The organism is Desulfosalsimonas sp. (genome assembly GCF_055149105.1).
Genome location: NZ_JBSRLA010000004.1, coordinates 1 through 57,671 on the forward strand (window position 1 = coordinate 1; position 57,671 = coordinate 57,671).

The window sequence follows — 57,671 nt, forward strand, 5'->3', positions numbered from 1 at the left end:
ATTACCTGGTCACTCTCATGAATCTTTCACTGCAGCTGATCATGGTCTCCGGGGTGGCCCCGGCGGATTCCTGGAATGTGCTAAAGCCCCTTGTGACCGGCACTTTGGGCAACATTGAAAAAAACGGCATTCCCAGGGCACTGACCGGCCCCATTGCCCGGGGCGATGTGGAAACCGTGGAAGGGCATCTGGCCGCGATCGGACAAAAAGCGCCTACACGGCTGGAGCTTTACCGGGTGCTGGGCCGGCACACCATTGAAATCGCCCTTGCCGGCGGGGGGTTGTCAGAACAAGCCGCAGAACATTTAAAAGAAATACTTGCTCCCGCCGGCAGTACGGACTGAACCGCTTCCTGTGTTGTCCTTTGAGTGGGGCCGCTATATCCGGTAAGGGATAAGGCCCCGGTCCCCCAGCTGCCGGTTTGCCTCCTCGATGAGATCCTGGCTGGAAATCACTGCCACTGCAGCATCAGCCCCGGAGGTGCTGAAATACTTGTCTGCGGCATTTCTGACCTGCTCCAGGTCCACCTCGAGCACCCCCTGCTTGAAATTTCTGCGCAGCTCGTCTGACAGGCCGATGAGCCTTCGGTAAAAAGCCTTGAATGCTGCCGGACCCGGGGGGTCGGGCCGGTCCAGATCGGCACAGACCTGCAGCACAGCCTCCTCGATGTTTTCCCTGTCATAATCGCCTGAAGTGATAAAGTCCGCGGCTGCGTCATAGACCTGCAGGGTCCGGACAATGTGCGGATCCCGGTAGGAGCCGAAGTAAAACTGCCCGTTTTCCATCTGGTAAAGGCTAAAGCCGCCGTAGGCCCCGCCTTTTTCACGAATCTCCCGGTGCAGGAACATGGACTTGAGCAGTTTGCTGATCACCGCCAGCACCGGCGCGTCCGGGTGATCCATGGGCCGGGTTTCAATCACCTTGGCCACAAAGGACACGGCCGTGGCCGTGGCCCAGCCCTCCCTGGGGATTTCCGGATCTGCGGTAAAATCCGGGGGCTCAAATCCGCATCCGGCTGCCGGGGGCATTTTTTGGCAGATGTCTTTTGCCATTGGAAGTGCGGTTTCAAGGTCTGCGGGCTCACCGATTAAGGCCGTGCGCACGTTGTTTTCATGAAAAACCGTTCTGGCAATCCGCTCCAGGTTGGCGGCCAGGGTCTTTAACTTTTCCGTGTCCAGATCGGCTGTGAGGTTTTTGATGGTTCTGATCTGATGGATCCCGTGCCAGGTTTCATTTAAGGCGCTGGCTGTGGAATAATTTCTTGCGGCAAGGGACATGGCCAGCCGGTGGCCGTTATGCACCACGCTGGACTCCATTTCCGCGCGAACTTCCAGAAGCAGGTCCCGGAGCCGGTCTGTGTCAGAAAAAGCATATCGGCTCACCATGTCGCCGATCAGGTCAAACATACTGGAAATGTTTCTTGACAGGCACTTGGCCGAAAAATTGAGCACAGGCAGGCAGGCCGCACTGCTTTGGGAAAACATGCGCGAAGCGCTCACGGAAAAACCTATCCCGCCGGTGTATTGGTCAATTCTGCGTGCCAGTTCCACATAGTCGTAGTCCGCCGTGCCGGTCTGGGTCATGGCGTGGCAGAAAAGCGGCAGCAGGTCAATCAAATCCGGATCCAGATTCTGGATGCCGAATACGGATTTGCAGTACAGTATCCCGGAACTGGGCTGCTCATAGAGCTCCACCGGGGGTTTTTCAACCACCCCGGAGGGATGCACGACCCGGATATCCGGGGCAATATCGGTTTTGGAAAGCCTGGGCAGACATGACAGATCCTCCTGGCTTTCCTGGAGCTGTGCCAGTTTTTGCGCATCCTGTTGGATCTTTTCGCGGTCGTCTTCTGTGAGGTCTTTTTCAATGGCAGCCAGGTGTTGTTCTTCCCGGGCCCGCCTTTTTTCATAAAGCTCCGGGTCCGGTTCCAGGGTCATGCGTACCCGGTGGGGATTGTTGATGAAATATTTCCGGATCCGGTTTTCCAGAAGATCTGTGGTCTCCAGTTCCTGGAAAAACCGTCTGACCAGGCTGTCAAACTGGAGCGCCACATCCGGTTGTCCCTGGTGGAGCCAGTCGCCGCAGAAGCGCAAAAGCAGTTTGAGCCCGTAGGGAAACGGGGTATTGGTGACCTCTTTTCGGTGAAATTCGATCTGATGAATGGCCGATTCCACAAGGCGCCGCTCGATTCCGTTTTCAGCCAGATCAGAGAGTACCTCAAAGATGATTGTTTCGATTTTTTCCGCATCTTCGGCATTGACGTCCTTGAGTCCGCAGGCAAACAGGGTGTCCTTGTTGTCGGCATCCAGGCCGCTGCCGTCGCTTAATGTCGATCCCAGCTGGGAATCCATGAGCGCCTTTCGAAGGGGCGCGCCCGGATTACCAAGCAGCACCTGTTCGAGCACCGAAAGCACCAGCACCTCGTAAGCCTCCCGGATGTCTGCGGTCAGCCAGGCCACACATGCCTGGGCCTTTTTGTCCGTGGTTTCCTCCGGGTCCATTGGGTAGTAATACACGGCGGTTTTGGGCTCGCTCCACCGGGGCTGGGACGGCACCGCTGTTGCCGGGTCAATGGGGGAGAACTGACAAAGCACGGTGTCTTCGATAAATTCCAGGTGCCGGGCCAGGGGCAGATTGCCGTAGGTGTAAAAATAGGCGTTGCTCGGATGATAATGCCGGGCGTGAAACGCCTTTAACTGCTCATGGGTGAGCAGGGGGATCTGTTCCGGATCACCGCCGGAATTGTTGCTGTAAGTGGTATCCGGGTACAGGGCGTTTAAAAGGGACCGGCCCATTACCTGGTCGGGAGAGGACATGGCCCCTTTCATCTCGTTGAAAACCACACCCTTGTAAACCAGGTGCTGCCCGCCGTCTGCCGGATCGGTTTCAAATTCAAGCCGGTGGCCTTCCTGCTTGAAGCTCAGTTCGTCAATGCGCGGAAAAAAGGCGGCATCCAGGTAGACGGACATGAGATTGTAGAAGTCTTTTTCATTCTGGGTGGCAAAGGGGTACATGGTCCAGTCCGAAGCGGTCAGCGCGTTCATGAAGGTGCTTAAGCTTCGTTTCATCATGGAGAAAAACGGATCGCGCACCGGATAATTGCGTGAGCCGCACAGCACCGTGTGCTCCAGGATGTGGGCCACGCCCGTGGAATCGGCGGGCACGGTTTTAAACACCACGGAAAAGGCGTTTTCAGGGTCATCCCGGCTGATATGGATGTGGGCCGCCCCCGTGGGCAGGTGCTTGAGTTCGTAGTAAAATCCGTTTATCTCGGGCAGTTCCATCATCTTTTCAATGCGAAAGCCGCCCTTTTGATCTCCGGGCTTCAGGCCCGGGTTGCGGGGATCTTCTGTATCTTCCATGGATATATTTCTCCGGTTGATTTTATTTACCTCTTAATCACTTCAAACTTGGCACTGCCTTTAAAAAAGACTTTTACGGCGCCATCTGAAGTCAGACTTTTTACGGTGCCATCAACTGTTCAGGCACGAAAAAACCGATAGCATATCTGCGGCGCCGGCGTAAAGATACTCTGTGCAGATATTCTATCGGTTAAGGGGATGCCGGGAGGAAACTGACCGGATCCGGGCAGGCAGACGGTTATGAGGCCACATAAATCCCGCGGCGCTTGCGCTTGATTTTGCCCTGCTTGCCCAGCCGGTAAATGATGTTTCGGAGTTTTTTTTCGTCAAAACCCGTTCTGGACTTGATATCGGCCAGACGGGCGCCGTCGGGCATATCGCTGATGACATTGAGCACCTGGTCGGATGCGGTCTTGCCGCTGCTGCGCCGGGTCTTGGGGCTTTGGGGGCCGGCGAGTTTGCGAACAGTTTTTTCGAGTTCCTCGATTTTTGCGGTCAGCCGGTTGATCTCGGTTTTTGTGGCGATGTTGTATTGCCTGAGAAAGAATTTGATCATGGCATCAAAACTGGGATTGCGTTTTTTTTGTGTCATTGATCGCTCCTTGTTTTTCTTCAATTGCGATTTGTTTGAAATAATTTTGATTGTTTGACTTTCTTCTGCATAGACAATTCAGTTATATAAGTCAAGTGTTTAAACAGGTTACCGGCAAATGACTTGTCTTTTCCCCAGATTCCTGAAAAACGTTGCCTGCCGGGTCAGTATTTGCGGATCACCGCATAAGTGGCCATGGCCCTGGCCACAAGGTTTTCTTCCCCATCGGTGACTGTCACCTCGCCCAGGGCGGTGTTGCGCCCGTTATGGAGAATCACGGCTTCAGCATAAATGCATCCCGAGGAAAAAGGCCTGATGTAATTGATTTTCATTTCAATGGTGCTGATGGATGCATCTTTGCGGGCAATGCCGGTAAGGGCGGTTCCCACAGCGGCATCGGCAAGGGAAAAAATCGCACCCCCATGGGCGATGCCGCCTGCATTGCCCAGTTTTTCGGAAAACGGCAGCCTGAGCCGGGCCCATCCTTTTTTCATGTCTGTCAGTTCCATCCCCAGCAGATTCCAGAATGGCACCTGTTTTTGAAGCCGTTCAAACACGGCTTGCCGAAATTCCGGATCCAGTTCTTCAAACCGGGCCATGGACGGCTTTCCTTTTCTTTTGGTTAAAAAACAAGGCATGTCAGATGCCGAAGATGATTGCGCCACTTGAAATTTACTGATATATTCAAGAAAAACCTTATGTTTTTTATTGTCAGGGCAGGCGCTTCAGGTCAACGTTTTTTATCAGAAAATGATTTCAGGGAACTTTACACTTTTCGGATTTTCGGGGAAATCAGTATGCAGGGCTTTTTTAATTCTTTGAGGCTGCCGTGCCCGGTGTGTACCCACTCCACGCTGCGGTTGACCGGTACCTGAGATCAGATTTTTTTCCGCTGCAGGGGCTGCGGCGTCAAGATTGCCCTACAGGACATTGTTGAATCCATTGACGAGGAGGTTGAGCGGATTCTGGCCAATATGCCCTGCGACCGGTTTTAGCCGGGTTGCAGGATAAAGCGGGGAGAGTTTTGTGGCAAGGGGGTATTTCCGGATACTGGTGTTTGCCTGCACGCTTATGGTGGGGGTGCAGTTTCCGGCGGTGATGGATCAGTACCGGAAACGGGTGGATGCCCATTTCCGCGAAATCAGCATAAACCTCAGCGGGTTTCAGCAGACAGCAGACCAGTATTTTGACGGCAGTCTCGAAGCGTTGATCTCCCATTACAAAAAAAGCTCGGATCCGGTTTTTGCCCGGGATGCCCAAAGCGTGGAACAGCTCCACCGGCGCTGGCAAATGCTTTCCGCCCAGCAGACGGCCATGTCCGGGCCGTGGTACCGCGCGGGTATTCACCTGCTGTTTTTTCACAATGATGAGATTTTGGCCGAAACATTTGACCAGTATTCCTACACCGTCCCGTTGAGTCCGCGTGCCATTGCATGGGGACTGGGCGCGGCATTTTTTGTTTCCCTGCTGCTGGAACTCATTGTGATCGGGATTTTCAAAGGGTTTTGCCTTGCGGTAAAACCAAGGCGGTCCGGAGCGATCTGCATTTGAATGTTTCCGGTGGATTGACCGGTCATTGTTCATCAAAGGGAATTTTTGTGCGCAGCTGCTTTTTGCGGCCTTGGTGTTTTTTGTTCTCCAGGCGGCGTTTTTTTGCGCGTCGCGGAATTCGGGTTTTTTTGCGCTCCGGCGCTTCTTCCAGGGCCTCGGCGATAAGCTGTGCAAAGCGTTCAATGGTCTGTTCCCGGTTGGCTGTCTGGCTGCGGTGACGCTGGGCCGAGATGTGGAGCAGGCCGTTTTTATTGATGCGCGTGGGCAAGCGCTGTTGGATGCGTTCTTTTTGTTCCGGATCCAGGCTGGGGGAACCGGCCACATCAAACCACAGGGTGATTCTGGAGCTTGTTTTGTTGACATGCTGCCCCCCGGGCCCGCCGCTTCCGGAGGCGGTAAACCAGAGTTCATTTTCCGGGATCGCAAGTTCTTCTGTGACGGTGATCATTCGGCTCTGCCTGTTTATCTGTGTTCGGGTTTTGAATAGTGGCGGAAAAACGTATCATTATCCTTTAAAAATACCATACAGTCTGTTTATTTCAAGGTGGAACAGCGGCATAAATTCGAACGGATTTGCTCTTTGGCTTCCGGTATTTTGTGTTATGCCCGGCCTTGGACCTGATAATAATATCTTTTTTAAGAGGGAGCGCAGTTATGATAACTCTGCTGGCAAAGCTGCTGAAAGTCTTAAATGCCGAGGCCGACCCCGGCCAGATCAGTGCGGCTTTGTGTCTGGCCATGTTTTTTGCCTTCATGCCCTTGATGACCCTGCAGCATCTGGTTTTGGTTTTTTTGGTGCTGGTTTTGCGGGTCAATATCACCGGGTTTATTCTGGGGTGGATGGTTTTTTCAGCAGTGGCTTTTATCATTGATCCCCTGCTGCATGGTGTCGGCATGGCGGTTTTGTCAGCCGGGGCCCTGGAGGGTTTCTGGAGCACGCTTTATGATTCGGGTTTCTGGCGCTTGACCGGGTTTAACAATACCATTGTCATGGGCGGGTTTGTGACCGCCCTGGTGCTGGCCGTTCCCCTGTATTTCCTGTTTAACTTTCTGATCCGCCGCTACAGGCAGCATTTTCTGGCCTGGATTCAAAAGACCCGCCTGGCCCAAATGGTCAAGGGATCGCGGATCTATGCAGCCTATCAAACCGTTTCCGGATGGAGGAGTTCCGTATGAGTCGTTTTATCCGATGGCCCGGACTGGCCGCATTTTTTGTTATTGTGGCGCTGGGGGCTGCTGTCTGGCTGGTTATGGTGGACTTTGCGGTCCGGCACATGATCGAGAAAACAGGGACCAAAGCCGTGGGTGCCCGGGTTGAGGTGGCGGATGCCGATTTGAGCCTTTTTCCCCTGGGCCTGGAAATTTCCGGCCTGCAGGTGACCAATCCGAATTCGCCCATGCGCAATGCTGTTGTGGCCGAAAAGATCCGTATGAACTTTCATACCGGCGAGATCATCAAGGGCAACAAGGTGGTGGAGGATTTGTCCGCCACGGGCGTGGGTTTTGACAAGCCCAGAAAAACTTCCGGCGCCATTGCCAAAAAGGAGAAACCTTCCGAAGAACCAGAAACTTCAGTGGCGGAAAAGATGCGCGAAAAGCTCGGTCGCCTGCCTTCTGCCACTGCAGACAGTGCCAGACAGATCATTGAAAACGAGCAGCTCGAAACGCTGAAACAGGCCGAAACCCTGCAGCAGGAAATTGCCGATGCCAGGGACCGTTTTTCCCAAAGGCTGGAAAACCTGCCGGACAAGGAGACTTTTGCCGACTACAAAAAACGCATCAATGATCTCAAGGGCGGCTCCGGTGAGTCCGGTGGTCTGCTCGGGACCCTGGGCCGGGCAGGGGAGGCCGGCGAGATAAGAAAAGACATTCAGGCCGATCTCCGGGCCCTGCGCGAAACCCGGCAGGATCTGGCCGCCACCCGGGAGAAGCTGCAAACCGGACTTGCGGATTTGCGGGCCGCTCCTGGCCGGGATGCCGCCCGGCTTACGGATAAATACGCCCTTTCCCCAAAGGGCATTGGCAACATGTCAGCCCTGATCTTTGGCCCCAAATATGCCGGGTGGGTGGAAAACGGCCTGAGCTGGTATCTGCGGCTTTCACCGCATGTGTCGGCCATGATGGAAAAATCCCGGGAAACCGAAAAGCGCCAGAGGGGAGTAGGCATTGATGTCAGATTTGCTTCCAGCCGGCCGGTGCCCGAGTACTGGATCAAAACCGCCCGGGTATCTGCGGATATGGGCGGCATGGATGTTTCCGGACAGATCCGCGATATTGCCTCAGATCCCCGGGTGCTGGGCCGTCCCCTGGTGTTTGATTTTGCCGGTGCCGGGGCTGATAATGCAGGCAGTGTAAAAATCAACGGCCGCCTGGACCGCACCGATCCGGAAAATCCCGCAGACAGGGCGGATTTCCAAATCCGCGAGCATGCACTCAGCAGGCTGCAGTTGCTGGATCAGGACAGTATGTCGGTGGTTTTGAGCAAAGCCCGGCTCGATGCTGTTGACGGCAGCATCCGGATTGCCGGTGCAGAACTGGATGCAGAGATTGCCGCTGATGTCAGTGACGCCAGCTTTGATGTAGACCCCGGGGAAAAAGAGCATTTCCTGGTCCGGGCCCTGGCATCCGCGCTTGGCGATATCCGGTCATTTGATGCATCCGCAACTCTTGGCGGAACCCTGACACAGCCGGAGATCAGCATTGATTCAGGCCTTGGCGATGTTTTAAAAGCCTCCCTGGCCCGGGATCTTGAAAAACACCGGACGCAGATGCAGCAGAAATTAAAGCAGGCCATTTCAGAAAAGACAGGAGGCGCCATTGATGAAACCGAATCGGGTTTTTCCGCACTGGATGCCATTGAGCAGGAACTCAAGAATCGCCTGAACCTGGGAACTTCCATACTGTAAAAACAAGCAGACACTTACAGGGGAGATGATCCGATGCAGTGGTTATGCCCTGGCGCCAGACTTGCTGCGGCTGCTGTCCTGGCGGCGGTCCTGATCTGCGGATGCGCTGCCGGCCGGTGGGGGCGGCTGGAGACCGATACCGGTGTCACGCAGATGTTTGAGAACAATCGCGTTCCAAAGGATTTCCGCTATTATGTCTGCGGCCGGCCCAACATGCCCTATGCCATTGTGGGCCTTGATCCGGCCTACACATTTGACCTGCATCTCTGGCAGGAAGTGATTCCCAACAACAGGGATTTTGCCCACAGGGTGGATTTTATCTGGGAGCCCAGGGTCTGGGACCGGTTTAATTCCGGCCGCGGCGCCCGGATCCTGGATCCAGAGGGAAATCCCATCGGGATCTGGTACTCCATGTATCCAAACGCCGCCATCCGGATAGATGCACAAAAACAGCAGGTGATCGTTTACTGCCCGCACCGTGCAAGCGAAGACAATTTTTAAATCCGATCCCTGAAATTCTAAATCCGGCCGGTTTTCTTTACAACTGCACGGCCACGCCCTGCTTTTGCAGCCAGGTTTTTAACTCCGTGATGTCAATGATGCCGAAATGAAACACCGATGCGGCCAGCAATACGGTTGCTCCGGCTTTGACGGCCTCATGGAAATGCCGCATTTCTCCGGCCCCGCCCGAGGCCACGATTTTTGCTGAAACGGCCTGCTTCATGGCCCGGATCACCGGCAGGTCATACCCGGTACGGGCCCCGTCACCGGCCTTGCTGGTGGGCAGGATCACGGGCACACCGTATCCCTCCACTCGCCTGGCCCATTCAATGGCGTCTGTTCCAGTGGCCGTGCGGCCGCCATCCACATAGACTTCATATCCCGATGCCATGGCCGGGTTTTGATCCACGTCAATGGCCACGGTGACCTTGTCCGCGCCGAAAGTCCGGACCATTTCCGGGATCAATTCGGGTTTGCGAAACGCCGCACTGCTGGTGGAAACCTTGTCTGCCCCGGCATTGAGGATCTGTTCCGCGGATTTTACATCAGAGACCCCGCCGCCCACTGTAAAAGGAACTGTGGTGACTTCGGCAACCCCGCGGACCACGTCGAGCATGGTGGCCCGGCCCTCCACTGTGGCGGTGATATCGAGCAGGGCCAATTCATCTGCCCCGGCCCGGCAGTAGGCACGGGCACACTCCACCGGATCGCCGGCGTCCCGGATATCCACGAAATGAACCCCCTTGACGACCCGCCCGTTTTGCATGTCCAGGCAAGGCATGATGGAAATGGTTTCATCCATTTGTATTTCTCCGTATGTATTGGGTGAGCAAATCAATGTGTTTTCAATTGTCCGGCAAACAGCGGCTGTTTATAGCATAGCCCAATCCCCGGCCGCAAAACAAATCCCAAAGTCTTTATTTCAAAAGCGCCCGGTACTGCTCATGCCCTGAAATGCCAGGATCGAGCTCCTTTAGCAGACCGTCTTCAATGCCGTAGATCAGGCCGCAGACGGCAAGTTCCCGGCCGGATTTCCAGGCGTTTTGCACAATGGTGGTTTCACAGACATTGATGACCTGGGCCCGGACATTGAATTCGCAGAGCCGGTTGACTTTTGCCTTTGGATCGGAAATCGCGTCAATTTCGGCTTTGTGTGTGCGGTACACGTCCCGGATGTGGCCCAGCCAGTTGTCAACCAATCCGTGGTCTTTGTTTTCCAGAGCAGCCTGAACGCCTCCGCATCCATAATGACCGCAAACAATGATATGCCGGATTTCCAGCGCCTCCACAGCGTACTGGATTACTGAAAGGCAGCTGAGGTCCGAATGCACCACCAGGTTGGCAATGTTTCGGTGAACAAAAATTTCTCCGGGCATCATGTCCGTTATACGGCTGGCCGGAACCCGGCTGTCTGAACATCCGATCCACAAGTACCGGGGTTTTTGCTGCCGGCTGAGACGCGTGAAAAAATCCGGGTCCCGGGCGGTGATTGTTTCAGCCCATTTCCGGTTGTTTTCAAACAGGGTGTCAAAAATTTTCATAGGCCGGGCCCTTTATGCGTGAAAATTGGTTATTTGGCAAATTTTTATAACACGTCGGGCACCAAAAGAAAAGAGTGCCGGGCCGGCGCCGCCTTTAACAGAAAAACAGGCCTGCCGGCACCATAAGTCAAAGGCGACAATTGACCCGGCCGGCAATTGTGTTATATTTGAAACTGCCGCCTTTTACCCATACCTGCCGTGTTCTGTTATGACCGGCAGATTGCAATTGATTCAGACAGAGAAAATCCATGACCGGACCGCATCGTTTATTGGCCGCCAGCGGGCTTTTGCCCAAAAAACACATGGGCCAGAATTTTCTGGCGGATCCGTCCACTGCCGAGATGATCGTGCGCCGGGCCCGGCTTGACAACGCGGTTGTGGTGGAAATCGGAGCCGGAGTAGGGGCGCTGACCCTGTTTGCCGCCCGGGCGGCCAGAAGTGTTTATGCCGTGGAAAAGGACCGGGAACTCATTGACATTCTGCGGTCGGTCACGGATCAGGCCGGGGTCGGAAATGTGGATGTCCGCCATGACAATATTTTTGACGTGGACCTGGATGCCATCTTCCGAACAGAGCAGGAACCGCTGGTGGTGATCGGCAATCTGCCCTACAATATTTCCTCTCAGGTGATCATTTCCCTGATATTTCAGCGCAGCATTGTTTCCCGGGCGGTTTTGATGCTCCAGGCGGAAATGGCACAACGTCTGTATGCGGTGCCGGGTACCCGGGAATACGGGCGGCTGTCGGTCATGACCCAGTATTGCGCTGATGTCACCCGCGTGGCCCGGGTCAGGGCCAACCAGTTTTATCCCCGGCCGCGTGTGGATTCCGAGGTGGTTGAGATTGTCTTTCACTCCCCGCGGTTTCCGGCAGAAAACGAGGCCGGGCTGTCTGCGGTGGTAAAGGCGGCTTTCGGCCAGCGGCGCAAAACCCTGAAAAACGCTTTAAGCGGTGGTGGACTCGGGATATCCGGCCCGGGGCTTTTGGCGATTTTGGAGGCCGCAGGCATTGACGGGGCAAGGCGGGCGGAGACGTTGTCCGTGGAGGAATTTGTAGCGCTGTCCAATGCCGTGGGGGCCAATTTATAAAATCGATTTGACCGTTTTTTTCCAGTTTTTTCTTTACACCCCTGGCAATTTGGGCTAATTTTTATTATTTTGAGACGAACTTCGAACTATTTTAAAGGATCGTTGCTGTTTTTGCAGGTTTTCAGCAACGGTTTGAACCAGCCTTTCAATTTATTCAACTTATCCAAGGAGCAAGTAAATCATGGCGAAAATGCAAACCATCGACGGAAACACGGCCGCCGTGCATGTGGCCTATGCCTTAAGCGAGGTGGCGGCGATCTATCCGATCACGCCCTCGACATCAATGGGGGAAACCGCTGATGAATGGGCGGCTGCAGGCAGGAAAAATATTTTCGGCCAGCGCCTGCACGTCCGTGAAATGCAGTCTGAAGCCGGTGCGGCCGGTGCGGTCCACGGTGCCCTGGCAGCCGGATCGCTGACCACGACGTTTACCGCATCCCAGGGGCTGCTTTTGATGATCCCCAATATGTACAAGATTTCCGGGGAACTGCTGCCGGGCGTGTTTCATGTTACAGCCCGGGCTGTGGCCGGCCATGCCCTGTCGATCTTTGGCGATCACAGCGACGTGATGGCCGTGCGTCAGGCCGGGTTTGCCATGCTGGCTTCCGGATCTGTTCAGGAAGTCATGGACATGGCTTTGATATCTCATCTGGCCGCCATTGAGGCCAGCGTACCGGTTCTGCATTTTTTTGACGGGTTCCGCACTTCCAGCGAGATCCAGAAAATCGAGGTCATGGATTACGAGGAAATGGCGGATCTGGTCAACTACGAGGCCATACGCGAATTCCGCGCCCGCTCCATGAACCCGGAACACCCCCACATCCGGGGAACCGCCCAGAATCCGGACATTTTCTTCCAGAACCGGGAGGCCTGCAATCCCTATTACCTGGCCATTCCCACCATTGTCATGGACACCATGGAAAAGGTCAGCCAGGCAACCGGCCGGAGTTATCACCTGTTTGACTATGTGGGCCATCCCGAGGCTGAACGGATTGTGGTGGCCATGGGATCGGGCACCGAGACCCTGGAGGAGGTCACCAATCATTTAAACAATCAGGGAGAACGGGTCGGGCTGCTCAAAGTGCGCCTGTACCGCCCCTTTTCCATCGAGCATTTTCTGGCCGCGCTTCCCGGGTCCGTGGAGCAGATCACGGTGCTCGACCGCACCAAGGAGCCCGGCGCCATCGGCGATCCCCTTTATCTGGACGTGTGCACGGCATTTATGGAATACGGTGAATCCCCGGAAATTCATGCCGGCAGATACGGGCTCGGCTCCAAGGAGTTTACTCCGGGCATGGCCAAGGCGGTGTTTGACAACATGAAGGCCCTGGCGCCCAAGCATCATTTCACCGTGGGCATCAAAGACGATGTGACCTACAGCTCTCTTGCGGTGGAGGAACAGTTTGACACCGCACCCGAGGGCACAATCCAGTGCAAGTTCTGGGGGTTTGGCTCAGACGGCACTGTGGGTGCAAACAAGAGCGCCATCAAGATTATCGGCGATCACACCGACAAGTTTGCCCAGGGCTATTTTGCCTATGACGCCAAGAAATCCGGCGGTGTGACAGTATCCCATCTGCGGTTTGCGCCTCAGCCCATCCAGTCCACCTACCAGGTGCATTCCGCAGATTTTGTGGCCTGTCACAAAGCCAACTACGTGCAGATCTACGACGTGCTCGAAGGCATCAAGCCCGGCGGAACCTTTCTGCTCAACTCCCCCTGGTCAAAGGAGGAAATGGAAGAGCAGCTGCCGGCTTCAATGAAGCGCACCATTGCCGAAAAGAAGCTGAAGTTCTACAACATTGACGCCATTGGCATTGCCGAAAAAGTCGGACTCGGCGGCCGGATCAACATGATTATGCAGACGGCCTTTTTCAAGGTGTCCAGTGTATTGCCTTTTGAGGAGGCCGTGGATTTTCTCAAAAAAGACATCCACAAGACCTACGGCAAAAAGGGCGAAAAGGTCGTGCAGATGAACATTGATGCTGTTGACCAGTCCGTGGCCAATCTGGAGCAGATCGATTATCCCGATTCCTGGAAGGATGCCGGACTGCCTTCGGTTGAGGCCAGCAATGAGCCGGATTTTATCAGAAATGTCATGCGCCCCATGACCATTCAGCAGGGCGACAAACTGCCGGTTTCAGTATTTGAACCCGACGGAATCTTTCCGGTGGGCACAACCAAATACGAAAAACGCGGCGTTGCCATCAATGTGCCGGAATGGATTGCCGAAAACTGCATCCAGTGCAACCAGTGTGCCTTTGTCTGTCCCCATGCCGCCATTCGTCCCGGACTTTTCACCGACGAGGAACTCAAGGACGCCCCTGAGGGATTTGAGACCATTGACGCGGTGGGCAAGGAGGTCAAGGGCTACAAGTTCCGGATCCAGGTTTATCCCCTGGATTGTCAGGGCTGCGGCAACTGCGCCGATATCTGCCCGGCCAAGACCAAGGCTCTCGTCATGAAGCCGATTCACACCCAGAGCACCAAGCAGGTGCCCCTTGAGCAGTATTTTGAGACGCTTCCCGTCCGCGATGATCTCACCAAGCGCAACACCGTCAAGGGCAGCCAGTTCAGCCAGCCCCTGCTGGAGTTCTCGGGCGCATGCGCCGGCTGCGGGGAAACCCCGTATGTGAAGGTGCTGACCCAGATGTTTGGCGAGCGCATGATCATTGCCAATGCCACAGGCTGCAGTTCCATCTGGGGGGCATCGGCTCCTTCGGTGCCTTACTGCACCAACAAGGATGGGTTTGGTCCCACCTGGGGCAACTCCCTGTTTGAGGATGCAGCGGAATTCGGTTATGGCATGGGCCTGGCCGTCAACCAGCGGCGCAAATGGCTGGGCGACATGATCAGCGATGCCCTTGAAGCCGGCATTTCCGAGGAACTCAAGGAAGCCATGCGCGGCTGGCTGGAAAACATGAACAGCGCGGAAGGCTCCCGCAAGTACGGCGATCAAATGAAACAATTGCTTGCCGGCATGGACAGAAGCCCCATGCTGCAATCCATTTATGACTTTGCCGACGTGTTTACCAAAAAATCCATCTGGGCCTTTGGCGGCGACGGCTGGGCCTATGATATCGGCTATGGCGGTCTGGATCATGTGATGGCTTCAGGCGAGAATATCAATATCCTGGTCATGGACACAGAGGTTTATTCCAACACCGGGGGCCAGTCCTCCAAGGGCACGCCCACGGGTGCGGTGGCCAAGTTTGCCGCATCCGGCAAGAAGCTGAGCAAAAAGGACCTGGGCCGCATGGCCATGACCTATGGCTATGTTTATGTTGCTTCGGTGGCCATGGGCGCCAATAAGCAGCAGCTGATGCGTGCCTTTAGGGAAGCCGACGAGTACGACGGTCCTTCGGTGATCATCTGTTATGCACCCTGTATTAACCAGGGCATCCGCGTGGGAATGGGCAAGAGCCAGGAGGAAATGAAGCGGGCTGTGGAAAGCGGTTACTGGCCCTTGTACCGCTTTAATCCGGAGCTGGAAAAAGAGGGCAAAAATCCCTTTGTTCTTGAATCCAAGGCCCCGGATGGCACGCTGCAGGAATTTCTTGGCGGTGAGACCCGGTTTGCTTCCCTGGAAAAAACTTTTCCGGAGGAATCCAAGAAGCTTCGCCAGCAGATTGAACAAGAGGCCAACCGCAAATATGAAATGCTCAGGCTGATTGCGGATCCAAAATCCATCTGTGATGATGCCGAAGGCAGCAAAGAACAAAAGGACGAAGGCAAAAACCAATAAGGCCCTGTATCCTTTAAACATTTCCTAGGAGCACGAAGCATTGCACCGTTTTTTGCAAGACGGTGTAATCTTCGTGCTCTTTGTGCTTTTTTCATCCCGTTTTAAGGCAAAATTTGAATAGGCTATGAATACTTCGCAAACCCAATGCATGCGCTGCGGTACCTGCTGTGAAAAGGGCGGGCCCGCACTTCATGGAGCAGATCTGGAACTGGTGCTGCAAAAGCAGATTGCCCCGGAAAACCTGTTTACCCTCCGCCGGGGGGAATTGGTGCATGACAATATAAACGGCGGCCTGATGGTAACTGACCAGGAAATCATTAAGGTTAAGTCCGTAAACAGGTCGGCGGTGTGCATCTATTATGATCCCGAACAAAAGGCCTGCACCATCTACGATTTTCGCCCCCTGGAATGCCGGGCAATGAACTGCCGGGACACCCAGGCCGCAGAGGCGGTTTATGACGTGGACAGAATCGACCGTACCGCTGTTTTTGGACAGGTTGACTGGATTATGGAGTTAATCCAGTCCCACGAGGAAAAATGCGGGTATGCATACCTGGATGAACTTTGCCGCAGGCGCCAAACCGGCGACAGCAAAAGGGCAGGGCAGGCGATTTTGGAAGCCGTGCGCTACGATGTTGAAATGCGAAACGTGGTTGAAGAAAAAACAGCAATGAGTGCTCAGATGATGGACCTGATTTTCGGCCGCTGCCTGGAGACCACCATTCCTGCCCAGTTCGGCATCAAGCTTCGGTGATCCGGACTTATTCCGTGCTTCCGGCGCTCTGTTTTTCCTGATAAATTTCCGGGCGGCGGTTGGGCAGAAAGTATTTCATGGGATGGTCGCGCACGGCCCGCAGTTGTTGCGCAGACAGGTCGGCCATCAGCATGTATTCATTCGCATCCGCATATGACTTTAGAACTTTTCCCTCCGGCCCGATAAGAACGCACACGGGCGGAAAACTGAGCCCGAATCCGTTGTCTCCGGCTGCATTGACAGCCGCCACATAGACCCCGTTGTCAAAAGCCCGTGCCGGCAGATGGCGCATCCAGGAAGCCAGTTTTTCCCCGGAAGACTTGCCGGGGGAGGCATGGGCGATGATCAGCAGATCTGCGCCGTTGAGCGCCATGTGCGTGGAAAGTTCCGGAAAATGGGCATCATAGCAAAGCTGAACCCCAATGCGCAGGCCGCAGGCTTTAAACAATGGCGGGATTTTGGATGCCGGGGAAAAAAATTCTTTTTCCGGCGGCCCCAGGTGAAGTTTGCGATAAACGCGGCAGCATCCTGAATCCGGCTGTGCCAGCAGGTGTGCGGCATATATCCGGTTGCCGGATCTTTCGGCCATGCCCGCAAGAATCGAAATATTGTGTCTTTCCGCCAGATTTGCCAGGCGGGCTGAACAGGGGCCGTCTATGGATTCGGCCACCGTGTCAATGGGCGGTCGCACATGGTAGCCGGTGATGCTCAGCTCCGGAAAACATACCAGGTGGGCTCCCTGGTTTCCCGCGGCACGAATCCATTGTTCCATACGGCAGAGATTTCCGGCTGTATCGCCGATTACTGACCTGCAGGAGACAAGGGCTATTCGGACATCACGGTCCATGGCATCTTGAAATTACTTGATGTTGAAATGGGCGCGGATTTTATACACCCGGGTGGCCGGCAGGTTAAGGATTTCGGTAATGCCGGTTTTTTCAGAAATTTCCGCAAGATTTTCTTCAATATCTTCCCGCGAAGGCGCGATAAAGGTAAACCAGACATTAAATGCATTATCGCGCAGATAGTTGTGGGTGACCCCGGGGTAACTGTTGACAATGGACGTGAAGTGATCCAGATCCTTTTCCGGCACCCGACATGCGCACAAGGTGCTGACATATCCGAGCTTTTCCGGGGAAAAATTGCCGCCGATACGCCGGATTACATCATTTTGCCGAAGCCGCTGAACCCGGTTGAGGACTTGCTCTTCGCTGAGGCCGAGTTCTTCGGCAATCCGGGCAAAGGGGCGGGCATCAATGGGAAAATCCGATTGAATACGGTTTAGCAGGGTCTTGTCAACAGAGTCCAATGAGGTGTCCATGGCTTAATGAGAATCAGCTGAATGAAAACAAAAGCCCTGCACCGTACGGAGCAGGGCTTTTGAGAAAAAAATGTACCACAAAACATGGAAATGCGTTGTCTTGTGCAGTCCGGGTACGTCTGCGCTTATACGCAACCGGTGGGTTTCGGCAGGCCTGCCATCTTACATGCGCCCTTGCCCGGGCCGGACGGAAACAGCTCGTAGATATGCTTGAGCTTGAAACCGGTCAGCTTGGACAGCACGCGCACCATGGGGGCGATACCGTTTTTCTTGTAATAGTCCTGCAGCACGTTGATGACCTTCCAGTGCTCCTCGTTTAACTCGTCAATGCCTTCCTGCTGCTTGACGTATTTGACCCAAGTCTCGTTCCAGCTTTCGAAGCTGTCAATGAACCCGTCTTCATCTACGTTAAAGCTGTGACCTTCAAATTCAACTGTCGGCATGTAATATCCCTCCTTTAATTGTTTGTATTCTAAAGATTTCTAGCCGGTTCTTCTCTTCATAATATTAGAAAATCAAAAATATATGCGATATTGATCAGGTTGTCAATATGAAAATATAAACACGCTTTTGCCGGGCTCAGGCCGGATTAATATTCCTTGGGCGTCTGGTTTAACTGCCGCAGGGTAAATACCGGGCCGTCCTTGCATACAAACTCCTTGCCGATGTTGCAGCGCCCGCACATGCCAATACCGCATTTCATTCGGTTTTCAAGAGACATGATGATCCGGTCGTCTGTATATCCCAGTTTGTCGAGAACCGGCTGGGTGAATTTGATCATTACAGGCGGCCCGCAGACTATGGCATAGGTATCCTCGGTTCCCGCAGGGGCCTCCTGTTCGGTGATTGTGGGCACAAACCCCGTGTGGTGCTTCCATTCCGGGTCATCTGTGCCGTCTACGGTAATGTGCATGTTCAGGTCATCCCTGGCGGCCCATTGCTCGAGTTCTTCCTTGTAAAGCAGCATTCCAGGGGAGCGGGCGCCGTAAATCACATGGATGTCCTTGAATTTTTTTCGGTTTTCCGGATCCAGCATGTAAATGATGGATGAGCGAAGGGTGGTAAAGGCAAATCCTCCGCCGATGATCACCACGTTTTTGCCCTCCAGCAGGTCCCAGGGATACCAGTTGCCCAGCGGCCCGCGGATGCCCATGATATCGCCTTCCTTCATGGAATGGAGGTGGGATGTGACCTTGCCGGTTTTAAAAACCGTGAATTTCACAAATCCTTTTTCAACCGGAGAGGAGGCAATGCCGATGGGAATTTCGCCAAGGCCGGGAATGCTGAGCTCGGCAAACTGGCCGGCCCGGTAGGCGAATTTTTCCTCGTCCTCGGGATTGAGAAAGACGAACTTAAAGGTTTTTAAACTTTTATCCTCGGTTTCGGTCTTGATTTCATCAATGCGAACCGGGTATGGAATATATGGATTGACCACTTCTACCCCCCTTTGCTAAGACGCCGTTACTTCGCAGGTGCAGGATTCGGGATCATAGCTGTTTAACATGTTGCAGATCCTGCGGATATCGATATTGACCGGGCACAGCTGAACACAGCGGCCGCAGCCGGTGCACTGGATCCCGTTTTCGTATTTGTCCACATAATATTTCAGCTTGTGCATAAATCGCTGGCGAAGCCGGTCCACCTTGGTGCCCCGCGGATTGTGACCGGATGCGTGCATAGTAAAAAGCGGATACATGCACGAGTCCCAGTTACGGATGCGATAGCCCTTTTTTCCGGAAACCTCGTCCTGGACATCAAAGCACCAGCAGGTGGGACAGACAAAGGTGCAGGTGCCGCAGTTGATGCAGGAAAAGGCCTCTTTTTCCCAGATGGCATCTGCGGCCTCGTAGAGATCCAGCAGGGACTGAGAAGCCAGTTTGTCGGTATTCACGCTTGACTGGATGGCTGATTCAGCTTCCTGTTTCTTTTGATCAATCTGCTGATCCGCCTCTTCGCCGGTCTCCTGGCTCCATCCGGCAGCTTCAGCCAGTTTTTCGCCCTTGTCCGTCAGTAGCCGGGCCAGGTAGTGGTCTCCGTTGTCCGCCAAAAGGATATCAAGGTTGCTGTCGCTGTAGGGACCTGAGCCGGCGCTGCTGCAAAAGCAGGTGGGGCATGGCTGGTCACAGGCAAGCCCGACAAAGGTGGTGGACTCATAGGCCCGCAGCCAATAGGGGTCCTTGTATTCTTCCGTGTCAAAATTGCGTCGGACCAGGGAAAAAGAATCCGCGTCACAGGGCCGGATGCCGAGGATGGCTTTTGCCTTATACTCTTTTTCCGGTTCCTTATAAATTTTGTAATCCTCGTCGTTTTCGTTTAAGGAACACTCGAGGATAAGTTCGGACTGTGGATAAATAACGTATTTCGGAGAAACCCGTGTGTTGATATAATCCATATCAGGCTGTTGGCCGGATTCCAGGGACTGGAATGCGTGATAGAACTTTTCCTTGACCGGCCCGATCAGCTCGTAGGCGCTGCGGAGTTTTTCCAGTCCGCTTGCCCATTCGTTTTTGTCAATCTTGATGACTTTCATGATAATCGCCCTTGTCAACGTTTATGATTGGTTGCCCGGCACTTACTTGATGAAATCTTCGGGATCCTCGGGTTTGTAGGTATCCAGGGGCGGCCGCTGCTCAGTATTGAGCCCGGCTTCCCATCCATAGAGTTCCAGACAGTCTTTTTCCAGTTTTTTGGTAAAATCCCGGACATTGATACCCACCGGACAGGAGCGCACGCATGCGCCGCAATCCGTGCAACGGCCTGCGCAGTGATAAGCGCGCAGAAGGTGGAATGTGCGAATGTCGGTGGGATCCACGCTTTTGCCCACCCACTGGGGGTTGGACTCATCCACAAAGCACTGGGGGCAGTAACACAGGGGGCATGCATTGCGGCATGCGTAGCAGCGAATGCAGTCTGAAAGCAGGTCATCAAAATAAGTCCATTTATCGTCCGGGCTCATGGCCTCGATTTCCCGCACCCGGGCATAGGGGTCGGCCTGTTCCCGGGTTTGCTCAGTGACTTCATCGGCCACCAGTTCATCGCAGAGCACCGGGTTTCTGTGCACGCAGATGGAGCAGTTTTCCTGGAGCACCTCTGCTTTGTCCACACTTTTTGAAAATCCCTGGCCGGAAATCGTAATGGTGCCCTTGTCTTCATCTTCTTCCACGGAAGCGATATTTCCTTCTGCCATGGCGGCCAGTTTGTGGCGATCCACCATGCCCTGGCAGGGAACCCCGATGATATAGAGCTGATCGCGCTGGATTTTGCCTTCAACGACATGGACAGCAATGTTTCGGGAATTGCAGCCGGTGGCCACAATGCCGATGCGCTCTTTGCGGTCTGTAATATAGTTGGCCAGGTTGAGTCCACAATTGCTGTCCCATACAAAGCTGTCGACTTCGCCTTCGCTGGTGGCAAAAAAGGGCTGATGCATCAGGGGGACAGTGCCCTTTCGATAGCCGATGACAATGTCGACCTTGTCTTCCTTGAGAAGGCGTTTTGCGATCTCTTTGATTTTATCTGTATACGATTTCATTGCTATGCAACCTTCGGTTTGGTTTTAACAAATTTCTTTTCCTTGTTTTCCAGGGATTTGACCGATTCTGTGACCTTGGTGGCCACATCCACGAACTTGGTGGATTCGGCTGAGGAAATCCAGGAAAAATGCAGCCGTTCGGGCTCAACACCCATGTGTTCCAGCAGATTTTTCATGAGGGCGAATTTTCTTCGTGCGTAGTAATTACCTTCCAGGTAATGGCATTCACCCGGATGTCACCCGGATACCCAGACCGCATCAGCGCCCTGGCGCAGGGCGGCCAGAATGAATTTCGGACTCATGCGGCCGGTGCAGGGGATGCGGATTACGCGTATATTGCTCGGATATTCCATCCGGCTGACGCCCGCCAGATCGGCTGCGCCATAGCTGCACCAGTTGCATAGAAAACTTAAGATTTTCGGTTCCTTGTCAGCCATATGCATTGATCTCCTGATTGCGCACCAGCGGCCCGCCGGCCGCCGGAGGGGTTGATATCAACTATATTTATATTGCTTCGTCCATTTCAAAGATCTGGTACATGATCTGATCGGTGTCAAATCCCTTGAGATGAATGGCCCCTGAGCGGCATGATGCCACGCAGAGCCCGCAGCCCTTGCAAAGCGCCGGATTGATTTGCGCCTTGCCGGCAAACCGGCCCTCTTCGGCAAAAGACGGGGCTGAATAGGGACAGACAGCTACGCAAACGCCGCATGCCGCACAATTGACAGGATCCACTTCGGCAATGGTACCGCTGCTGTAAATGTATTGCCGGGACAGCAGTGTGATGGCCCTGGCCACGGCTGCCTTTGCCTGGGCGATGGATTCGTCGATCGGCTTGGGATAATGGGCCATACCGCAGAGAAACACGCCGTCTGTGGCAAATTCCGCCGGGCCCAGCTTGGCGTGGCGCTCAATGAAAAATCCGTCTTCATTCATGGGCACCTTAAAAAAGTTGGCCAGTTCTTCATCCTTGCACGGGATAATGGCCGTTGCCAGGGTCAGCAGGTCCACGTTGAGCTCAACCGGCCGGTTTAAGATGTGGTCAGTGACGGTAATGGCAATGCTGTCATCTTTGACCTCGACAGACGGCTTGTCCTCCAGGGAAAAGCGGATGAAAATCACACCCTGCTGGCGCGCCTGCTTGTAGAGGTATTCCTTTTCTCCGTAGGTGCGGATATCCCGGTACAGGATATAGACGTTCATTTCCGGGTTTCGCTTTTTGAGCTCAATGGCGTTTTCAATGGAATGGGTGCAGCAGACCCGGGAGCAGTACATGCGGCCCGGCTCCCTTGATCCAACGCATTGGATAAAAGCAGCGCTGTTGATTTTTTCAAGGCCCGGATCCTCTTTTTGAAACTTTCTGTCCAGTTCCAGGCTGGTAAGAATCCTTGGATCCTGACCATAGGCGTATTCTGTGGGCTCATAGGGAGAAGCGCCCGTGGCAAGAACAGCGGCCCCGTGTTCGAGTTCCACTTCCTGGTCGTTTTCAAGCATGATGGTTTTGAAATTGCCCACAAAACCATCCACGTTCTGAATCCGGGTATTTAAGTGAAGTTTGATCTTGTCATGGCCCTTGACCTGGGAAATGAGGTTTTCCAGGTTTTCGGCAACCGATTCCCCCTTGGCCGTGTGATAGAGGTTTACCGCCTGGCCTCCGAGATGGTCGGTCTGTTCCACCAGATGGGTTTCAATTCCCTGATCAGCCAGGCTTTTGGCGGCTGCCATGCCGGAAATGCCGCCGCCCACAACCATTGCGGCCGGATTGACCGATAGCTCGGATTCCTTTAACGGCTCCATCCGGGCCACCTTGGCCACGGCCATGCGCACCAGGTCCCGGGCCTTTTCCGTGGCAAGGGCCGGGTTGTTTTTGTGCACCCAGGAATCCTGGTTGCGGATATTGGTCATTTCAAAAAGGTATTTATTGAGCCCGGCATCGGTCAGTGTTTCCTGGAACAGAGGCTCGTGTGTTTTAGGGGTGCAGGCGGCCACCACAATTCGGTTTAGCCCTTTTTCCTCGATAATCGCGGCCATGTTTTCCTGGGTGTCCTGGGAGCAGGAAAACAGGTTGTCATCCACATATTCCACAAAGGGCAGGGTACTGGCGTATTCCACAACCGCCGGGACATCCACAACCCCGGCGATATTGATGCCGCACCGGCAGACAAACACGCCGATTCTGGGCCGTTCCCCGCCCACGTTGCGCTCCGGAACAATTTCTTTTTCTTTGGTCCGCGTATTGCGGGAATCGGACAGGATTTCAGCGGCTGCAGAGGCTGCGGCGCTGGAATCAATGACCGACTGGGGAATGTCCTTGGGTCCCTGGAAGGCGCCGCAGGCAAATATGCCCTCCCTGGAGGTGGCCACCGGGGTGAAGGTATTGGTTTCACAGAAATTGCCGGGAGAAAGTTCGATTCCCAGGTTCCTGGACATTTCCACGAGTTCGGGTGGAATCTGCAGGCCAATGGAAAGCACCACCAGGTCAAATTTGTCAGTCAGGATTTCGCCGTTATCCGAGACATATCGCAGTTCGAGTTCGTCTGAACCGGCAACCGGGTTGATGGTATGCACCCGGCTTCGCACGAAGTTGACCCCGCTGTTGTTTCTGGCGCTTTCATAGAACTTTTCAAAGTCCTTGCCCGGGGTGCGCATGTCCATGTAGAAAATCGAGCAGTCCAGGGCGTCGCCGGCATGTTCCTTGGCGATCACCGCCTCTTTGATGGCATACATGCAGCAAACCGAGGAACAATAGGCATTGTTGCACCGGTTCATGTCCCTGGAGCCGACGCACTGAAGCCAGGCGATTTTTTTGGGTTCCTGGTGGTCGGACAGGCGGATCAGGTGGCCGCCTGTGGGCCCGGATGCCGACAGCATCCGCTCCATTTCCATGGAGGTGATCACGTTGGGGTGATCGTAATTGTAAAAATCCAGGGAGGATGGATCAAACGGCTCAAACCCGGGCGCCAGAATAACAGAGCCTACTTCGAGTTCAACGGTTTCGTCCTCCATGGAATGGTCAATGGCGTTGACCGGACAGATATCCGAGCAGATCTGGCAGCCGCCGGTTTTAAAGTGCATGCACACATCCCGGTCAATGACCGGGGTATTGGGCACAGCCTGGGGATAGGGCACGTAGATGGGTTTGCGACCCCTGAGTCCCACATCATATTCGGATTTGATGATTTGCGGCTTGTTTGCGGTGATCAGCTCATTGATTTTATCCAGGGTGATATGGCCGGTGGGGCACATAAACGCGCAGGCGCCGCATGCCCGGCAGATATCGGTTTGCACGTGAAACGGGGTGTCAACCTTTAAATCCAGGCCTCTGTCAGTAAGGGCAATGGCGTTGTTACCCATTTTTTCGCAAATCCGGGTACACAGCCCGCAAAGAATGCAGGTTTCGTGCTCCTGCTCGAATCTGGGCTTTTCAATGCCGTATTTTTCGGCCAGGTCGCGGATCACCGGCACGTCTGCGCACCTTGCCATGAGCATTTCAACAATGAGCTTGCGCCCTTCATGCACGGTCTCCGTGTCTGTCTGGACCTCCATGCCCTCCCAGATGGGATAGTTGCAGGCTGTAACAAATTTGGTCCTGCGGCCGTCAAAGAGTTCCACAGTACAAAGCCGGCACATGCCTGCGGGCTCAAGAGCTTTGTGGGCGCAGAGCGTGGGGATGTAGACCCCGTGGTTCTCGGCTACCTGGATAATATATTGGCCTTCCTCGCCTTGAACCGTCTGCCCGTTCAGCTTGAAAGTAATCATATCTGGTTAAATCCTTGTCATAAGTTATCGAATGGCAACGGCGTCAAATTTGCAAATGTCGTAGCAAATGCCGCACTTAATGCATTTTTCCTGGTCGATTTCGTGGGGTTCTTTCTTTTCCCCGGAAATGGCCTCCTGCGGACACTTTTTGGCGCACAAGGTGCATCCGTTACAGGCTTCTTCATCGATTTCATAGTGAAACAAGGGCTTGCAGACCCCGGCCGGGCATTTTTTGTCATGAATATGGGCTTCATATTCATCCCGGAAATATAAAATCGTTGTCAGGACAGGGTTGGGGGCGGATGTGCCCAGGCCGCAGAGGGAAAATTTCTGCATCATGGTCCCGAGTTCCTCAAGCAGCTCGATATCGCCCTGTTTTCCGTTTCCTTGGCAAATGCGGGTCAATACCGCCATCATCTGCTTGAGTCCCTCCCGGCAGGGATTGCACTGGCCGCAGGATTCGTCAATGAGAAATTCGATGAAGTAGCGGGCCACGTCCACCATACAGGTGTCCTGATCCATGACGATCATGCCGCCGGAACCCATAATGGAGCCAAGCTTTGTCAGTTCATCAAAATCCACCGGGGTGTCGAGGAACTGTTCCGGAATGCAGCCGCCGGACGGGCCGCCGGTCTGCACGGCCTTGAATTGTTTCTTTTTGGGAATGCCGCCGCCGATGTCAAAAATGATTTCGCGCAGGGTCGTGCCCATGGGTACTTCCACAAGTCCGGTATTGACCACCTTGCCCACAAGGGAGAAAATCTTGGTCCCCTTGCTGTAGTCAGTCCCCATGGAGGCATACCACTGGGCGCCTTTGTCTATGATTAAGGGCACATTGGCCCAGGTTTCCACGTTGTTTAAGTTTGAGGGACTGTCGCGGAAACCCTTCTCGGACGTGTGAATATATTTGGCCCGGGGACGTCCGGGCTTGCCTTCCAGAGATGCCATCAGAGCAGTGGATTCGCCGCATACAAAAGCGCCCCCGCCCTTGCTGATGTGGAGGTCAAAATCAAAGCCGGATCCCAGGATGTCTTCGCCAAGCAGCCCGCATTGCTTTGCATGGTCAATGGCTTTGGCAAGGTTGGCCACGGCCAGGGGATACTCGTGGCGGACATATACGTAGCCTTCATGTGAACCCATGGCAAAGGCGCCGATGAGCATTCCCTCGATGATCAGGTGCGGATTGCCCTCAAGCAGCCCGCGGTCCATGTATGCCCCGGGATCGCCTTCATCTGCATTGCAGATCATGTATTTGGGCCCTTTATGCCTGCTGCAGGAGTCCCACTTGATGGCCGCCGGAAAACCGCCGCCGCCGCGTCCCCGCAGGTTGGCGCTTTTGATTTCTGCGATGATCTCCTTTGGCTTCATTTCAAACAGGGCTTTTGCCAGGCTCTGGTAGCCGCCCACAGCCAGGTAGCTGTCAATGCTGTTGGGATCAATCAGGCGGTTCTTGCCAAAAATTGAGCGGGTCTGCAGCTTGTAAAACGGGACGTCTTCTTCCCTGACAACCCGTTTTTTGGTTGCCGGGTCCTTGAAAAGCAGTTTTTCAGCCGGCTCATTGTTGACCAGGGTTTTTTCAACGATGTCCGGGATATTTTCCAGCTCCACCTTGGGATAGAAAATACCGCCCGGATCAATGACCATGATGGGTCCCTGCTCGCAGTATCCGTGGCACCCGGTCAGCCGGATTTCGTATTTATCGGCAATCCCGTGCTTTTCCATTTCTTCCGTGAGGGTGTCACGGATTTTATCACTGTTGTGGATGATGCATCCGGGCCCGGAGCACAGGGAGATCAGGCCCTTGTCAGGGCTCTGGGCTTTTGCCTGGAGCTCTTGAATATAGGATTCCAGTGCCTCTTTATTTTCAAATTTAACCATGGCTGAGTTCAACCTCCGTGACCAATGCCGTTAAGAGGCATTTTTCTTATAGTCATCAATTATGTTTAACGCACTTGATCGATCCAGGCCGCCGTGCATGTTCTTGTTTACCGTAAAAACCGGTCCGGCGGCACAGCAGCCCAGGCAGCGAACGGTTTCCAGGGTGAACAGGCCGTCCTGGGTTGTCTGTCCGGTATCGATTTGGAGATTGTCCTGCACGGCATCAATGATTTTTTCCGCTCCCCGGACGTGGCAGGCCGTCCCGGTACAGACATTGACGATATATTTACCCCGGGGTTCAAGACTGATGGTCTTATAAAAGGTGGCCACACTGTAGATCAGGCTTTTTGGCACATTGAGCTTTTGGGCCAGTACCGGTATGGTTTCCGGGGGAACAAAGTTATACAGTTCGTTTATGTCTTGCAAAATCATGAGCAGCGATTCTTTGTCGCTGCTGTATTCATCAATGATGTCGTCTATTTTTTCCCAATCGATGTCGTTGTTGTATGCCATGGCAGGGAAATCCTTTTTTGCCGTTTAATGGTAGAGCGGTTGCAGAAACTTTAATTTGCAGCAATGGTCTGGGAAACCGGGCAGTTTTCAACACACGCGCCGCATCCGGTGCACAGATCCATGTTAATGCTCCGGGCCCGCTTTTTGACCTTGACTTTGAAATTTCCGGGTTTGCCTTCAACGGCTTCCAGATCCGCATATGTGATTAGCTCGATATTCAGGTGCCGGCCGACCTCGACCAGTTTGGGCGAGATAATTCACATTGCACAGTCGTTTGTGGGAAAGGTCTTATCGAGTTGGGACATAACCCCTCCGATGGAGGGGCTTTTTTCCAGAAGGTAGACGTAATATCCCGAATCAGCCAGGTCCAGGGCGGTCTGCATTCCCGAGATGCCGCCGCCGACCACCAGTACGGATCCGATTGTTTCTTGTGTCATAATCTTCTCCAGCAAACATAAGGTTTGGATAAGAATCGAAAACAGAAAAATTTTCCGGTATCTTTTAACGATCTCCGAAATAAAATTGCAAATCAAGTCCTTCTGATATCTGTAATTTGAAATCTTGTCAATGAAATTTTGTGCAATGATTCCTGTCAATAACAGCTTTTCAGCCTTGCAGAAAGCCTGTTTCGGCATTTTTTCAAACCCCGGGATTTTGCACATATGCTGATTTCGGTTTTGTTGTTTTTTCAGAAAAACTCAATCAGCAGGGCCTTTTCTCTGTATCACGGAGCCTGTCCGCCGGATCGGCCTGCGGGTACTTGACCTGCTTTGCGTGTTGTTTGAAATTTCAATAAAACCTGTTATGTATAGAGCATCAGCAATGGATTGTCCGTGCTTTTGCTTTCACCTCTATTTCCCAGGGAGATGTAACATGAACGTAGCCATCGTGGGAGGCGGCACTCGTGGTTTATATCTGCTGAATTTTCTGAAAGAAAATTCTTTTCAAATGATTGATCTCAATGTCGTGGCCGTGGCGGATATCAACGAAAATGCCCCGGGGCTGATCCGTGCCGCTGAACGGGGCCTGTATGTCACAGCCGATTACGACACCCTTTTTAAGCGCAACGATATTGACCTGATCATTGAACTCACCGGTGACCTTGAGATTTATAATGATATTCTGCGCAAGAAGAAAAAGCATGTGCACGCCCTGGCCCATACCACGGCGCTGCTGTTCTGGGAAATCGATGACGCCTGCAAAAAGGTCAATGGAGCGGACTTGCTGACCGGCCACAAACAGAATGTCTATGAAGTCCTGATGAACCAGTTCATTCAGGAAGAGGCCATGGTCATTGACAAGGATTACCGGGTCGTGGACATGAATGAGGCCATGATGAAAAAGCTGGGCAGAACCAGCCAGGACGTAATCGGCCGGTTCTGCTATCAGGTGGGCCATCACCTGGATCAGCCCTGCACCGGCAAAAATCATCCCTGTCCCCTGGCAGAGGTGTATAAGAAAAATGAACCCTGCATGACCACCCATGTTCACCTGGATCAGGACAACAACGAAATCTATTATGCCATTTCCTGTTATCCCTTAAACAATGATGAGGAAATCATCGGTGTTATTGAAATCCTGCGTGACATCACCCCGGAGATCAAGGTTCAGAAGGCCCAGATGCAGCAGGAGAAGCTGATGTCCATCGGCCGGCTGTCTGCCGGTATTGCCCATGAAATCAACAATCCGCTGACCACCATCATGACTTCCGCCATGATGCTCCAGGAAGACCTGGATTCGGAGAATGAAATGCATGAAGAACTCCGGATCATTTCCAGCGAAGCCCAGCGGTGCCGGAAAATCGTGCAAAGCCTGCTGGATTTTGCCCGCCAGACCAAGCCCATGCAGAAGCTCCAGGATATCAATGCCATTATCCGGGAAAGCACCTACCTGACCAAAAAACAGGCGGAATTCAATGATATCACTATTGAATCGGATCTGCCCGATGATCTGCCCCGGGTTTATGTGGACAAGGAACAGATCCAGCAACTGCTGATCAACCTGACCCTCAATGCGGTGGAAGCCACCGGGGCCGGGGGACGCATTATGCTTTCCACGGCTTATGACCCGGCAGCAGATACAATTGCCATCCATGTGACAGATACCGGCAAGGGTATTGAAAAACAGGACTTGGAAAAAATATTTGATCCGTTTTTCACCACCCGTGAAATTGGTACCGGCCTGGGGCTTTCCATCGCCCACAGCATTGTGGAGCAGCACGGCGGCAACATCGAGGTTTCCAGCAGACCCGGCAGCGGCACCCGCTTTACCGTTACCCTGCCGGTGAAAGGGGTTTCCGAAGAATGAGCGAGCAAAAAGCGCCCCGGATACTCATTGTTGACGATGAGGTGCACATCTGCCGAAACTGCCAAAAAATTCTGTCAAAGCAGGCATATGAGACCGAGTACGTGCTCGACGGGCGCAGTGCCCTGGAAAAGCTGGCTGAGAAAAGCTATGATGTGGTGATCACGGATGTGAAAATGGGCCGCATCGGGGGCCTGGAGGTGTTAAAGTGGCTTCGGGAGAACCATTCGGAAACCATGGTCATTGTGATCACCGGTTATGCCAGCGTTTCTTCTGCAGTGGAACTGATGAAAACCGGTGCTTTTGACTACCTGCCCAAGCCCTTTACCCCGGATGAACTGCGGCAGGTGGTGGCAGACGCCCTGGAACAGCAAAAGATCGTCCGGCAGAACCGCCGGCTGATGCAGGAACCCTATCCGCACATGCCCAGGCTGTCCCACCAGCTCATCGGCAGCAGCCCCCAGATCCGCAAGGTCATCAGCATGATTCAGAAGGTGGCCGATACCGATGCCACGGTTTTGCTGTCAGGCGAAAGCGGCACTGGAAAGGAGCTTGTGGCACGGGCGATCCATGCCAACAGCGGCCGGCATGACAAGGTTTTTTTCGGGGTGGACTGCGGCACCCTGAGCGGGAGTCTCCTGGAAAGCGAACTTTTCGGATACCGAAAAGGCGCTTTTACTGACGCGCAAAAAGACAAATCCGGCATCTTTGAGCTGGCTGACGGCGGCACTGTGTTTCTTGATGAAATCAGCAACACCACACCCGATATTCAGGGCAAGCTGCTTCGGTTTTTGGATACCCGGGAGTTTCTGCCCCTGGGCGATACCGCCCGGCGCCAAGTGGATGTGCGGCTGATTTTTGCCACCAACCGGGAGTTAAACCAGATGGTGGCGGAAAAATCGTTTCGTGAGGATTTTTATTACCGGATTTTTGTTTACCCCATTTACCTGCCCCCATTGCGGGAGCGCAAAAGCGATATTCTGCCCATTGCCTATCATTTTCTGGCTCAGCTCAACAATCAGCGGGGAAAATCCATTTCCGGATTTGACCCGGAAGCCGCCAGCCGCCTTTTAAACTACCACTGGCCCGGAAATGTCCGGCAGTTGCGAAATGTCATTGAACGTGCGGTGATTTTGTGTGAAACCGATACCATCACCATTCAGGACTTGCCCCATCTCAGTGATATCGATGACATTGAGCGCCTCATGGAATGTGTGCCCGAGACCAATGCGGAACTGATCCGGATCAAAAAGGAAATCCGCCGGAAGGCCGTGGCCAAGGTGGAGAAAAATTTTCTTCTCAATGCCCTGGAGCAAAACGACTGGAACATTTCCGGGGCAGCCCGCCAGACCGGAATGCAGCGGCCCAATTTTCAGAACCTCATGAAGAAATACGGCATCAGGCCTTCTTCCGGATAACTTTTCTCCGGATGTACGGGTTGCTGCTGCCCATTATACACCTGCCTATTTTTTTTATACATCTTGTTTTACCCGCCTTTGCCTGAGCAGCCGGTTGCCTTTGGCACGTTGCTATGGCCCGGCAATAACGCATTTCACCTGTATCGGGCCTTTTTGTTTCCCCTGTTCAGGCCGGGTTTTACGTGTATGCACAACAGCTTCAGTTTTTACTGAAAAATAATTTTGGTTTTAAATTTTTACTTTATAATTCAGTATATTATAATTTGTATGGGTTTTTGGCACGCAACCTGCATTTTTGGAATCAAAAGCTTGAAAACAAATAACACAATAACATTGATTCTTTTATAAACCGCCGGCAAACCGGCGCAAAAGGAGGCTGCCATGACCGAAAAACAAAAAGTCCTTGTGGTGGACGATGAAAAACACATTTGCGACAATGTGAAAAAAATCCTGGCCAAAAACAATTATGAAGTGGAACTGGCCCAGAGTGGTCAGGAGGCCCTGGAGAAGCTGTCCAAAGAACCGTTTGCCCTGATGCTTTCTGACATGGTCATGCCCGGGATGAACGGCCTGGAGCTGTTAAAGCAGGTCAAAACCGAATGGCCCCTGACCAAGGCCCTGATCATGACCGCCTATGGCTCCACGGACACGGCTGTCAAGGCAATCCAGCTCGGGGCCCTGGACTACATCACCAAACCGTTTACCCCGGATGAGCTGCGGGAAACAATCAATCTGGCGGCTTCTGAAAGGCTTGCCGAAGCGCCGACTCCCGAGGAGGTAAAGCAACAGATCAACGTGATCGACCTGGATATGCCTTTTGACCCAGACGAAGTGGCCAAGTATACCGGAGAGGATTACGTCAATACCCTGAGCCGTTCGGACAGGCCGGTGGTGGAAGTCAAAAAGCCGGAAAATTACTGCGAAATGGGACAGATGGTATGCGATATCTTCAAAAAGCTGGGCAAGACCTGCAAGGCCGGCCTGAAAACCCAGGAATGCCCCCAGAAAAAGGGAAAAAAGGCAAAATCCGCCAAAACCGGCAAGGCCCCGTCCGTGAAAAAGCTCGTGGGCATTGACATGCCGTTTAACTATGATGAGGTCGCGGCCCTGACCGGTCCGGAGTATGTCAGCAATTTGCACTCCGGTGAAATCGCCTTTATGCCCTATGAGCAGTTAAAGGCGCAGATGGCTGAAACCACCGGCCGCAAACAGGCCCGGACCGGATCGGAGCAGCCCTTTGACATGGATGAGGTTTCCAAATATACCGGTGAAGAATATACCAAGTCCCTGGGCAGTTCCGATATGCCGGTGGTGGAAGTCAAAAAATCGGAAAATTACTGCGAAATGGGGCAGATGGTATGCGATATCTTCAAAAAGCTGGGCAAGACCTGCAAGGCCGGCATGAAAACCCAGGAATGTCCTCAGAAAAAGGGGAAAAAGGGCAAGGCCGCAAAGAAGTCCGGGGGCCCGGCAACCAAAACCCTGATCGGCGTGGACATGCCCTTTGACTATGAGGAAGTCGCCGCCCTGACCGGAGCTGAATATGCCGCTAACGTGGACCGCAACGGGTATGCCGTGCCGCCTTATGAGGAGCTAAAGGCGCGGGTCCAGGCCATGATGGAAGAAAACAAGGTTCCATCCGATGCCGATGTGATTGCGTTTCCCGCTCAGGCACCGGGGGAAAATGTCCTGGTCATTGATGATGAGCCCTATATTTCCAAAAACGTCAAGAAAATACTGGCAAAAAAAGGCTATGCCGTAAAACAGGCTGTCACCCGGGATGAAGCCCTGGATCAGCTTGAGGCCGGCGCCTATGACCTGGTACTGCTTGACCTGAAAATTCCGGGGGTCAAGGGTCTGGAACTGCTTGAGGCGGTAAGGCAAAAGCAGCCAGGCGCAAAAGTGATCATTATCACAGGCTATGCCAGCATTGAAAGTGCAAAGGAAAGTGCGCGCCTGGGCATTTACGATTACCTGCACAAGCCCTTTACACCCGAGGAACTGCGCAAAACCGCAGAGGCCGCCATCAGCCTGGCTGCCTGATAAACGAATCAAACCATCCCCGGTATCCCGGGTTTATACCGGATACCGGGGTTTTTTGTTTCCGGTGTTATTCCGGCTCTCTCAAAAATTTTCGAACCCGCCTGCATGCCTCTTCCTCGCTGTCAGGCCCCATCCAGAACAAATCCGGGTCCTTTCTGAACCAAACCAGCTGGCGCTTGGCATAACGGCGCGTGTCTTTTTTCATCTGGTTTATGGCCTCGTTCCAGCCCAAACATCCCTGCAGATAGGCTGTCATGTGACGATATCCCAGTGACTGCATGGATTTGAGTTCAGGGCCATAGCCCGTTTCCTGAAGGCTCCGGACTTCCCGGAGCAGGCCGTCTGCCACCATCTGTTCCACCCGCTGGTTGATCTGCGCATAAAGTGTCTGCCGGTCCATGTGCAGACCGATTTTTAAAAAGCAGTACCGGGCATTGGCAAATCCGTGGTCATGCTGGTACTCAGAGATGGGCCGCCCGGTGAGGGCGTGGACTTCAAGGGCCCGGATGATTCGATAGGCGTCATTGGGATGGATCCGTCCGGCGGCTTTGGCGTCACAGGCCGCCAGTCGTTCATGGAGAATATGACTTCCTTTTTGGGCGGCTTCATTGCGCAGTTTTTCCCTGAGCCGGGGCGAAGACGGGGCTGCATCAAACAATCCGTAGAGCAGCGCCTTGATGTACAATCCGGTTCCGCCAATGATCAGGGGCAGCCGGCCCTGTTGCTCCAGGCTTGCAACCGCTTCCCGGGCTTGTCTGGCGTACCGGGCTGCATCATAGGGCTCGTCCGGGTCGGCCACATCAATCATGTAATGGGGGGCCGCAGCCTGCTGCGCTGCATCCGGTTTTGCCGTGCCAATGTCCATGTGCCGGTATATCTGCATGGAATCGGCGCTGACAATGCCGCCGTTAAAACGATTTGCCAGGGTCAGCGACAGCCGGGTTTTTCCAATGCCCGTGGGACCGCAGACCACAACAACCCGGGGTTTGGACATGGACGAACCATTCATGGCGCCGGGGTCGCCGTTTTTTTTCATAATCCGGAGCCGTAATCACTTTCCACATCCACCACACCGATCTTGATGGCATAGCGCACCAGCGTGGCCATATTTTTCATCTCGAGTTTTTCCATGAGATTGGTGCGGTGCTTGGCAACGGTTTTGGGGCTTACAGACAGCATCATTGCAATGTCATTGGTTGTGTAGCCTTCGGCCAGAAAGCGCAGAATCATGTGTTCGCGTTTTGTGAGAAGATCATATCTGCTCGCAAAGGGTTCAGTGGTTTCCCTTTTCAGATAATTGTCAATGATGTCTGCATTGATTTCCGTGCTCAGATAATATTTTTTCTCTGCGGCCGCGCGGATGGCCCCAAGCACTTCCTCATATGGACTGGTTTTCAGTAAATATCCCATAACCCCTGCATGGAGTGCTTCCCGCACATAGGAACGCTTCTGAAACATGGTCAGGATGACAATGCCGGTTTTTTCAGATATTTTTTTGAGTTCCCGGATACTGTTCATGCCGTCAATCCCCGGCATGGAAATATCCATGAGCAGCACGTCGGGTTTGGTCTCCCTGAGACGTTTGAAACAAAGGGTTCCCTCGCCGGCCTCGGCCGAGACCTTGATGTCGGATTCCTTTTCAAGCAGCACTTTTATGCCTTCCCGGACAATCTGCTGATGATCTGCAAGCATGAGTTTGATTTTGGCCATGTTTTCTCTCTTTCTGCTGTTTCCAACCCCCGGGCCGGTATTGCCGGGGGAAACGATGATTTGGTGTTTTTGACGGATCAAATGTCGAGAATACCGATTCGGGCCGCATACCGAACCAGTGTGGCCGTGTTTTTGAGCTGGAGTTTTTCCATGATGTTCATCCGGTGCTTGGCCACGGTCTTGGGGCTTATGGTGAGCATGTCTGCGATTTCATCTGTGGTTTTGCCCTCGGCAATGAGCTTGAATACCTGGCGTTCCCGCTTGGAAAGCTGGTCATATGGCTCTGCCTGCATATTTTTCTGCTTTTTTTTAACAAAAGTATGGATGATTTCAGCGCTGATTTCAGGGCTCAGGTAGTAGGACTGCTGCTGTACGGACCGGATGGCGGTCAGAACTTCCGAATAAGAAGCTGTTTTCAGGACATAGCCACGGGCGCCTGCCTGAAGCGCTTCACGTACAAGGCTCTTGCTGCTTTGGCCTGTCAGGATCAGGATCTGGCAGTCCACCCCGGCTGTCTGAATCATGCGCACGGTATCCGTGCCACCGGAGCGGGCGGTGGCGGTTTCAGCAACAACCACGTCGGGCCGGTGCTTTTTGATCAAATCCAGGCTTTCTGCGGTGTCTGCGGCTTCGGCCACTACTTCCATGTCCGGCTCTTTTGCCAGTAGCGCCTTGAGACCCTGGCGTACCACCAACTGATTGTCAATAAGCATCAGTTTCATTTTCATGGCATTTTCCCTCGTGGTTGATATTTCCAGGTGTTTGCCTGCGGGTTTTTCCGCAGCGGCTTCCAAACCTTTTTCCAATAGTTTGGTTTAAAACGGCAGCGGTTTGTAGTTTGGTTTAAAACGGCAGCGGTTTGCCGGTGCAATAGGCCAGGGCCTGGCAGGTGGCAATCAGCTGCTGGTTTTCATCGGTCACCCGGATATCGTAACCGGCGGTTTTCCGGGTCCGGCTGGTTTCACTGGCCCGGGCAAAAAGACGAATGGGTTCGGCCGGGCTCTGTACGTAGGTAACATTGACATTTAAGGCAACGGCAATTGTGCCTCCTGTCTGGCTGGCGGTTTCAAAGGCTTCGTCAATCAGGGAAAAAATAGCGCCCCCGTGTGCGCGGTTGTAAATATTGGCCATGGTTTCCGGTTCATAGCGCATTTCCACGCATGAACAACCCCTTTCCAGTTCCAGAAGCTTCATGTTCAGCACACGGACCAGCGGCTCACTGGCCACGGCCCTGTAAATGGCATCCCGGATTTCGGAATCAAGGGGGGGTGGGTCAGAATCTGTCTGGTTGTTTTTCAATGCATTGCTCATCCACTTAAACGGTCCCAGGATTGTTTTGCCCGAGCCTCGGCGTCTGTCGTCCGGGGCTGGGAATGGTTTGCTGGCGCCGGGTTTTGGCCCCGTAGCCGGGCAATGCGTTGTTCAATGGGGGGATGCGTGGAAAACAAATGCGTCAGCCCCTGTCGTCCGCCAAGCGGATTGGCGATAAACATGTGCGCTGTGGCGGGTTCTGCCTGCATGGGGATTTTTTTGCTGTATGCACCGAGTTTTTCCAGAGCCGAGGCAAGCCCGTCCGGGTCCCGGGTGATATCTGCGGACGTGGCGTCAGCCATATATTCCCGGGAACGGGATATGGCCATCTGCACCAGCATGGCGGCGACCGGAGCGATAATCGACATTGCAATCAGGCCGAAAAAGCCGCCGCCTTCCCCCTCGTCTCTGGAAAGTCCTCCGAAGATGGCGGCAAATCTTGCGAAATTGGCGATCATCATGATGGCTCCGGCCATGGTGGCGGCAATGGATCCGATGAGGATGTCGCGGTTTTTCACGTGCCCCAGCTCATGGGCAATCACGCCCGCGATTTCCCGGTTGTTCATGTAGCGCAGAAGTCCCTCGGTGACAGCGACCACGGCATGATCCGGATTTCTGCCAGTAGCAAAGGCGTTTGGCGACTGCTGAGGGATAATGTAGACCCGTGGCATGGGTAGCCCGGCCTTTTGGGCCAGCTGTTTGACAATGCCGTAAAGTTCGGGCGCGCTTTGGGAATCGGCTTCACTGGCCTTGTACATTTTTAATACGATTTTATCGGAATGCCAGTAGGAAAAAAAATTCATACCACCGGCAAATATCAGTGCGATGAACATGCCGCCGGTGCCCCCGAGCATTTGCCCGATGAGCATGATAATCACCGTTAAAACCGTCAGCAGCAATACGGTGCGGAAATGATTGCCGATCATGGGGTTGTTCTCCTTTTCATATATGAATTCTCCGGATTAACCAGAGATCTCTTAGTCTACTGTTTGTTGCGGATTTGTCCATTTTCAGTAGCTGATTACCACAAATATAAAACCGGTTTTGCGCAAATCAAGGATAAAATCAGGAAGGATTTAAATTTTCGGATAGCGGTCTTTTTTGTAAAACCGGTATCTGGCCACCAGGTCAAGCCATCGGGCCATGCGGCCGGCGAGTTCAGAGATAGTGGTTTCATTGGCCGCAGGGCTTCCGCAATCCGCTATTTTGTCTGCCATTCGGAATTGCCCGGTTTTTGCGGTTTCCCGGAGGCGGGCGCAGATGATTTCAGCCTGCCGGGTATGGCCCTGTGCCGCGTATAAACGGGCCAGGGTCTGGCTTGCGTATAAGGGGTGATTTTTCATTGATTCTGTTTTTGTTGGTTTTTACCGCCAGCGTCGTCAAAGCGGAACACGATTTCATCCGGCCGGACCATGTTGAGTTCCTCCCGCGCCACCTGCTCGATATATGCCGGGTCGTTTTTCAGCCTGTTGATGCTGCGGTACAGGTCCATGTTTTCTTTTTCAAGCCGGGCGTTTTCCTGCCGGATTTGCTTCAGTTCCTCGCGCATGGCTTTCATGCCCGTCAGGCCGTGATCGCCAAAGATAATGGCCAGCAGGTAAATGCCGAGCAAAAGGGCGGCAGCCCAAAGCCCCCAACGCACAAGACCGGAGTTCTCGGATACGGATTTCAACTGCGTTTCACCATGGAAATCAAACTATATAGGGCGCTGCGATGCAGCAGCCATGCGCAGGCCACGTAGACCAGTATACCGGCAAAAATTGCCGCTGCAAGCTCCACAATCAGCACCCGCGCGGGACCTGCGGCATCAAGGGGCAGAAAAGCCATCCACCCCAGCAGGACAACACCCATTGCACTGGCAATTATCACAGTTTTACCTGTGGAAACAATGATCTTTTTCCAGTGCAGCCCTCCCAGGCGGTAATGGAGCACGCCGGTGAGCAGGATAAAATTGATCATGGAGGCAAGGGATGTGGCCAGCGCCAGCCCGCCGTGGGACAGGGGGCCCATGAGGATCACGCCCAGGCCGATATTGGCGATGATGGAATATGTGGCCATCTTAACCGGCGTCTTGGTGTCCTGGAGGGCGTAAAAGGTGGATACAACGATGCGCACTGCGGAAAAAGCCCATAGTCCGACGCTGTAATGAAACAGGGCAAACCCCGTGGCCTGCAGACTTTCAATCTCAAATGCCCCCCTGTGAAAAAGCAGCCCGACAATGGGTTCGCGCAGAACAATCAGGCCCACCATGGCCGGGATGGTAATAAAAAAAACCATGTTCATGGCATAGGCAAAGGTGTCGGCCAGGGCTGTGAAGTCTTCTGCTGCCGCCTGGCGCGAAAGACTCGGCAGCAGGGCCACGGACATGGAAATGGCGAATATGCCCAGGGGAAACTGCACCACGCGGTCGGCATAGTACAGGTAAGAAACACTGCCCTCGGCCAGCAGGGAGGCCAGAAGGGTGCCGATGAGAATGTTGACCTGGTAAACCGCTGCGCCGAAAACAGCAGGTCCCATGAGCCTGGCGACCCGGGCCAGACCCGGATGGAGAAGCGGGGCTTTTTCCCAGACACGGATGCCTTTTTGCAGCAGAAACGGGAGCTGGAGTGCCAGCTGGAGGCCTCCGCCGATTAACACGCCGATGGCCAGCCCCATAACAGGTTCCTGCATGAGAGGGGCGATAAACAGCACTGCGCCGATCATGGCAAGGTTTAAAAAAACCGGTGCCAGGGCCGGGGCCGCAAAATGGCCAAGCGCATTTAAAATTCCCATGCACAGGGCCACAAGGCAGATACAGACAATGTAGGGAAACATGATCCGGGTGAGGGTGACTGTCAGTTCGAACTTATCGCCGGAAAAACCCGGAGCCACGCCCTTGACGATCCAGGGGGCTGTGAGAATGCCAGCAATGGTTACCATCACAAGAATGGCCGCCAGCAGGCGCATGGCCGATCTGGCCAGCGCAAATGCTTCAGCCCGGCCGGAGTCGGTCAGGTATCGGGTAAAGACCGGCACAAATGCCATGCTCAGGGTGCCTTCGGCAAACAGGCGCCGCAGCAGGTTGGGAATCCGGAAGGCCACGAAAAAAGCGTCTGAAAGTCTGCCTGCCCCGAAAAACCATGCAATGATCATATCCCGGATAAAGCCCAGAATCCGGCTCAGCAGGGTAGCCAGACCGATTACGCCGGCAGCCCGGGTTACTTTTTGTTTTTCATCCATAATGCAGGACTTTTACAATACCCGTACGGCAAGATCAAATGATAAAAGCCAATGCTTTGATTGCGCGTGCTTTCCGAGTTGCCTGAAAAGCAGGCTTTTTTATCGGTTTCAGTGTTCACTGCGGCAAAATATAGCATTTTTAAGTGACGTTAACGAATTCAGACAATTAATAAACACTGTTTATTAACATAAAAAAAGATAAGATTAATGATGATTGTATGTATATTTGAGATTTGGTTTTATTTTCTTGACATGTTTTTTACATTCATATAAATAGCAAGATTATTGAAAATAATTCAAAGAGTTAACCTTACTGAGCCGAATTATTGGCATCCTAACATTTAGTTCTTTTCTTCTAACTGAAGCCTGGACCTGGCATACGATATCTGTAAAAAGTTGCAATAATTGTATAATTTTCACCATGAATTGGGATGGAATATATTGGCCTTCTTTGGAAAAAGTTCTTGGTGTTTTGAACAATCTCCCGGGCTGTCTGAATTTTTCTTTTTTCGCTTGTTGTCATCGAAAAGGCGTTTTTTTGACAGTGATCAATGTTGCCCGCATGCATTTCCCGGATTTCGATTCCATGCGTCATGACAGTGTTGGTTTTTGGGAAACCTCAGAAATATCAACGCATTTTTTTATATTTTCACCTTTACGCTTTTCCAAAAGGTGAACCTTGCGAAGTTTTAAACAGCTGCCAAGCGGGAATAAATGCATTTCAGGAAGAAAATCCCGGATCAGTCAGCGGTGAGAATTTTATTCATGGCCGGCAAGGGTATGGGTTTGTGCAGCGTGTCATTGGCGGGTGGTAACTGCTGTAAACAGCCATGTGGAAAATAATTTTTTCCACCATCAGAAGGGGGAGGCAATGGCCAATTTGCTTGATTTTCATTTTAAAAGAACCAGAGCGGATACAAGCAATGAGATCACTCTTGACAGAGACATGCTCAGGCTTCTTGCGGCATTGGATGAGCGAAAAACATTACGGCAGGTGATGACTGACGCGGATATGACCCCTGCGGCTTTCAAGCAGACGTTTTCAAAACTTTATAACCTCCGTCTGGTTGAAAAAGTGGAGCCGAATATATCTTATTTGAATCCGGCTTTTATTAACGATGTCAAATCAGATTTGGTTGATTTGCTGGGGCCTCTCGGAGAGACCCTGATCGAAGATGCAGCAAGTGACATGGGTTTTTCCTTAAATGGAATTCCAACAACAGGTGCGTGGGATTTTATTGAGCGCGTGGCTGAAATGATTCCGGGCAATAAGGAAAAAACAACCTTCAAAAATAAGATGCATAATAAAATGAAGGGGCTGTAACTGTCTGGAATCCTTGTTCACCAAGCAAGGCGCAATTCATCTTCATTGTCTTTAAAAAAATTGTCAATCAACGCGCCACAGCGTTACATAAGGAGAAGAACATTGCGGAAAAACATTATTTTGTTTTCAGGCATTGCGATTTTCATATTCTTTTCAGGCTTCATCCCGGCCATGGCCGAGGACGATAACCTGACAGGAAGAGACCTTATCGCTAAACAAGCCGCCCTGAGCTGTCGGGATGAGGTCATCCAGGAGATGGAAAAACTCGTGGATTCAAATGTGGTATCATTTGCTGATTTGTTTGATACCTTTTATATACCTATTCCGGACACGGATCCGCCAAAATACCATACTCAATACGATCGCCATACGGACAAGGTCCTGCGTATCATTCTTGATAAGTATCTTGGACAGCAGTCCTGGTTTTTGTATGTTGTGGCTGTGGATAGAAATGGCTATGTGCCTACCCATAACTCGAAATATTCCAAGGCGCTGACAGATGATCCGGATTACAACCTGAAACATAATCGGACAAAGCGTATTGCCAACGACCGCACGGGCCTGGCTGCAGCACGCAATACCGATCCGTATTTGCTTCAGCAATACGAACGGGATACGGGAAACACGATTGCAGATTTGTCTGTCCCGATTTATATCCGGGGCAAACACTGGGGTGCGATTCGTGTGGGCTATGAGAAATAGCGGCACTTTCCGGTAATATCCATGGGTCGTGGATTTATCTTAAGAAAACAAACAGGTTGTCCTTTTGTGACGTTTTTTCCATATGGATGGAGCCAAATATTGTAACCAAAAACAGGGGATCAGATCATGCTTTCATTTATTACCGGAAAAATGAGTGTAAAAATTTCTTTGGTCATCAGTGCGATTATTATCATTGTGTTTTCCGCGGGCACCTATTTTTTGGTAAGCCAGCAAACCAGCAGGCTTGAGGATGAGCTTTTATACCGTGCCAAAATTCAGTCTGTTCTTGGGGCTGAAACAGTGGCCACTATTATAGAGGAAGCAATCGATAATGGCGTTTTTTCCGTTAACGAAGCATTTGACACGGATTACCAAATATTGGGCAATTTTGATCCGCCCAAATACCATACTTCCTATGATTCATACCTGGACCGGGCCATTCTTTCCATACAGGACAAGTTCCTTAAGGATGACAATCTGATTTACGCGGTGGCAGCGGATCAAAATGGATATGTTCCAACCCACAATACCCGCTATCAGCAGCCCATCACCGGTGATCCGGAAAAGGATCGGGTCGGGAACCGAACCAAGAGGATCTTCAACGACCCGGTTGGAATCAAGGCAGCTGAAAACAAAGAAGAGGGATTTCAGCAGATATATCATCGGGACACCGGGGAAGTCGCATGGGATGTTTCGTCGCCCATCACTGTCAAGGGAAAGCATTGGGGCGGGTTTCGTGTCGGGGTTGAACTCAGTTCGATCAGTGCAGCGCAAAAACAGCTGGTGAAAACAATGGGGTTGATCATGATCCTTATTCTTGTTCTATCCTTATTGTTTACATTTCTTTATGTTTCCAAAGCCATGGCACCATTGCGGAAAATGACGGTTGTGGCCGGAAACATTGCCAAAGGAAAGGAATTGGAGAGTGAAATCCCGGTCACGCGAAAAGATGAAATCGGGGACCTCCAGGATGCCCTGAATCGCCTGAGGCTGAGTATTTTAATAGCGCTGAAACGGAAAAAGGGAAAATAAGGCCAGAGCAGAGCCGGTTTTTTGCCGGGAGTTGGTGTTGCCATCCTGTTTTGGCTTGACACAACTTTTTTGAGGGGGTATAGAGACAAATTACGCTATTTTATTTTCAAACAAATCGCAACCAAAGAACAAAAGCCAACGTATAAAAAAGATACAAGGAGATTGGAGCATTGGCAAATCACAAATCCGCGCTGAAGCGAATCAAGCAGAACACCATGCGCCGCATGCGCAATCGAATGGTCAAAACCCAGGTCAAGACCTCGGTTAAAAACGTGCTCACAGCGGCAAAGGGTCAGGGAGATGTCAGCTCAGAGCTTCAAAAAGCCCAGTCTGTCATTGACAAGGCGGCCCGCAAAGGCGTAATTCACAAAAAAACCGCCGCCCGCAGAATTTCAAGGTTAAACCGGCGGGCAAACCGCTCTGTATAAGGGTTTTAACGCTCTTTTTTAAAAATCGTCGGTCATCCGATAATAAATCCGCTGTGCCAGCCGGCCCGAGAGCTTGGCCACAGCGGATTTTTTGTTCTGTTCAGTGCCCATGTTGTCGCCGGCCACCGCGTATTCCTCCGAGGCTGAGATGCCGCTTGCAGACCACAGGGTCTCGCCGCTTGTGCTGACAAGTCTGACATCCACCACTACGGTCACCCGCTCTTCTGAAGTTTCATGAGCTGCGCTGTGGGAGATGCTGCTGCTGCGCGCAGAGCGGATCACCCCGGTAAGAACCGCGTCGGCCCGGTTTTTGTCGCTTATTGTGGCCTTGTCCGTGCGCGTGATCTCGTAGAGGATGTCATTGGTGAACACGGCTTCGATGCCGATCTCACCGGTGCGGTTGGTAAATGTTTCCACTGCGATCCGCCGGACATCCCCGGGGAGGCTGCCGCCGCCGGCCAGTCGGTACCCGCAGCCCGCGGCAAGCATCGCCATGGCGGCGAGAGCCGCCAATACAGAAAACAGCCGCCTTTTGCGTCTGCAGGTGTTCTTTTGGGTATTATACAACGATATTCACCAGCTTGTGTTTGACTGTGATCACCTTTTTTACCGGCTTGTCGGCGATAAAGCGCGCCACGTTTTCATCCTCCAGAGCCCGAACCTTTAATGCCTCGTCATCTGCCTCTGCATCGATTTCAAATTTGGCCCGCAGCTTGCCGTTTACCTGCACAACGATCAGACGGGTGTCTGCGGATAGCGCATCTGTTCGCCAGGCGGGCCAGGATTGATTGGCCAGGCTGCCGGGTTCATATCCAATGGCGGCCCAGAGTTCTTCCGTAAAATGGGGAACCACCGGTGCAAGCAGCAGCAGGGTGGTTTCCATGGCTCCGCGCATTACGGCCGCAGCTGTATCATCTGGGGTTTCCGGGGAGATGCCCCGGGTTTCGGCCTGATACATGGCATTGACCAGTTCCATGACCGCACTGATGGCCGTGTTAAAATGAAACCGGGCTTCGATGTCGTCTGTGACCTTTTTGATGGTCTGATGGGTCTTGATGTAAAGGGGCCGGATGTTTTCATCCAGGTCATCGGGTGCATCGGTGAAAGCCCGGGTTTGTCTGAATCGGACAATCCATGCCGAGGCCAGCCGCCAGATGCGGTTTAAAAAACGGAAACCGCCTTCAACCCCCTGTTCACTCCATTCCAGGTCCCGCTCGGGCGGGGCGGCAAACAGGCAGAACAGCCGGACCGTGTCCGCACCGTAGCGGGCCACCAGTTCATTGGGATCAATGATATTTTTCTTGGATTTTGACATTTTTTCCACCCGTCCCACTTCCACGGGTTGGCCGCATTTTTTGCAGAAAACCGATTCACCGCGCGCCCCGGCTTCCTCGGGATACAAAAAACCGTGTTCCGGGCAGTGCTGGGTTTCCTTGCACACCATTCCCTGGGTGAGCAGGCGGGTGAAAGGTTCCTTGAAATCCACCAGGCCCATGTCCTTTAATACCCGGGTAAAATACCGGGAGTAAAGCAGGTGCATGACCGCATGCTCAACGCCGCCGATGTACTGGTCCACGGGCATCCAGTACGCGACTTCCTTTTTGTCAAACATGGCCGTATCACAGTGCGGGCTGCAGTAGCGTTCAAAATACCACGATGATTCCACAAATGTATCCATGGTGTCGGTTTCGCGTCTGGCTGCGGCCCCGCATTTCGGACAGGTGACGTTGACAAAGGCCTCATGGGAGGCAAGCGGTGAGCCCCCGCCGTCGAGCAGATCAATGTTTTCCGGCAGCACTACCGGAAGATCCGCGTCTTTTACCGGCACGATGCCGCATGTGTCACAATGGATCATGGGCACCGGCGCCCCCCAGTACCGCTGACGGGAAATACCCCAGTCCCGGATGCGGTAAGTGATGCTGCGCTTGCCCAGGCCGTGTTTTTCAAAATAGGCAATCAGGTCTTCATAGGCTTTACGGTTGTGCATGCCGTCAAACGGGCCGGAATTGACCATGGTCCCGTCGCCGGTATAGGCCTGCGTTGCTGCGGTTTCTTCAACGGAGAGGTCCTCCGGTTTGATCACAACGATAATGTCAATGCCGTATTTTTTGGCAAATTCGTAATCCCGCTGGTCATGGGCGGGCACGGACATGACTGCGCCGGTGCCGTATTTCATAAGGGCGAAATTGGCAGTATAAACAGGGATTTGCGTGCCGGTGACCGGGTTGGTGCACCAGGTGCCCAGAAACACGCCTTCTTTTTCCTTTGTTTCCAGCATCCGGTCGGTGCGGCTTTCCGCCGCCATACGGTCGACAAACGCATCCACTGCCTCCTGCTGCCCGGTGCCGCGGGAAAGGGTTCGGACCAGCGGGTGTTCCGGGGCCAGCACCATGTAGGTGGCCCCGTAGATGGTATCGGGCCGGGTGGTAAAAACGTCTATGACCTCATCTGTGCCGCTGACAGGAAAGCGGATTTCCGCGCCGGTGCTTTTGCCGATCCAGTTTTTCTGCATGGTCAGCACTTTTTCCGGCCATCCGGGCAGTTTTTCGCAGTACTCCAGCAGATCATCGGCATAGTCGGTGATCTTGAAAAACCATCCCCAGAGTTTCTTCTGTTTGACGGGCCGTCCGCATCGCCAGCACTCGCCGTTTTCCACCTGTTCATTGGCCAGCACGGTGCTGCAGGTCCCGCACCAGTTGACAAGCGATTCCTTGCGGTACACCATGCCCTTTTCATACATACGGATAAACAGCCACTGCTCCCATTTGTAATATTTCGGATCGCAGGTGGCCAGTTCCCTTTCCCAGTCGTAGCTTAAGCCCAGGCGTTTTAATTGTTTTCGCATGGCTGCGATATTGTCCCAGGTCCACTGGGCCGGGTGGGTTTTATTGGCAATGGCCGCGTTTTCCGCGGGCATTCCGAATGCGTCCCATCCCATGGGATGCAGTACATTATAGCCGCACATCCGCTTGTATCGCGCCACCACGTCGCCGATGGTATAGTTGCGGACATGCCCGATATGAATGCGCCCGGAGGGATAGGGAAACATTTCCAGCAGATAATATTTTTCCCGGGAGGCGTCGGCATCCGCGCAAAAGGCCCGGGTCTTTTCCCAGACCTGCTGCCATTTGGGTTCAATGGTTTGCGGGTCGTATCGTTGATCCATTTTCGGTTGCTGCCCCTTTTTTTGTGATTGTTGATAATTCCCACTTTCATGCCACAGGATAAATGAAATATCAAGCCTGAGGCATCAAAATGCCAGAAATCGTTTGACTTGTCTGCGCCAATTTCCTATTTATCTCCTGAATCGGCCATTATGGACAAGTTGCCGACGAAAAACCGGAAATCTGGAACAATTTAAAAACATTCACATGCACCTCACATCACCATCGGCCTGATGCAGACGCATTGGATGCAAAAAATCAAAGAAGTATTCTGGAAAAAGCCGCATATGACAAGCAAGATTCTCATCAACGCCGTGGACCCGGAGGAATGCCGCATCGCCACGGTTACGGACAACCGGCTGGAAGAGTTTCACATTGAAACCAGCGCCCGGGAAATTACCCAGGGAAACATTTACAAAGCGGTGGTCTCCAGGGTGGAGCCGAGCCTGCAGGCGGTCTTTGTGGACTACGGGGCGGAAAAAAACGGTTTTTTGCAAAAGCAGGAAATTCATCCGGATTATTTCCACGACGACCCGTCGGGCAATCAGTCCCTGAAAAACGTTGTCAAGCGTGGCCAGGAGCTCATCGTTCAGGTGACCAATGATCCCATCATGGAAAAAGGGGCCATGCTCACCACCTATATCTCCCTTCCGGGCCGAAACACCGTGCTGATGCCCGGCACGAAAAACCGCGGGGTTTCGCGCAAGATTACCGATGAGAAGGAGCGCAAGCGGTTAAAGGAGATCACCCAGAACCTGGATTTGCCGGAAGATTACGGGCTTATCGTGCGCACAGCCGGCCAGGGCAGCAACAAGACCATTATTTCCAAGGATGTGCGCTATCTCATGCGGCTGTGGAAAAACATTCAGCAAAAGGCCGTGGAGGAAAAGGCCCCGATGCTTCTCTACAAGGAGCAGACCGTTGCCGTCCGGGCCATCCGGGATTCGTTTACAACCGATGTCAAGGAAATCCTCATCGATGATGACACGGTTTATCAGCAGGTCAGAGAGTTTATCCAGATTGTCTCGCCCCAGCACAAAAAAGTTGTCAAGCGCTATTCCGCTGACAAGCCGATCTTTACCAAGCACCAGCTCGAAGAGCAGATCGCCTCGATTTTTGACAACCGGGTCAAGCTCAAATCCGGCGGTTCCATTGTGATTGAACAAACCGAAGCCCTGGTTTCCATTGATGTCAACTCCGGCAAGGCCACCCAGAAGGCCTCAATCGAGGCCACAGCCCTGCAGACCAACCTTGAGGCCGGCGAAGAGGTGGCCCGTCAATTGCGCCTGCGGGATTTCGGGGGGTTGATTGTCATCGATTTTATTGATATGCGGGACCGCAAGCACAAAGCCCGGGTGGAGCAGACCCTGAAAAACGAACTTAAGCCGGACAAGGCGCGCACCAAGGTGGGCCGGATATCGGCATTCGGCCTTCTGGAAATGTCCCGCCAGCGTATCCGACCGTCGATCCGGTCGCTGAATTTTGAAATCTGCCGGTATTGCCAGGGAAAGGGCGTGATACAGTCGGTGGAATCCCTGGCACTGGGATTTTTACGGCGCCTGCGCCTGGAGACGATTAAAAGCGGGGTTACCACGGTCAAGGGATATCTGCCTTCAGAGGTGGCCACTTATCTGCTCAACCGCAAAAAGCGGGAAATCCTGGATCTGGAGATGCGCCGGAAAATCACCGTCTCCATTGAGACCGACAACAACATGCTGCCCGGCGACAGCAGGATTGAGTGCGAATAGCCGAAAAAAAAATCGTTAAAAACAAGTTGATTTTACTTAACACTTAATCACTTAAAACTTAACACTGCCTGTAAAAAAGACTTTTTACAGGCCCACCAGACATAGAAAACAGTTTAAAAAGGAGGTTGGATTTTGATTGAATTAGCTTACGCCATGGGCCAGACAGGTGAGGGCGCTGCCCAGGGAGGCGGGTTGGCCGCATTTCTGCCCATCATTTTGATGTTTGTGATTTTTTATTTCCTGCTCATCCGGCCCCAGCAGAAAAAGGCAAAGGCCCACCAGGAAATGATCAACAACCTGAAAAAAGGCGACCGTGTGATTACCAGCGGGGGCATTCACGGCTCCATCACTTCCCTGGACGAATCAACGGCAACTGTTGAGATCGCCGACAAGGTCCGCGTCAAGGTAACCCGGGGCAGCATTGCCGCCCTGAGCCAGTCCGCCCAGTCTGAATAATTTTCCGGATATCAATGCCAAAGATCGGATAAAAAGCAACAGGGATGGACACAGAAACGAAAGGGTATTTGTGTTGAAAGGCTATACGTGGCGCGTATTGGTGGTCCTGGGTATCATTCTGGCGGCAGTGGTGTATGTGGTGCCCACATTTAAGCCCGGCATCTGGCCCAACAAGCAGATCAACCTGGGACTGGACCTGCAGGGCGGCATGCACCTGGCCCTGGAGGTGGAAACCCAGAAGGCTGTGGACGGCACCCTGGACCGGATTCAGGGAGAGATGCGCACCCTGCTGCGCAAAGAGCGCATCCGGCACAGCCGTATGGCGGCTTCCGGGGACAACGGGCTTGTCATCGGGCTCATGGACGCCGATGATGTTGAAAAAGTCGAGGATCTCATTGAAAGTGAATTCGAAGAGGTCACGGTCCGTTCCAGCTCCAGTACCCAGGGCGATGTGAATGTGGAAATTGCCATCATGGCCGAGCGGGCCGGGCAGATCCGGGAGCAGGCAGTAGAGCAGGCCCTTGAGACCATACGCAACCGCATCGACCAGTTTGGCGTAAGCGAACCCGATATTCGGGTCCAGGGCGAACGCCGGATTTTAATCCAGCTTCCCGGGGTCAAGGACACGGATCGGGCAAAGGAACTGATCGGCAGAACCGCCCAGCTGGAATTCAAGCTGCTCGATGAGGACAACTCGGTTCAGCGGGCCCTGGAAGGGCAGGTGCCGCCGGGCAGTGAAATTCTTTACCAGAGCGGCGATACGGCCCAGGAGAGCCGCCGGCCCTACCTGGTGAAAAAAGACACGCTGCTGACCGGCGCATACCTGGAGGATGCACGGGTAAAGATCGACCCACAGTATAACGAGCCTTACGTGACCATTGACTTTGACCGCAGGGGGGCGCGGATTTTTGAGCGGATCACGGCGGAAAATGTCAAAAAGCAGCTGGCCATTGTGCTGGATAACAATGTTTATTCAGCCCCGGTGATCCAGGAGAAAATCGGCGGCGGAACCGCCCGCATAACCGGCAATTTCTCCATGCAGGAAGCCCATGACCTGGCCATTGTCCTGCGCGCCGGCGCCCTTCCCGCACCCGTGGAAATTATCGAGGAGCGCACCGTGGGCCCGTCTCTGGGCCATGATTCCATCCGCATGGGCCTGATTTCAATGGCTGTTGGCAGTGTTCTGGTGCTGCTTTTCATGGCGGTTTACTACCAATTGGCCGGAATGATTGCCAACACGGCCCTGGTGGTCAATATACTGCTGATTGCAGCCGGGCTTGCGGCTTTTGGCGCCACATTGACCCTGCCGGGAATTGCCGGTATTATCCTGACCATCGGCATGGCCGTGGATGCAAACGTGATTATTTTCGAGCGCATCCGGGAGGAACAGCGTCTGGGCAAGACGCCGGCTGCTGCAATTGCGGCCGGATTTGACAGGGCCGCTGTGGCTGTGCTTGACGCAAATGTCACAACGCTGATTGCGGCTTTGGTACTTTATCAGTTCGGCACCGGACCCGTGCGGGGCTTTGCTGTGACCCTGAGCCTGGGTGTGCTGGCCAGCCTGTTTACGGCCCTGTTTGCCTGCCGGCTGATATTTGACTATTTCTACAGCGTTCGGCGCATGAAAACTCTCAGCATATAAGGATCTTTGTATGGAAATCATCAAACCCGGGATCAATATTGATTTTATCGGCCGGCGATACCTGGGATACGGCATATCGGCGCTGCTGTTGATCGCAAGCCTGCTCACCCTGGTGATCAATGCCGGGCCCAATTTCGGCATTGATTTTGTGGGCGGCACCATTGTTCAGGTGCAGTTTGACCAGAAAGTGGAGATCGCCGATGTCAAAACCGGGCTGGATCAAATCGGTCTGGGCGGCTCTGCGGTGCAGCGGTTTGGCGCGGCTGAGCATAATGAATTTTTGATCCGGACCAATGATCCTTTGTCCACTGGAGACGATTTTTCGGGAGATATAAGCAAAGCCCTTTCCGCATCCACCAATGCAGATCCTGAAATCCGGCGGGTGGAAATGGTGGGCCCCCAGGTGGGTGAAACCCTGCGGGAAAAGGCCCTGTTTGCCCTTTTTTATGCGCTGCTGTTTATTACCATTTACATTTCCGGCCGCTTTGAAATGAAATGGATGCTCAGCGCAGCCACGGCCGGGGCCCTTATCGGGGCGGTGTATGTGTTTTCCCTTTTTAACGTCAGCATTCCGTTTCTGATCCTTGTGGCCCTGATTGTCAGCCTGGTTTTGTTTTACCAGCTTCACCTGCGCTTTGCCATGGGTGCCACAGTGGCCCTGATTCACGACGTGACCATCACTGTGGGGGTTTTTACCCTGCTGGGCAAGGAGTTTTCCCTGCCCATCGTGGCAGCCCTTTTGACCATCATCGGCTATTCGCTCAATGACACCATTATCGTGTTTGACCGGATCCGTGAAAATTTCCGGCGCTACAACCGCAGCAGCCTGGAGGGCAACATCAACCGCAGCATCAATGAGACCCTGAGCCGGACCATCCTGACTTCCTCCACCACCCTGATGGTTTTGCTTTGCCTGTTTTTTCTGGGCGGAGACATTATCCATGATTTTGCCCTGGCCATGATCATCGGGGTGGTGATCGGCACGTATTCTTCTGTTTTTGTGGCCAGCCCGATGCTGCTGTTTATGCAGGGCGGGGCTTCACCGGTTCAGGGGACGGCGGCACCGGATGCGGCTTAGTCGCCCGGGCAGCGTCGGAATAAGATGTCTGGATACGTATGGAAGGGGGGCAATCAGGATCGTGTTTGTGCATGGATCGCGCTGCGGCAGGCACCGGGCGTCGGGCCGCTGACCTGTAAGCGTCTGGTTGAACGCTTTGGATCCCCGGAAAATGTTTTTTGCGCAGATGAATCCAAGTTGCTGTCGGTAGAGGGAATGAGCGCAAAAATTGCCCGGGCGGTGCTGCAGGGCGGCAACTGGCAGCAGGCGCAGCAGGAGATTGTCCGCTGTCAAAAGCGGGGATACGAAATCATTGCGGTTGATCATCCCCGGTACCCCTGGCGTCTTTCCCGGATCAGTGATCCGCCGCCCTATTTATACGCATTCGGCCGCCCCCTGGATCCGGAACCCGCCATTGCCGTTGTGGGCACGCGCAATCCAACCCGCTACGGCTTTTCTATGGCCCGCCGGCTGAGCGCGGATCTGGCGGACATGGGACTGACCATTGTCAGCGGGATGGCCCGGGGCATTGATACGGCCGCCCATCAGGGCGCCCTGGGTGCCGGGGGAAGCACCGTTGCAGTGCTCGGAAGCGGCCTTTCTGTCATTTACCCGCCCGAAAACCGGAAACTCTATTTTGACATTTCCAAACAAGGCACTATTGTATCCGAACGGCCTGTGGATGATCCGCCAAACAGCTACAATTTCCCGGCCCGCAACCGGATTATTTCCGGGATGTGTCTGGGCACGGTGGTGGTGGAGGCGGCCAAAAAAAGCGGATCGCTGATCACCGCGCGACTGGCTGCAGAGCAGAACAGGGAAGTATTTGCTGTACCCGGAAATATCAATTCCTATAAGAGTTCCGGGGCCCATAACCTGCTCAAACAGGGAGCCAAACTCGTGGAACGGGCCCAGGACGTGATCGAAGAAATCGCACCGCTGCTGCTGTCGGCCAAAAGCAGTGAGAGTGCGGAACAATGCCATCCGGAGAACCAAAGCCAGGTCCCGGACTTGACAGCCGAGCAAGCCCGGGTATACCATGCGCTCGATCCGTATCCGGCCCATATAGATGAACTGGCCAGGGAGCTGTCCATGGATGCCGGCGCATTGCTCTCTGTTTTGTTAAACCTTGAATTAAAGGGCATGGTAACACAGATGCCCGGAAAATATTATTGTATCCGTGGAGTTGAAACGTGAGCAAACCGCTGGTGATTGTTGAATCCCCGACCAAGGTCAAAACCATAAAGAAATATCTTGGTGATCAGTATAACGTGGCCTCCACTGTGGGCCATATCAAGGACCTGCCTGCCAAGGAACTGGGCATTGACGTGGAGCAGGGCTTTAACCCCAAATACGTGACCATACCCGGCAAACAGAAGGTGATCAAGGCCCTGAAAACCGCGGCCGGAGATGCCACCGACATCTACCTGGCCCCTGACCCGGACCGGGAGGGTGAGGCCATTGCCTGGCACGCAGCCGAAGTGCTCAAGAAAAAGGGCAGGCAGTTTCACCGGGTATTGTTCCACGAGCTGACCCAAAACGCGGTAAAACAGGCGCTTTCCAGGCCCGAGGCCTTAAATGAGAACCGCTATAAGGCTCAGCAGACCCGCCGGATTCTGGATCGGCTGGTGGGATATCAGATTTCGCCGATTTTGTGGAAAAAGGTCAAATACGGCTTAAGCGCAGGCCGGGTCCAGTCCGTGGCCGTTCGCATGATATGCGAGCGGGAGCGTGCCATCCAGGCCTTTGAGCCCGAGGAATACTGGTCGATCACCGCCCGCCTGAAAGCCGGCAGTCCTCCGGAGTTTGAAGCCAAACTGGCCAAACACAAGGGCAAAAAGATTTCCATCCCGGATGAAACCACTGCCATGCAGATCCGGGATGCACTGGCAGATGCAGATTTCGTGGTGGACAAGATCACCAAAAAGACAGTCCGCCGCCGGCCGTATCCGCCGTTTACCACCAGCAAGCTCCAGCAGGAGGCCATCCGAAAGCTGCGCTTCTCGGCCAAAAAAGCCATGACAGTGGCCCAGCAGCTCTATGAGGGCGTGGACCTGGGCGGCGAGACAGTCGGCCTGATCACTTATATGAGAACTGACTCCACCCGGATTTCTGCGGAAGCCGCAGGCGAGGCAAGGGATCTGATTTTACAGCGCCACGGAAAGGACTATGCCCTGTCCAAGCCGCGTTTTTTTGCCAACAAGAACCGCACTCAGGATGCCCATGAGGCCATCCGGCCGACATCCGTGTTCAATACCCCGGAAAAGATTTCAAAGTTTTTGTCCAAAGATCAGCTGGCCCTGTACCAGTTGATCTGGCAGCGGTTTGTGGCCTCCCAGATGGCTGAAGCCTTGATTGACCAGAAAAGCATTGCCATTGCCGCAGCCGGCTATCAGCTCACCGCATCGGGCTCCACTGTGAAGTTTCCGGGATTTCTGGCCCTTTACCAGTCCGCAGACGACACCCTGGCCGCTGAAAGCAACAAGGAAAAAGGCCAGCTGCCCGAGATGACGGAAAAAGAAAACCTGGACCTGCAGAAGCTTGAGCCCAAACAGCATTTTACCGCCCCGCCGCCGAGGTTTTCCGAGGCCACTCTGGTCAAGGAGCTTGAGGAAAACGGCATCGGCCGGCCCAGTACTTATGCCGCCATTTTAAGCACCATCCGGGAAAAGGGATACGTGGAGCTGCTAAAGGGCTATTTTCATCCCACCGAGCTGGGTTTTATCATCACGGACCTGCTGGTGGAAAACTTTCCGGATATCCTGAACGTGGACTTCACTGCCAAGCTGGAAAACGACCTGGACAAGGTGGAATCCGACGAGCAGGAAGCCCGGGAGCTTTTGCGGCAGTTCTACGAGCTGTTTGAGCAGCGGCTGCTTTCGGCTGCGGAAAACATGCTCAGTGTTAAGGGTCTGGGGTTGCCCACGGGATTCAAGTGCCCGGAATGCGGTAAGGAAGCGCGTATCAAGGTGGGCAAAAACGGACCCTTTCTGGCCTGCGAGGGATATCCGGACTGTACCTGGTCGCGCAATTACACGCGCACGGAAAAAGGTGCCATCGAGCCGGTGGAGCCTGCGGAGATCGAAAGCGACGGCGAGGTATGTGAAAAGTGCAGCCGGCCCATGGTGGTCAAGCAGGGCCGGTACGGGGAATTTCTTGCCTGCAGCGGCTATCCGGAATGCAAGCATACCCGCTCCCTTCATTCCGGCGGCCCGGCAACATCGACCGGTGTGGCATGCCCGGAGGAAGGCTGTACCGGCGAGATCATGGAGCGCAAATCCCGTCGGGGCAAGATTTTTTACGGATGCAGCCGGTATCCGGACTGCACCTTTGCCCTGTGGGACAAGCCGGTGGATCGCCAGTGTCCGGAATGTGGTGCGCCCTATCTTGTGGAAAAAGAGACCAAAAAAGAGGGCCTGGTCATCAAGTGCGCGCAAAAGGGCTGCGGTTACAAGGAACAGGGATAGGGGAGCGTCACGGCGGGAGGAAACTTCGTTCAAAGTTCAAAGTTCAAGGTTCAAAGTTCAAGGTTCAAGGTTCAAAAAAATAAAATCAAAGCTTTTTACGACGCCATGCGGTCTACGTAGGCCAGGTCCCGGTTCTGGGTGTTTTTTGTGCCCACTGCCATGATGTGGATCTGGTTGGCGTCGGTCTTGCTGAAATAAAGCCGGCCGTTGTAGGAAAAAACCACTTCAAAAACCGTGGCCTTGCCCTTTTTGTTAAACACCTTGCGCTTGACCGTTACCATGGCGGCATCATCATTTAGCTGGTGGATGACCTCTTCAGCCTTCAGGGCCATGTCCTCTGTGAGTTCGGTCATTCCTCGCAAAGCCCGGTCATAGATTTCCACGTGCTTGTAAAGGGCCTTGAATCGTTTGCCCAGCCGCTCCGCCTCCTTTTCCTTCTGACGATCCACGTTTTCCCGGAGTTTTTCCAGTTCCTGGAGCTGCTGCTGGAGCCGCGAGATCTCATCCTGCTGCTGCTGCTGCTCTGAAAGGTTTTGGGAAAGCCGGTTTTCCAGATCCTCGATTTCCTCGAACATGTCTTCCTCGTTTTGCTCGGCTTCCCGGCGCTGGGAATCCAGGGCCTGTTTGAGTTCCGTGTATTCGCTCATCAGGTTTTGGCGTTCGGAATCGAGCTTGGTCACCTGCCGGGCGTACTCGTTTTCCAGGTTGTGCAGCCGCTCGAGCTCCTGGGTTTTCTCCCGGTCCTCCCGCTGGATTTTGGCCACGGCCATACGGTAATTGACATAGAGGCCCCCGCCGAACATCAGGATATAAGCCATGAGCAGGCCCCCGGAAAAAATCGAAAGCGGCTCAATGGTGGCTTCCACCTCCAGGGAAAGTCCCTTGTCCAGCATTTGGAAGTTCTGCTGGGCGATCTCCATGGGGTCTTCGCCTATGGAGCCGTCGATTTCATCCTGAAAAACCGGTGGATACAGGATTGTGCCCCGGTTTGTGGCAACTGTGACATCCAGTTTCACGCCCAGGTCCACCATGCGGCTGCTGTCGATGTAGGCCGAGACCGAATCATTGATGGCATCCGAGAGATGCACGGAGCCGGCCAGCACGGCATTCATCTCAGAGAGATAGACATTGCTGACAGCCTTTTCGTAACGGCCGGTAAAATAGTGCTCCAGTACGGATACCGTGGCCATGTATAAAACCGGCGGCAGCAGAATGCACAGGATAATGATTTTAAACGGCAGGTGTTTCATTGAATCCCGGTATTCGCGTTCTCGTTTTTCAGATTGGCCAGCAGTCTGCGGGCCTCATCGGCTTCCGCGAAATGCTGCTCAAGACGCAGGGCTTTTTCCAGGGTGGATTTGGCCCGGCTTTGGTCTCCTTTTTTATGATACGTCATGGCCAGGTGATACAGGATTGTGGGATTGTCGGGCAGTTTTTCCAGACTTGCTGAAAATTCCCGCACGGCTGCATCATAGAGGCCCATTTTAAAGTAAACCCAGCCGAGGGTGTCTGCCACCCTCGGATCATCTGGCATATTGGCCTTGGCCCGCCTGGCCAGGTCCATGGCATGGCTTAAATCCTGTTCCTTTTCAGCCAGCAGATAGGCCAGGTTATTTGCGGCCGGGGCAAACTCCGGGTTGATTTCCAGGGCGCGCCTGTATCCGGCCATGGCTTTTTCATCGTCCTGACGCATATAATGCAGGATCCCAAGCATCATTGGCAGCATGACCTGATCCGGATTTTTTCCGGCGGCCTCTTGGAAATTTTCAATTGCCCGGGGGGCTTCTCCGAGCTGGATGTAGAGTTCGGCAAGGGAGTAATAGGCCGGCAGATGGTTTTCGTCTGTGAGGATGGCCTGTTTAAACAGGGATTCGGCTTTTACCGGCCGGTTTTGCAAAAGCATAAGCCGTCCTTTTAAATACAGGACCGGGGCCAGGCCTTGGGGTTTTCCGGAAAATCTTTCAATGCGCTGATTGCAGCGCTCAACAGCAATGTCGATTCTGTCTTCGGCAATCAGCATTTCCACGAGATTGACAAAGGCCTGCAAATGTTTCGGGTCCCGGGCCACTGCGGCTTCAAATGCAGAAGCGGCGTTTTTGTAGTCCTTGTGGAGCCTGTAGATGAGCCCCAGGTTGTAATAGCCGGCCGGATTGGCCGGGGCAATGGTAATCATGCGTTTAAACAGGGCCTCTGCGGTTTTGTAGTCCTGCTTGCTGGCATGAATGTCACCGAGCATGGCCAGGGCCTGCAGATTCCGCGGTGATACGGCCAGGGCCTGCTTACAGGCTTCCATGGCCTGGGCCAGGTTGCGCTCCGAGTAGTAAATCCGGGCCATCATGAGCCGGGCGGCCGGGTATTCCGGGCTTTGGGGCCCGATCTTGGCAAGGCTTGTCTTGGCGGCGTTTACCTCGTCTGCCTGAAGATGGGCCACAGCCTGGAGATAGTTGATTTTATCCGGTTCAGGAAATTTTTCCCGCAGGTCGGCATACAGGGCCACAGCGGCATTGTACTGCCGTTCGGCCATCAAAACCCGGCCTTTTAACAGGTGGGCCGGCAGGTAATCCGGCTTTTTTTTCAGGGCCTGGTTGATGTGATGCATGGCTTTGTCCGGCTGGTTGCGGCTCAGGTAGAAATCCGAGAGGGCCAGCATCAGGCCGACGTTTTCCGGCTGCAAAGACAGGGCCCTCTGGTACAGGGCCAGAGCCCTTTCCTGGTGGTCCTGGCTGGCATAAAAAGAGGCAGTCAGCAGATAGGAGCGGATGTTGTTTGGATTGGCTTCAATGGCTTTTTGAAAGGTTTTTTCAGCATCCTCCCTCCTGGACTGACTGACAAACAAATTGGCCAGGAGCAGGTAGAGCTTGGGTTCTTCCGGGCGGATTTCCAAAGCTTGTTCAATGATTTCCCGAGCCTGTTCAAGGTTGTTTGACCGGGCGTGGATCTCATAGAGTCCGAGGCGCAGGGGAAGGGATTCGGGGTTCTGATCTATGCCGTTTTTCAGGATTTCAATCGCCTGCAGCGGGTCCTGGCGCTGGATGGAAATGCTTGCCAGGGAGGTGTAGGCCCGCTCCCTTGAAGGATCGATATCTATGATTTGTTTGTAGAGCCCCACGGCTTTGCCGAGCTGATGCTGCTGGGTATGGATTCTCGCCATTAGAAACAGGGCCGAGAGGTTGTCCTGGTCCCTTTCCAGAATTTTTCCCAGCAGAGCCTTTGCCCTGGCAAAATCTTTTTGCAGCAGGTAAAGGGTTGCCAGGCGCAGCTGAATATCATTGTTGTCCGGACTCAGCTCACCGGCCCTTTTGAATGTGGTAAAGGCCTTACCCACATTGCCGAGGCGAAGGTAGGTTTCGCCGAGACTGGAATAGGCCGATGCAAAATCCGGATCAATCTCGATTACCTTTTGAAAGGTGTCTCTGGCGCAGATATAATCCTGTTTTTCAAAGCATTTGCGGGCCTTGTCGAAATGCGCCTGTTTTCGCCTTTCTTCGGCCTCCTGGCAGGCGCACAAAAGGCCCAATGCGGCCAGGATGACAAAAAACAATCGCGTTTTTGACATTATTGTTGCATCCTTTGATGAATCAACAGTTTTCGGCGGTTTGGTCT

The 57,671-nt window shown here is 53.4% G+C and carries 51 protein-coding genes; 22 read left to right on the forward strand and 29 right to left on the reverse strand.

All coding sequences use genetic code 11. The annotated features are described in order from the left end of the window. The coding region (locus ACTCIA_RS01490) for a DUF2520 domain-containing protein (RefSeq protein ID WP_463000037.1) at positions 1–344 on the forward strand (344 nt) is incomplete at its 5' end. A gap of 33 nt (positions 345–377) precedes the next feature. On the opposite strand, the gene ACTCIA_RS01495 is transcribed toward ACTCIA_RS01490, so the two are convergent. From ACTCIA_RS01495 to ACTCIA_RS01505, 3 genes are all read right to left on the reverse strand, one after another. Further along, positions 378–3,362: an insulinase family protein gene (locus tag ACTCIA_RS01495; protein ID WP_463000038.1), complete on the reverse strand. Its 2,985-nt coding sequence runs from the start codon at positions 3,360–3,362 to the stop codon at positions 378–380. Positions 3,363–3,600: 238 nt separating this feature from the next. Then, on the reverse strand, positions 3,601–3,954 hold the full coding sequence (locus ACTCIA_RS01500; protein ID WP_463000039.1) for a hypothetical protein: 354 nt from the start codon (positions 3,952–3,954) through the stop codon (positions 3,601–3,603). Between the two features lie 164 nt (positions 3,955–4,118). Continuing rightward, entirely contained in the window at positions 4,119–4,553 is a 435-nt protein-coding gene (locus ACTCIA_RS01505; protein ID WP_463000040.1) for a PaaI family thioesterase, read from the reverse strand. A gap of 282 nt (positions 4,554–4,835) precedes the next feature. Here ACTCIA_RS01505 and ACTCIA_RS01510 point away from each other — a divergent pair, with 282 nt between their 5' ends. Both ACTCIA_RS01510 and ACTCIA_RS01515 read left to right on the forward strand, forming a co-directional pair. Next, entirely contained in the window at positions 4,836–4,949 is a 114-nt protein-coding gene (locus tag ACTCIA_RS01510) for a dual CXXC motif small (seleno)protein (RefSeq protein ID WP_353740029.1), read from the forward strand. A 31-nt stretch (positions 4,950–4,980) separates the two neighbouring features. Beyond that, positions 4,981–5,505 carry a DUF2937 family protein gene (locus ACTCIA_RS01515; RefSeq protein WP_463000041.1) on the forward strand — a complete coding sequence of 175 codons (525 nt, stop codon included), beginning with the start codon at positions 4,981–4,983 and terminating at the stop codon, positions 5,503–5,505. A gap of 22 nt (positions 5,506–5,527) precedes the next feature. On the opposite strand, the gene arfB is transcribed toward ACTCIA_RS01515, so the two are convergent. Further along, complete coding sequence (gene arfB / locus ACTCIA_RS01520) at positions 5,528–5,953, reverse strand: alternative ribosome rescue aminoacyl-tRNA hydrolase ArfB (protein WP_463000042.1); 426 nt, start codon at positions 5,951–5,953, stop codon at positions 5,528–5,530. Between the two features lie 206 nt (positions 5,954–6,159). Here arfB and ACTCIA_RS01525 point away from each other — a divergent pair, with 206 nt between their 5' ends. From ACTCIA_RS01525 to ACTCIA_RS01535, 3 genes are read left to right on the forward strand one after another with little or no spacing between them, the layout of a single operon-like run. Continuing rightward, positions 6,160–6,681 carry a TIGR03546 family protein gene (locus tag ACTCIA_RS01525; RefSeq protein ID WP_463000043.1) on the forward strand — a complete coding sequence of 174 codons (522 nt, stop codon included), beginning with the start codon at positions 6,160–6,162 and terminating at the stop codon, positions 6,679–6,681. Next, positions 6,678–8,411 carry a TIGR03545 family protein gene (locus ACTCIA_RS01530; protein ID WP_463000044.1) on the forward strand — a complete coding sequence of 578 codons (1,734 nt, stop codon included), beginning with the start codon at positions 6,678–6,680 and terminating at the stop codon, positions 8,409–8,411. Before ACTCIA_RS01525 ends, ACTCIA_RS01530 begins: the two co-directional genes overlap by 4 nt. Positions 8,412–8,444: 33 nt before the next feature. Further along, the gene (locus ACTCIA_RS01535) at positions 8,445–8,912 is read left to right on the forward strand and encodes a hypothetical protein (RefSeq protein WP_463000045.1); all 468 of its coding nucleotides are present in this window, start codon (positions 8,445–8,447) and stop codon (positions 8,910–8,912) included. A gap of 37 nt (positions 8,913–8,949) precedes the next feature. Here the strand turns inward: ACTCIA_RS01535 and hisF are convergent, their stop codons facing one another. Further along, the gene (gene hisF, locus ACTCIA_RS01540; RefSeq protein WP_463000046.1) at positions 8,950–9,714 is read right to left on the reverse strand and encodes an imidazole glycerol phosphate synthase subunit HisF; all 765 of its coding nucleotides are present in this window, start codon (positions 9,712–9,714) and stop codon (positions 8,950–8,952) included. A 115-nt stretch (positions 9,715–9,829) separates the two neighbouring features. Then, positions 9,830–10,453, reverse strand: a complete 624-nt coding sequence (can, locus tag ACTCIA_RS01545; protein ID WP_463000047.1) for a carbonate dehydratase — start codon at positions 10,451–10,453, stop codon at positions 9,830–9,832. A 248-nt stretch (positions 10,454–10,701) separates the two neighbouring features. Here can and rsmA point away from each other — a divergent pair, with 248 nt between their 5' ends. The 3 genes from rsmA to ACTCIA_RS01560 all read left to right on the forward strand — a co-directional run bounded on the left by rsmA (position 10,702) and on the right by ACTCIA_RS01560 (position 16,040). Continuing rightward, a complete protein-coding gene (rsmA, locus tag ACTCIA_RS01550) occupies positions 10,702–11,541 on the forward strand; it encodes a 16S rRNA (adenine(1518)-N(6)/adenine(1519)-N(6))-dimethyltransferase RsmA (RefSeq protein WP_463000048.1) in 840 nt (279 codons plus the stop codon). Positions 11,542–11,722: 181 nt separating this feature from the next. Then, positions 11,723–15,286 carry a pyruvate:ferredoxin (flavodoxin) oxidoreductase gene (nifJ, locus tag ACTCIA_RS01555; RefSeq protein WP_463000049.1) on the forward strand — a complete coding sequence of 1,188 codons (3,564 nt, stop codon included), beginning with the start codon at positions 11,723–11,725 and terminating at the stop codon, positions 15,284–15,286. A 124-nt stretch (positions 15,287–15,410) separates the two neighbouring features. Beyond that, positions 15,411–16,040 carry a YkgJ family cysteine cluster protein gene (locus ACTCIA_RS01560; protein WP_463000050.1) on the forward strand — a complete coding sequence of 210 codons (630 nt, stop codon included), beginning with the start codon at positions 15,411–15,413 and terminating at the stop codon, positions 16,038–16,040. Between the two features lie 7 nt (positions 16,041–16,047). Here ACTCIA_RS01560 and ACTCIA_RS01565 read toward each other — a convergent pair whose 3' ends face one another. The 11 genes from ACTCIA_RS01565 to ACTCIA_RS01615 all read right to left on the reverse strand — a co-directional run bounded on the left by ACTCIA_RS01565 (position 16,048) and on the right by ACTCIA_RS01615 (position 27,480). Next, positions 16,048–16,887: a nitrilase-related carbon-nitrogen hydrolase gene (locus ACTCIA_RS01565; protein ID WP_463000051.1), complete on the reverse strand. Its 840-nt coding sequence runs from the start codon at positions 16,885–16,887 to the stop codon at positions 16,048–16,050. Between the two features lie 12 nt (positions 16,888–16,899). Then, entirely contained in the window at positions 16,900–17,361 is a 462-nt protein-coding gene (gene ahbA / locus ACTCIA_RS01570; protein ID WP_463000052.1) for a siroheme decarboxylase subunit alpha, read from the reverse strand. 125 nt (positions 17,362–17,486) lie between these two features. Then, positions 17,487–17,804 carry a TusE/DsrC/DsvC family sulfur relay protein gene (locus ACTCIA_RS01575; RefSeq protein ID WP_181551072.1) on the reverse strand — a complete coding sequence of 106 codons (318 nt, stop codon included), beginning with the start codon at positions 17,802–17,804 and terminating at the stop codon, positions 17,487–17,489. Between the two features lie 146 nt (positions 17,805–17,950). Continuing rightward, the gene (locus ACTCIA_RS01580; protein WP_463000053.1) at positions 17,951–18,796 is read right to left on the reverse strand and encodes an FAD/NAD(P)-binding protein; all 846 of its coding nucleotides are present in this window, start codon (positions 18,794–18,796) and stop codon (positions 17,951–17,953) included. 15 nt (positions 18,797–18,811) lie between these two features. Continuing rightward, positions 18,812–19,891 (reverse strand): 4Fe-4S dicluster domain-containing protein, encoded by a 1,080-nt coding sequence (locus ACTCIA_RS01585; protein ID WP_463000054.1) that lies wholly within the window; start codon positions 19,889–19,891, stop codon positions 18,812–18,814. Positions 19,892–19,933: 42 nt separating this feature from the next. Beyond that, positions 19,934–20,893 (reverse strand): 4Fe-4S ferredoxin, encoded by a 960-nt coding sequence (locus ACTCIA_RS01590; protein WP_463000055.1) that lies wholly within the window; start codon positions 20,891–20,893, stop codon positions 19,934–19,936. A 2-nt stretch (positions 20,894–20,895) separates the two neighbouring features. Then, entirely contained in the window at positions 20,896–21,330 is a 435-nt protein-coding gene (locus ACTCIA_RS01595; protein WP_220128331.1) for a hydrogenase iron-sulfur subunit, read from the reverse strand. A gap of 67 nt (positions 21,331–21,397) precedes the next feature. Beyond that, the gene (locus ACTCIA_RS01600) at positions 21,398–24,652 is read right to left on the reverse strand and encodes an FAD-dependent oxidoreductase (protein WP_463000056.1); all 3,255 of its coding nucleotides are present in this window, start codon (positions 24,650–24,652) and stop codon (positions 21,398–21,400) included. Between the two features lie 24 nt (positions 24,653–24,676). Continuing rightward, positions 24,677–26,530 (reverse strand): NADH-ubiquinone oxidoreductase-F iron-sulfur binding region domain-containing protein, encoded by a 1,854-nt coding sequence (locus ACTCIA_RS01605; RefSeq protein ID WP_463000057.1) that lies wholly within the window; start codon positions 26,528–26,530, stop codon positions 24,677–24,679. Positions 26,531–26,560: 30 nt separating this feature from the next. Next, positions 26,561–27,043 (reverse strand): NADH-quinone oxidoreductase subunit NuoE family protein, encoded by a 483-nt coding sequence (locus tag ACTCIA_RS01610; RefSeq protein ID WP_463000058.1) that lies wholly within the window; start codon positions 27,041–27,043, stop codon positions 26,561–26,563. 50 nt (positions 27,044–27,093) lie between these two features. Next, entirely contained in the window at positions 27,094–27,480 is a 387-nt protein-coding gene (locus ACTCIA_RS01615) for an FAD-dependent oxidoreductase (RefSeq protein ID WP_463000059.1), read from the reverse strand. A 436-nt stretch (positions 27,481–27,916) separates the two neighbouring features. On the opposite strand from ACTCIA_RS01615, the gene ACTCIA_RS01620 reads away from it, so the two are divergent. The 3 genes from ACTCIA_RS01620 (at position 27,917) to ACTCIA_RS01630 (ending at position 32,808) form a co-directional block, all read left to right on the forward strand. Further along, on the forward strand, positions 27,917–29,350 hold the full coding sequence (locus tag ACTCIA_RS01620) for a two-component system sensor histidine kinase NtrB (RefSeq protein WP_463000060.1): 1,434 nt from the start codon (positions 27,917–27,919) through the stop codon (positions 29,348–29,350). Then, positions 29,347–30,765: a sigma-54-dependent transcriptional regulator gene (locus ACTCIA_RS01625; RefSeq protein WP_463000061.1), complete on the forward strand. Its 1,419-nt coding sequence runs from the start codon at positions 29,347–29,349 to the stop codon at positions 30,763–30,765. Before ACTCIA_RS01620 ends, ACTCIA_RS01625 begins: the two co-directional genes overlap by 4 nt. Positions 30,766–31,146: 381 nt before the next feature. Next, positions 31,147–32,808, forward strand: coding sequence for a sigma-54-dependent transcriptional regulator (locus tag ACTCIA_RS01630; RefSeq protein WP_463000062.1), 1,662 nt, complete (start codon positions 31,147–31,149; stop codon positions 32,806–32,808). 67 nt (positions 32,809–32,875) lie between these two features. On the opposite strand, the gene miaA is transcribed toward ACTCIA_RS01630, so the two are convergent. The 8 genes from miaA to murJ all read right to left on the reverse strand — a co-directional run bounded on the left by miaA (position 32,876) and on the right by murJ (position 39,048). Then, positions 32,876–33,844, reverse strand: a complete 969-nt coding sequence (miaA, locus tag ACTCIA_RS01635; RefSeq protein WP_463000063.1) for a tRNA (adenosine(37)-N6)-dimethylallyltransferase MiaA — start codon at positions 33,842–33,844, stop codon at positions 32,876–32,878. Beyond that, positions 33,841–34,518: a response regulator gene (locus ACTCIA_RS01640; protein WP_463000064.1), complete on the reverse strand. Its 678-nt coding sequence runs from the start codon at positions 34,516–34,518 to the stop codon at positions 33,841–33,843. The genes miaA and ACTCIA_RS01640 overlap by 4 nt, the downstream gene beginning before the upstream one ends. A 77-nt stretch (positions 34,519–34,595) precedes the next feature. After that, the gene (locus tag ACTCIA_RS01645; RefSeq protein WP_463000065.1) at positions 34,596–35,246 is read right to left on the reverse strand and encodes a LuxR C-terminal-related transcriptional regulator; all 651 of its coding nucleotides are present in this window, start codon (positions 35,244–35,246) and stop codon (positions 34,596–34,598) included. Positions 35,247–35,361: 115 nt separating this feature from the next. Further along, entirely contained in the window at positions 35,362–35,829 is a 468-nt protein-coding gene (locus tag ACTCIA_RS01650; RefSeq protein WP_463000066.1) for a PaaI family thioesterase, read from the reverse strand. Next, positions 35,826–36,755, reverse strand: a complete 930-nt coding sequence (gene htpX, locus ACTCIA_RS01655; protein WP_463000067.1) for a zinc metalloprotease HtpX — start codon at positions 36,753–36,755, stop codon at positions 35,826–35,828. The genes ACTCIA_RS01650 and htpX overlap by 4 nt, the downstream gene beginning before the upstream one ends. Before the next feature lie 150 nt (positions 36,756–36,905). Next, positions 36,906–37,172: a hypothetical protein gene (locus tag ACTCIA_RS01660; RefSeq protein ID WP_463000068.1), complete on the reverse strand. Its 267-nt coding sequence runs from the start codon at positions 37,170–37,172 to the stop codon at positions 36,906–36,908. Continuing rightward, positions 37,169–37,501, reverse strand: coding sequence for an FtsB family cell division protein (locus ACTCIA_RS01665; RefSeq protein ID WP_463000069.1), 333 nt, complete (start codon positions 37,499–37,501; stop codon positions 37,169–37,171). The genes ACTCIA_RS01660 and ACTCIA_RS01665 overlap by 4 nt, the downstream gene beginning before the upstream one ends. Then, positions 37,498–39,048, reverse strand: a complete 1,551-nt coding sequence (gene murJ, locus ACTCIA_RS01670) for a murein biosynthesis integral membrane protein MurJ (RefSeq protein WP_463000070.1) — start codon at positions 39,046–39,048, stop codon at positions 37,498–37,500. Before murJ ends, ACTCIA_RS01665 begins: the two co-directional genes overlap by 4 nt. A gap of 871 nt (positions 39,049–39,919) precedes the next feature. On the opposite strand from murJ, the gene ACTCIA_RS01675 reads away from it, so the two are divergent. From ACTCIA_RS01675 to rpsT, 4 genes are all read left to right on the forward strand, one after another. Next, positions 39,920–40,372: a hypothetical protein gene (locus ACTCIA_RS01675; RefSeq protein WP_463000071.1), complete on the forward strand. Its 453-nt coding sequence runs from the start codon at positions 39,920–39,922 to the stop codon at positions 40,370–40,372. 102 nt (positions 40,373–40,474) lie between these two features. Next, on the forward strand, positions 40,475–41,074 hold the full coding sequence (locus ACTCIA_RS01680) for a hypothetical protein (protein WP_463000072.1): 600 nt from the start codon (positions 40,475–40,477) through the stop codon (positions 41,072–41,074). A gap of 126 nt (positions 41,075–41,200) precedes the next feature. Further along, the gene (locus ACTCIA_RS01685; protein WP_463000073.1) at positions 41,201–42,106 is read left to right on the forward strand and encodes a HAMP domain-containing protein; all 906 of its coding nucleotides are present in this window, start codon (positions 41,201–41,203) and stop codon (positions 42,104–42,106) included. A 170-nt stretch (positions 42,107–42,276) separates the two neighbouring features. Further along, positions 42,277–42,534 (forward strand): 30S ribosomal protein S20, encoded by a 258-nt coding sequence (rpsT, locus tag ACTCIA_RS01690; protein WP_463000074.1) that lies wholly within the window; start codon positions 42,277–42,279, stop codon positions 42,532–42,534. Positions 42,535–42,552: 18 nt separating this feature from the next. On the opposite strand, the gene lptE is transcribed toward rpsT, so the two are convergent. Then, on the reverse strand, positions 42,553–43,047 hold the full coding sequence (lptE, locus tag ACTCIA_RS01695; protein ID WP_463000075.1) for an LPS assembly lipoprotein LptE: 495 nt from the start codon (positions 43,045–43,047) through the stop codon (positions 42,553–42,555). A gap of 46 nt (positions 43,048–43,093) precedes the next feature. Continuing rightward, positions 43,094–45,700 (reverse strand): leucine--tRNA ligase, encoded by a 2,607-nt coding sequence (gene leuS, locus ACTCIA_RS01700; protein WP_463000076.1) that lies wholly within the window; start codon positions 45,698–45,700, stop codon positions 43,094–43,096. Positions 45,701–45,985: 285 nt separating this feature from the next. Here leuS and ACTCIA_RS01705 point away from each other — a divergent pair, with 285 nt between their 5' ends. The 6 genes from ACTCIA_RS01705 to topA all read left to right on the forward strand — a co-directional run bounded on the left by ACTCIA_RS01705 (position 45,986) and on the right by topA (position 54,068). Further along, a complete protein-coding gene (locus tag ACTCIA_RS01705; RefSeq protein ID WP_463000077.1) occupies positions 45,986–47,446 on the forward strand; it encodes an Rne/Rng family ribonuclease in 1,461 nt (486 codons plus the stop codon). Between the two features lie 132 nt (positions 47,447–47,578). Continuing rightward, entirely contained in the window at positions 47,579–47,902 is a 324-nt protein-coding gene (gene yajC / locus ACTCIA_RS01710) for a preprotein translocase subunit YajC (protein WP_463000078.1), read from the forward strand. 70 nt (positions 47,903–47,972) lie between these two features. Then, positions 47,973–49,544, forward strand: coding sequence for a protein translocase subunit SecD (gene secD, locus ACTCIA_RS01715; protein ID WP_463000079.1), 1,572 nt, complete (start codon positions 47,973–47,975; stop codon positions 49,542–49,544). A 10-nt stretch (positions 49,545–49,554) separates the two neighbouring features. Next, positions 49,555–50,622, forward strand: coding sequence for a protein translocase subunit SecF (gene secF / locus ACTCIA_RS01720; RefSeq protein WP_463000080.1), 1,068 nt, complete (start codon positions 49,555–49,557; stop codon positions 50,620–50,622). 24 nt (positions 50,623–50,646) lie between these two features. Next, on the forward strand, positions 50,647–51,798 hold the full coding sequence (gene dprA / locus ACTCIA_RS01725; RefSeq protein WP_463000081.1) for a DNA-processing protein DprA: 1,152 nt from the start codon (positions 50,647–50,649) through the stop codon (positions 51,796–51,798). Continuing rightward, a complete protein-coding gene (gene topA, locus ACTCIA_RS01730) occupies positions 51,795–54,068 on the forward strand; it encodes a type I DNA topoisomerase (RefSeq protein WP_463000082.1) in 2,274 nt (757 codons plus the stop codon). Before dprA ends, topA begins: the two co-directional genes overlap by 4 nt. Before the next feature lie 95 nt (positions 54,069–54,163). Here topA and ACTCIA_RS01735 read toward each other — a convergent pair whose 3' ends face one another. Continuing rightward, complete coding sequence (locus ACTCIA_RS01735) at positions 54,164–55,318, reverse strand: hypothetical protein (protein ID WP_463000083.1); 1,155 nt, start codon at positions 55,316–55,318, stop codon at positions 54,164–54,166. Next, complete coding sequence (locus ACTCIA_RS01740; RefSeq protein WP_463000084.1) at positions 55,315–57,624, reverse strand: tetratricopeptide repeat protein; 2,310 nt, start codon at positions 57,622–57,624, stop codon at positions 55,315–55,317. Before ACTCIA_RS01740 ends, ACTCIA_RS01735 begins: the two co-directional genes overlap by 4 nt. Positions 57,625–57,671 lie beyond the last annotated feature (47 nt).

Bases quoted from the DNA above. Each gene is read 5' to 3' on its own strand.
- htpX (WP_463000067.1), bottom strand. From the start codon at position 36,755: ATGATCGGCAATCATTTCCGCACCGTATTGCTGCTGACGGTTTTAACG.
- hisF (WP_463000046.1), bottom strand. From the start codon at position 9,714: ATGGATGAAACCATTTCCATCATGCCTTGCCTGGACATGCAAAACGGG.
- ACTCIA_RS01590 (WP_463000055.1), bottom strand. From the start codon at position 20,893: ATGAAATCGTATACAGATAAAATCAAAGAGATCGCAAAACGCCTTCTC.
- ACTCIA_RS01660 (WP_463000068.1), bottom strand. From the start codon at position 37,172: ATGAAAAATCACCCCTTATACGCAAGCCAGACCCTGGCCCGTTTATAC.
- ACTCIA_RS01620 (WP_463000060.1), top strand. From the start codon at position 27,917: ATGAACGTAGCCATCGTGGGAGGCGGCACTCGTGGTTTATATCTGCTG.
- nifJ (WP_463000049.1), top strand. From the start codon at position 11,723: ATGGCGAAAATGCAAACCATCGACGGAAACACGGCCGCCGTGCATGTG.
- murJ (WP_463000070.1), bottom strand. From the start codon at position 39,048: ATGGATGAAAAACAAAAAGTAACCCGGGCTGCCGGCGTAATCGGTCTG.
- can (WP_463000047.1), bottom strand. From the start codon at position 10,453: ATGAAAATTTTTGACACCCTGTTTGAAAACAACCGGAAATGGGCTGAA.
- ACTCIA_RS01650 (WP_463000066.1), bottom strand. From the start codon at position 35,829: ATGAGCAATGCATTGAAAAACAACCAGACAGATTCTGACCCACCCCCC.
- ACTCIA_RS01500 (WP_463000039.1), bottom strand. From the start codon at position 3,954: ATGACACAAAAAAAACGCAATCCCAGTTTTGATGCCATGATCAAATTC.
- ACTCIA_RS01575 (WP_181551072.1), bottom strand. From the start codon at position 17,804: ATGCCGACAGTTGAATTTGAAGGTCACAGCTTTAACGTAGATGAAGAC.
- ACTCIA_RS01585 (WP_463000054.1), bottom strand. From the start codon at position 19,891: ATGAAAGTCATCAAGATTGACAAAAACGAATGGGCAAGCGGACTGGAA.
- ACTCIA_RS01640 (WP_463000064.1), bottom strand. From the start codon at position 34,518: ATGGCCAAAATCAAACTCATGCTTGCAGATCATCAGCAGATTGTCCGG.
- ACTCIA_RS01565 (WP_463000051.1), bottom strand. From the start codon at position 16,887: ATGGACCGTGATGTCCGAATAGCCCTTGTCTCCTGCAGGTCAGTAATC.
- ACTCIA_RS01705 (WP_463000077.1), top strand. From the start codon at position 45,986: ATGACAAGCAAGATTCTCATCAACGCCGTGGACCCGGAGGAATGCCGC.
- ACTCIA_RS01605 (WP_463000057.1), bottom strand. From the start codon at position 26,530: ATGGTTAAATTTGAAAATAAAGAGGCACTGGAATCCTATATTCAAGAG.
- miaA (WP_463000063.1), bottom strand. From the start codon at position 33,844: ATGAAAAAAAACGGCGACCCCGGCGCCATGAATGGTTCGTCCATGTCC.
- ACTCIA_RS01535 (WP_463000045.1), top strand. From the start codon at position 8,445: ATGCAGTGGTTATGCCCTGGCGCCAGACTTGCTGCGGCTGCTGTCCTG.
- ACTCIA_RS01505 (WP_463000040.1), bottom strand. From the start codon at position 4,553: ATGGCCCGGTTTGAAGAACTGGATCCGGAATTTCGGCAAGCCGTGTTT.
- ACTCIA_RS01530 (WP_463000044.1), top strand. From the start codon at position 6,678: ATGAGTCGTTTTATCCGATGGCCCGGACTGGCCGCATTTTTTGTTATT.
- ACTCIA_RS01675 (WP_463000071.1), top strand. From the start codon at position 39,920: ATGGCCAATTTGCTTGATTTTCATTTTAAAAGAACCAGAGCGGATACA.
- ACTCIA_RS01610 (WP_463000058.1), bottom strand. From the start codon at position 27,043: ATGGCATACAACAACGACATCGATTGGGAAAAAATAGACGACATCATT.
- ACTCIA_RS01625 (WP_463000061.1), top strand. From the start codon at position 29,347: ATGAGCGAGCAAAAAGCGCCCCGGATACTCATTGTTGACGATGAGGTG.
- leuS (WP_463000076.1), bottom strand. From the start codon at position 45,700: ATGGATCAACGATACGACCCGCAAACCATTGAACCCAAATGGCAGCAG.
- ACTCIA_RS01600 (WP_463000056.1), bottom strand. From the start codon at position 24,652: ATGATTACTTTCAAGCTGAACGGGCAGACGGTTCAAGGCGAGGAAGGC.
- ACTCIA_RS01630 (WP_463000062.1), top strand. From the start codon at position 31,147: ATGACCGAAAAACAAAAAGTCCTTGTGGTGGACGATGAAAAACACATT.
- dprA (WP_463000081.1), top strand. From the start codon at position 50,647: ATGTCTGGATACGTATGGAAGGGGGGCAATCAGGATCGTGTTTGTGCA.
- ACTCIA_RS01645 (WP_463000065.1), bottom strand. From the start codon at position 35,246: ATGAAAATGAAACTGATGCTTATTGACAATCAGTTGGTGGTACGCCAG.
- ACTCIA_RS01495 (WP_463000038.1), bottom strand. From the start codon at position 3,362: ATGGAAGATACAGAAGATCCCCGCAACCCGGGCCTGAAGCCCGGAGAT.
- ACTCIA_RS01735 (WP_463000083.1), bottom strand. From the start codon at position 55,318: ATGAAACACCTGCCGTTTAAAATCATTATCCTGTGCATTCTGCTGCCG.
- ACTCIA_RS01560 (WP_463000050.1), top strand. From the start codon at position 15,411: ATGAATACTTCGCAAACCCAATGCATGCGCTGCGGTACCTGCTGTGAA.
- ACTCIA_RS01685 (WP_463000073.1), top strand. From the start codon at position 41,201: ATGCTTTCATTTATTACCGGAAAAATGAGTGTAAAAATTTCTTTGGTC.
- ACTCIA_RS01525 (WP_463000043.1), top strand. From the start codon at position 6,160: ATGATAACTCTGCTGGCAAAGCTGCTGAAAGTCTTAAATGCCGAGGCC.
- rsmA (WP_463000048.1), top strand. From the start codon at position 10,702: ATGACCGGACCGCATCGTTTATTGGCCGCCAGCGGGCTTTTGCCCAAA.
- secF (WP_463000080.1), top strand. From the start codon at position 49,555: ATGGAAATCATCAAACCCGGGATCAATATTGATTTTATCGGCCGGCGA.
- arfB (WP_463000042.1), bottom strand. From the start codon at position 5,953: ATGATCACCGTCACAGAAGAACTTGCGATCCCGGAAAATGAACTCTGG.
- ACTCIA_RS01740 (WP_463000084.1), bottom strand. From the start codon at position 57,624: ATGTCAAAAACGCGATTGTTTTTTGTCATCCTGGCCGCATTGGGCCTT.
- ahbA (WP_463000052.1), bottom strand. From the start codon at position 17,361: ATGGACACCTCATTGGACTCTGTTGACAAGACCCTGCTAAACCGTATT.